The sequence below is a fragment of the Rhizobium sp. SVR5-2C genome, from assembly GCF_056755115.1.
On sequence record NZ_JBNDHT010000011.1, the window covers coordinates 1 to 57,671 of the forward strand.

46 protein-coding genes and 3 pseudogenes (1 of these 49 running past the window's edge) are annotated in these 57,671 nt (G+C 60.0%); 27 read left to right on the forward strand and 22 right to left on the reverse strand.

Going from position 1 to position 57,671, the window contains the following annotated elements; translation table 11 throughout:
• A partial coding sequence (locus ACPYOI_RS05095; RefSeq protein WP_481422640.1) for an oxidoreductase occupies positions 1–204 on the reverse strand: 204 nt, incomplete at its 3' end.
• 119 nt (positions 205–323) lie between these two features.
• Between ACPYOI_RS05095 and ACPYOI_RS05100 the strand changes: the two genes are divergently transcribed.
• Positions 324–1,226 carry a LysR family transcriptional regulator gene (locus ACPYOI_RS05100; RefSeq protein WP_481422641.1) on the forward strand — a complete coding sequence of 301 codons (903 nt, stop codon included), beginning with the start codon at positions 324–326 and terminating at the stop codon, positions 1,224–1,226.
• Between the two features lie 190 nt (positions 1,227–1,416).
• Here ACPYOI_RS05100 and ACPYOI_RS05105 read toward each other — a convergent pair whose 3' ends face one another.
• The 3 genes from ACPYOI_RS05105 to pdxR form a co-directional block, all read right to left on the reverse strand.
• On the reverse strand, positions 1,417–2,412 hold the full coding sequence (locus tag ACPYOI_RS05105) for a GlxA family transcriptional regulator (protein WP_481422642.1): 996 nt from the start codon (positions 2,410–2,412) through the stop codon (positions 1,417–1,419).
• 209 nt (positions 2,413–2,621) lie between these two features.
• A complete protein-coding gene (locus tag ACPYOI_RS05110) occupies positions 2,622–3,281 on the reverse strand; it encodes an HD domain-containing protein (RefSeq protein ID WP_481414601.1) in 660 nt (219 codons plus the stop codon).
• Between the two features lie 207 nt (positions 3,282–3,488).
• A complete protein-coding gene (gene pdxR, locus ACPYOI_RS05115; RefSeq protein ID WP_481414632.1) occupies positions 3,489–4,901 on the reverse strand; it encodes a MocR-like pyridoxine biosynthesis transcription factor PdxR in 1,413 nt (470 codons plus the stop codon).
• A gap of 88 nt (positions 4,902–4,989) precedes the next feature.
• Between pdxR and ACPYOI_RS05120 the strand changes: the two genes are divergently transcribed.
• Genes ACPYOI_RS05120 through ACPYOI_RS05135 form a run of 4 tightly spaced genes read left to right on the forward strand, consistent with a single transcriptional unit; the run spans position 4,990 to position 7,411 of the window.
• Complete coding sequence (locus tag ACPYOI_RS05120) at positions 4,990–5,409, forward strand: cupin domain-containing protein (RefSeq protein ID WP_481414602.1); 420 nt, start codon at positions 4,990–4,992, stop codon at positions 5,407–5,409.
• A gap of 19 nt (positions 5,410–5,428) precedes the next feature.
• The gene (locus ACPYOI_RS05125; RefSeq protein ID WP_481414603.1) at positions 5,429–5,884 is read left to right on the forward strand and encodes a carboxymuconolactone decarboxylase family protein; all 456 of its coding nucleotides are present in this window, start codon (positions 5,429–5,431) and stop codon (positions 5,882–5,884) included.
• A 44-nt stretch (positions 5,885–5,928) separates the two neighbouring features.
• Positions 5,929–6,579, forward strand: a complete 651-nt coding sequence (locus ACPYOI_RS05130) for an HD domain-containing protein (RefSeq protein WP_481414604.1) — start codon at positions 5,929–5,931, stop codon at positions 6,577–6,579.
• A 58-nt stretch (positions 6,580–6,637) separates the two neighbouring features.
• Positions 6,638–7,411, forward strand: coding sequence for an HD domain-containing protein (locus ACPYOI_RS05135; protein WP_481414605.1), 774 nt, complete (start codon positions 6,638–6,640; stop codon positions 7,409–7,411).
• 109 nt (positions 7,412–7,520) lie between these two features.
• On the opposite strand, the gene ACPYOI_RS05140 is transcribed toward ACPYOI_RS05135, so the two are convergent.
• The 7 genes from ACPYOI_RS05140 to ACPYOI_RS05170 form a co-directional block, all read right to left on the reverse strand.
• On the reverse strand, positions 7,521–9,710 hold the full coding sequence (locus ACPYOI_RS05140) for an acetate--CoA ligase family protein (RefSeq protein WP_481414606.1): 2,190 nt from the start codon (positions 9,708–9,710) through the stop codon (positions 7,521–7,523).
• 96 nt (positions 9,711–9,806) lie between these two features.
• Positions 9,807–10,634 carry a p-hydroxycinnamoyl CoA hydratase/lyase gene (locus tag ACPYOI_RS05145; RefSeq protein ID WP_481414607.1) on the reverse strand — a complete coding sequence of 276 codons (828 nt, stop codon included), beginning with the start codon at positions 10,632–10,634 and terminating at the stop codon, positions 9,807–9,809.
• A gap of 226 nt (positions 10,635–10,860) precedes the next feature.
• Positions 10,861–12,351, reverse strand: coding sequence for an aldehyde dehydrogenase family protein (locus tag ACPYOI_RS05150; protein WP_481414608.1), 1,491 nt, complete (start codon positions 12,349–12,351; stop codon positions 10,861–10,863).
• Between the two features lie 147 nt (positions 12,352–12,498).
• Complete coding sequence (locus tag ACPYOI_RS05155; protein WP_481414609.1) at positions 12,499–13,275, reverse strand: aspartate/glutamate racemase family protein; 777 nt, start codon at positions 13,273–13,275, stop codon at positions 12,499–12,501.
• 444 nt (positions 13,276–13,719) lie between these two features.
• A complete protein-coding gene (locus ACPYOI_RS05160; RefSeq protein WP_481414610.1) occupies positions 13,720–14,325 on the reverse strand; it encodes a cupin domain-containing protein in 606 nt (201 codons plus the stop codon).
• A gap of 1 nt (position 14,326) precedes the next feature.
• Complete coding sequence (locus tag ACPYOI_RS05165) at positions 14,327–14,917, reverse strand: cupin domain-containing protein (RefSeq protein WP_481414611.1); 591 nt, start codon at positions 14,915–14,917, stop codon at positions 14,327–14,329.
• Positions 14,918–15,061: 144 nt separating this feature from the next.
• Positions 15,062–15,889 carry a p-hydroxycinnamoyl CoA hydratase/lyase gene (locus tag ACPYOI_RS05170; RefSeq protein WP_481414612.1) on the reverse strand — a complete coding sequence of 276 codons (828 nt, stop codon included), beginning with the start codon at positions 15,887–15,889 and terminating at the stop codon, positions 15,062–15,064.
• 548 nt (positions 15,890–16,437) lie between these two features.
• Between ACPYOI_RS05170 and ACPYOI_RS05175 the strand changes: the two genes are divergently transcribed.
• The 4 genes from ACPYOI_RS05175 to ACPYOI_RS05190 all read left to right on the forward strand — a co-directional run bounded on the left by ACPYOI_RS05175 (position 16,438) and on the right by ACPYOI_RS05190 (position 21,552).
• Positions 16,438–17,517, forward strand: coding sequence for an ABC transporter substrate-binding protein (locus ACPYOI_RS05175; RefSeq protein WP_481414613.1), 1,080 nt, complete (start codon positions 16,438–16,440; stop codon positions 17,515–17,517).
• Positions 17,518–17,658: 141 nt separating this feature from the next.
• Positions 17,659–19,410 (forward strand): ABC transporter permease, encoded by a 1,752-nt coding sequence (locus ACPYOI_RS05180; protein ID WP_481414614.1) that lies wholly within the window; start codon positions 17,659–17,661, stop codon positions 19,408–19,410.
• Between the two features lie 19 nt (positions 19,411–19,429).
• Positions 19,430–20,554, forward strand: coding sequence for an ABC transporter ATP-binding protein (locus ACPYOI_RS05185; RefSeq protein ID WP_481414615.1), 1,125 nt, complete (start codon positions 19,430–19,432; stop codon positions 20,552–20,554).
• Positions 20,555–20,637: 83 nt separating this feature from the next.
• Complete coding sequence (locus tag ACPYOI_RS05190; protein ID WP_168829792.1) at positions 20,638–21,552, forward strand: LysR family transcriptional regulator; 915 nt, start codon at positions 20,638–20,640, stop codon at positions 21,550–21,552.
• Between the two features lie 284 nt (positions 21,553–21,836).
• On the opposite strand, the gene ACPYOI_RS05195 is transcribed toward ACPYOI_RS05190, so the two are convergent.
• The 4 genes from ACPYOI_RS05195 to ACPYOI_RS05210 all read right to left on the reverse strand — a co-directional run bounded on the left by ACPYOI_RS05195 (position 21,837) and on the right by ACPYOI_RS05210 (position 26,920).
• Positions 21,837–22,586, reverse strand: a complete 750-nt coding sequence (locus ACPYOI_RS05195) for an aspartate racemase/maleate isomerase family protein (protein WP_168829791.1) — start codon at positions 22,584–22,586, stop codon at positions 21,837–21,839.
• 85 nt (positions 22,587–22,671) lie between these two features.
• Positions 22,672–23,742 carry an ABC transporter substrate-binding protein gene (locus ACPYOI_RS05200; RefSeq protein ID WP_481414616.1) on the reverse strand — a complete coding sequence of 357 codons (1,071 nt, stop codon included), beginning with the start codon at positions 23,740–23,742 and terminating at the stop codon, positions 22,672–22,674.
• A gap of 204 nt (positions 23,743–23,946) precedes the next feature.
• A complete protein-coding gene (locus ACPYOI_RS05205; RefSeq protein WP_481414617.1) occupies positions 23,947–25,101 on the reverse strand; it encodes an ABC transporter ATP-binding protein in 1,155 nt (384 codons plus the stop codon).
• A 49-nt stretch (positions 25,102–25,150) separates the two neighbouring features.
• A complete protein-coding gene (locus tag ACPYOI_RS05210; protein WP_481414618.1) occupies positions 25,151–26,920 on the reverse strand; it encodes an ABC transporter permease in 1,770 nt (589 codons plus the stop codon).
• 542 nt (positions 26,921–27,462) lie between these two features.
• Between ACPYOI_RS05210 and ACPYOI_RS05215 the strand changes: the two genes are divergently transcribed.
• Positions 27,463–28,437: a Bug family tripartite tricarboxylate transporter substrate binding protein gene (locus ACPYOI_RS05215; protein WP_481414619.1), complete on the forward strand. Its 975-nt coding sequence runs from the start codon at positions 27,463–27,465 to the stop codon at positions 28,435–28,437.
• A 54-nt stretch (positions 28,438–28,491) separates the two neighbouring features.
• On the opposite strand, the gene ACPYOI_RS05220 is transcribed toward ACPYOI_RS05215, so the two are convergent.
• Complete coding sequence (locus tag ACPYOI_RS05220) at positions 28,492–29,433, reverse strand: LysR family transcriptional regulator (RefSeq protein ID WP_481422643.1); 942 nt, start codon at positions 29,431–29,433, stop codon at positions 28,492–28,494.
• A 19-nt stretch (positions 29,434–29,452) separates the two neighbouring features.
• Between ACPYOI_RS05220 and ACPYOI_RS05225 the strand changes: the two genes are divergently transcribed.
• The 3 genes and pseudogenes from ACPYOI_RS05225 to ACPYOI_RS05235 all read left to right on the forward strand — a co-directional run.
• Entirely contained in the window at positions 29,453–30,055 is a 603-nt protein-coding gene (locus ACPYOI_RS05225; RefSeq protein ID WP_481420170.1) for a tripartite tricarboxylate transporter TctB family protein, read from the forward strand.
• 146 nt (positions 30,056–30,201) lie between these two features.
• A complete protein-coding gene (locus ACPYOI_RS05230; RefSeq protein ID WP_481420171.1) occupies positions 30,202–31,704 on the forward strand; it encodes a tripartite tricarboxylate transporter permease in 1,503 nt (500 codons plus the stop codon).
• Between the two features lie 8 nt (positions 31,705–31,712).
• Positions 31,713–31,970, forward strand: a pseudogene (locus ACPYOI_RS05235) (DDE-type integrase/transposase/recombinase); the annotation flags it as partial.
• 8 nt (positions 31,971–31,978) lie between these two features.
• Here ACPYOI_RS05235 and ACPYOI_RS05240 read toward each other — a convergent pair.
• The 3 genes from ACPYOI_RS05240 to ACPYOI_RS05250 all read right to left on the reverse strand — a co-directional run bounded on the left by ACPYOI_RS05240 (position 31,979) and on the right by ACPYOI_RS05250 (position 36,185).
• On the reverse strand, positions 31,979–32,776 hold the full coding sequence (locus ACPYOI_RS05240; RefSeq protein WP_481422644.1) for an ATP-binding cassette domain-containing protein: 798 nt from the start codon (positions 32,774–32,776) through the stop codon (positions 31,979–31,981).
• Complete coding sequence (locus ACPYOI_RS05245) at positions 32,769–35,024, reverse strand: ABC transporter permease (RefSeq protein ID WP_481419178.1); 2,256 nt, start codon at positions 35,022–35,024, stop codon at positions 32,769–32,771. The genes ACPYOI_RS05240 and ACPYOI_RS05245 overlap by 8 nt, the downstream gene beginning before the upstream one ends.
• A gap of 78 nt (positions 35,025–35,102) precedes the next feature.
• A complete protein-coding gene (locus ACPYOI_RS05250; protein ID WP_481419177.1) occupies positions 35,103–36,185 on the reverse strand; it encodes a substrate-binding domain-containing protein in 1,083 nt (360 codons plus the stop codon).
• Positions 36,186–36,419: 234 nt separating this feature from the next.
• Here ACPYOI_RS05250 and ACPYOI_RS05255 point away from each other — a divergent pair, with 234 nt between their 5' ends.
• A complete protein-coding gene (locus ACPYOI_RS05255) occupies positions 36,420–37,091 on the forward strand; it encodes an alpha/beta hydrolase family protein (protein WP_481422645.1) in 672 nt (223 codons plus the stop codon).
• A gap of 20 nt (positions 37,092–37,111) precedes the next feature.
• Here ACPYOI_RS05255 and ACPYOI_RS05260 read toward each other — a convergent pair whose 3' ends face one another.
• Together ACPYOI_RS05260 and ACPYOI_RS05265 are read right to left on the reverse strand one after the other, a co-directional pair.
• Complete coding sequence (locus ACPYOI_RS05260; RefSeq protein ID WP_481419175.1) at positions 37,112–37,771, reverse strand: peroxiredoxin; 660 nt, start codon at positions 37,769–37,771, stop codon at positions 37,112–37,114.
• A 95-nt stretch (positions 37,772–37,866) separates the two neighbouring features.
• Positions 37,867–39,198, reverse strand: coding sequence for a hemolysin family protein (locus ACPYOI_RS05265; RefSeq protein WP_481419174.1), 1,332 nt, complete (start codon positions 39,196–39,198; stop codon positions 37,867–37,869).
• 286 nt (positions 39,199–39,484) lie between these two features.
• On the opposite strand from ACPYOI_RS05265, the gene ACPYOI_RS05270 reads away from it, so the two are divergent.
• The 7 genes and pseudogenes from ACPYOI_RS05270 to ACPYOI_RS05300 all read left to right on the forward strand — a co-directional run.
• On the forward strand, positions 39,485–40,072 hold the full coding sequence (locus tag ACPYOI_RS05270; RefSeq protein WP_481419173.1) for an ANTAR domain-containing response regulator: 588 nt from the start codon (positions 39,485–39,487) through the stop codon (positions 40,070–40,072).
• A 58-nt stretch (positions 40,073–40,130) separates the two neighbouring features.
• Positions 40,131–41,396 carry a CmpA/NrtA family ABC transporter substrate-binding protein gene (locus tag ACPYOI_RS05275; protein WP_481419172.1) on the forward strand — a complete coding sequence of 422 codons (1,266 nt, stop codon included), beginning with the start codon at positions 40,131–40,133 and terminating at the stop codon, positions 41,394–41,396.
• Between the two features lie 368 nt (positions 41,397–41,764).
• The gene (locus ACPYOI_RS05280; protein WP_481419171.1) at positions 41,765–43,027 is read left to right on the forward strand and encodes an MFS transporter; all 1,263 of its coding nucleotides are present in this window, start codon (positions 41,765–41,767) and stop codon (positions 43,025–43,027) included.
• An 18-nt stretch (positions 43,028–43,045) separates the two neighbouring features.
• Positions 43,046–45,496, forward strand: a complete 2,451-nt coding sequence (nirB, locus tag ACPYOI_RS05285; RefSeq protein WP_481419170.1) for a nitrite reductase large subunit NirB — start codon at positions 43,046–43,048, stop codon at positions 45,494–45,496.
• A 4-nt stretch (positions 45,497–45,500) separates the two neighbouring features.
• Positions 45,501–45,836, forward strand: coding sequence for a nitrite reductase small subunit NirD (gene nirD / locus ACPYOI_RS05290; protein WP_481419169.1), 336 nt, complete (start codon positions 45,501–45,503; stop codon positions 45,834–45,836).
• Positions 45,836–47,452: pseudogene (locus tag ACPYOI_RS05295) on the forward strand (molybdopterin-dependent oxidoreductase); the annotation flags it as partial. The gene nirD and the pseudogene ACPYOI_RS05295, both read left to right, overlap by 1 nt.
• 123 nt (positions 47,453–47,575) lie before the next feature.
• Positions 47,576–48,661: pseudogene (locus ACPYOI_RS05300) on the forward strand (molybdopterin dinucleotide binding domain-containing protein); the annotation flags it as partial.
• Positions 48,662–48,795: 134 nt separating this feature from the next.
• Here ACPYOI_RS05300 and ACPYOI_RS05305 read toward each other — a convergent pair.
• Positions 48,796–50,130 carry a dicarboxylate/amino acid:cation symporter gene (locus ACPYOI_RS05305; protein ID WP_481419168.1) on the reverse strand — a complete coding sequence of 445 codons (1,335 nt, stop codon included), beginning with the start codon at positions 50,128–50,130 and terminating at the stop codon, positions 48,796–48,798.
• Between the two features lie 235 nt (positions 50,131–50,365).
• Here ACPYOI_RS05305 and ACPYOI_RS05310 point away from each other — a divergent pair, with 235 nt between their 5' ends.
• From ACPYOI_RS05310 to ACPYOI_RS05335, 6 genes are all read left to right on the forward strand, one after another.
• Positions 50,366–52,228 (forward strand): sensor histidine kinase, encoded by a 1,863-nt coding sequence (locus ACPYOI_RS05310; RefSeq protein WP_481422646.1) that lies wholly within the window; start codon positions 50,366–50,368, stop codon positions 52,226–52,228.
• Positions 52,225–53,592: a sigma-54-dependent transcriptional regulator gene (locus ACPYOI_RS05315; protein WP_481419166.1), complete on the forward strand. Its 1,368-nt coding sequence runs from the start codon at positions 52,225–52,227 to the stop codon at positions 53,590–53,592. Before ACPYOI_RS05310 ends, ACPYOI_RS05315 begins: the two co-directional genes overlap by 4 nt.
• A 110-nt stretch (positions 53,593–53,702) precedes the next feature.
• Positions 53,703–54,287 (forward strand): DUF1269 domain-containing protein, encoded by a 585-nt coding sequence (locus ACPYOI_RS05320; RefSeq protein WP_168829771.1) that lies wholly within the window; start codon positions 53,703–53,705, stop codon positions 54,285–54,287.
• A 297-nt stretch (positions 54,288–54,584) separates the two neighbouring features.
• Positions 54,585–55,709: a sugar ABC transporter substrate-binding protein gene (locus ACPYOI_RS05325; RefSeq protein WP_168829770.1), complete on the forward strand. Its 1,125-nt coding sequence runs from the start codon at positions 54,585–54,587 to the stop codon at positions 55,707–55,709.
• Between the two features lie 79 nt (positions 55,710–55,788).
• Positions 55,789–57,339, forward strand: a complete 1,551-nt coding sequence (locus ACPYOI_RS05330; RefSeq protein ID WP_481418373.1) for a sugar ABC transporter ATP-binding protein — start codon at positions 55,789–55,791, stop codon at positions 57,337–57,339.
• Positions 57,336–57,671: the start of an ABC transporter permease gene (locus ACPYOI_RS05335; protein WP_481418374.1), read on the forward strand. The gene runs 645 nt beyond the window's last position; only the first 336 of its 981 coding nucleotides appear in the window; the start codon lies at positions 57,336–57,338; its stop codon lies beyond the right edge, outside the window. The genes ACPYOI_RS05330 and ACPYOI_RS05335 overlap by 4 nt, the downstream gene beginning before the upstream one ends.

Consider the following 57,671-nt stretch of genomic DNA (forward strand, 5'->3'; position numbering starts at 1 on the left):
CGCCCAGGTCCGGGCCCATTCGCTGATGGCGATACTGCCGGTCACGATGAATGCGGCGCCGGCACGCTGCGCAAAATAGCGCGCAGTGTCGGCCTGGGGAACCCAGTCGCCGTTACGCGCACGCGAGCGCTCCATCGGCGCCATGACGATGCGGTTTTTCAGGCGGATCGGCCCGAGGTCGAACGGATCGAAAATTGAAGGCATTGTGAATCTCCATCGGTCTGGATTTGCGATTTGATGTCCCGCTGGAGATAATCTAAGTTTCTTCCCTGGATTAGAGTGCCTTAACCCTACTTACTGTTGCGTCAAAGGCTACAAACTCAATGAAATCTCGCTTTGACGGTATCGTCGAGTTCGTCGCGGTTACGCGACTAGGCAGTTTCACGGCAGTTGCTGCGGAGCTCGGCATGACCAAGTCCGCGGCCGGGCGAGCAGTGTCGCGTCTTGAGGATCGGCTAGGGTCAAAATTGCTCTATCGGACAACGCGCCATCTAACCTTGACGCCAGCGGGAGAGGCTTGGCTCGAGCATTGCGTGGCTGCGCTTGCCGAGCTCGAGCGCGGCGAAAACGCGCTCATGCTCGCGCGCGACGCGCCATGTGGTGAGGTGCGGATTGATCTGCCGACGGCGTTCGGACGACTCCTCGTCATGCCGCTGCTGCTCGAATTGGCTGAACGCTATCCAGCGCTGTTTCTCAACGTGACCTTCACGGATCGATGCGTCGATCTGATTCGCGAAAACATCGACCTTGTGGTGCGGATCGGCAAACTTCACGACACAACGAACCTAGTCGCGCGTCAGGTCGGCATCCAACGGATGGTGATCATTGGATCGCCTGGCTACCTTGCGGTCCGCGGTGTCCCCTACTCTCTGGCCGATCTCGCCGGGCATGATTGCATCGCCGGGGAACGCCAGGAACAGCGCGCTGTTTGGTTGCTCAAGCAACCGGACGGCTCCGTCGCGCGTCACCCTATCCCGGTCAAACATGATATCCGCGATTTCGAGATGATACATGCAGCGGCAAGGGCAGGACGCGGCCTTGTCCAACTCCCCTATTGGATGGTCCAGGACGACATTCGCGATGGAAAGCTGAAGACGGTCCTCGATGGAATGTCCGGCGGGGAAATGCCGATAAACGTCGTTTGGCCCCGAACCAAAACATTGCCTGCAAAGATTCGTGTCGTTGTAGACAACCTTGTTCAAAGCCTTCCGCGCGTCTCACAGTGAGGTTTCTCGCCGCGTGCAAAGTGCTCGCGAGCGACGGCGCACCCATGACGAGTACGTGTGACACCATGCCGGTATGCGTGCGCGAAGCTCTCATAAGAAAGCGTGGAGCGTCCAATCGTGAACACTTGCGATGTGACGTATCCTACTTCCTCCATGCCGGGGAACGCGGCACCAATAAGAGAACCATCGTCTATTCGACATCAGCAAGCTCATTGCGGAACTTTGATCGGCGGAAGCTTGCGCGATATTGGCTGGGTGTCACGCCAAGACGCTGGTGGAACACGACACGCATTCGGTCTGCGGATCCGAAGCCACACCGGAAGGCCACTGCCTTGAGTGCATGATCACTTCCTTCAAGCAGCATGCGAGCGGTGTCGATTCGCGCCCGCATGACAAACTCATGCGGGGTTATCCCGGTTTCTTGCACGAAGTGGCGAGCGAGGTTGCGAGCGCTCATACCAACGTCGAGCGCAAGTGACTCAAGCGAGTGAGGGCGTCCGATATTGGCCATCACGTAATCTTGGATGCGCGCAATCGGCGAGTTTGGATCTGAGGGGGCGGTGAGATAAGGGCTGAATTGCGATTGGCCTCCCTGGCGCTGCGCCACCACCAAGAGCCTTTTTGCCACTGCTACCGCTACGCTCGGCCCATGCCGCTCACTGACGAGCGCCAATGCGAGATCGATCCCTGCTGTTACACCAGCCGACGTGACAAGCCGGCCATCGCGGACGTAGATGAGGTCAGGCTCAACAAGGGCAGTTGGGAACTGTGCCGCCAGCGTCTGGGCCACAAGCCAGTGGGTGGTGACCCTGCGCCCCTCAAGCAGACCCGCGTGGCCAAGCGCGAATGCCCCGGTGCAAATTGAACCGTAGATCTTCGCCCGCGCTGGTGCATCGCGCAGCCAATTTAAGAACTGCGGATCAGGGGCGGCATACGGCAGCTGGGGGCCTCCCGCCACCAGCAACACATCTAATCCGCTGAGCGTATCTTCGAATGTGACGTCAGCGGTTATCTGCATGCTGTTTGATGCACGTAATGGCGCGCCTTGGGGCCCGACCAGTACCGTCTTGTATCTATCTCCGACAGGAATAAATAAATTCGCTTCGGTGAAGACATCGATTGGGCCTGCAACGTCCAGTGCCTGGACATTGTCATGTATCACAATCGCGACTGTCTGGATTGGCATCATCGCTCCCAACCGCTGGCAGCAAGTTTCAAATTCATCTCCAACAGCATTGTCGAGGAAGATCTCCGCCGTTGATCAAGCAGTGTACCTCGCAATCGCGAATCCCTAGTGTGGATTGATGAACGACATTTGCGAAAGAGATCTGCCCAACATAATGCCTGCCGCTGCGGATGGTCTCTCAACCGCTCACATAGCTGAGAAACCGCAGATTATGCGCCGTGGTTGTGACACCCACAGACCCAATGGGAGCGCAACATGATGCTGCAGATGTTCAACCGCTGAAAATTGGGATCTTTTTGCTCCAGGAAACCTTCGTTCATGGTACCGAATGTGCTCGCGGGCCGATGTTTCATCCCGTGATAAAATGCGTCAATCATCTCGTGCTCGAAGTTGTTGCCGCGTGGATACGCAGCGGTCACCGCCGTGCGTTCTTTGTCCGTAAAATCCTCGTAGCCGCGACCCGCCACGTCCATTCCCGCCCCCGCCTGGACCAAGGCGATCTCCGGATCCATGAATTCGGGAATTCCGGGCGTCGTGTGGAGCGCGATCGCATCCCAGACCGTCTTGATATCGCCTTCGGGTACACCGCGGCTTCGTAGGAAGTCACGTGCGGCGTTGGCGCCGTCTACCTCGAACCGAAGCTGGCTCTCCTGGTAGCCCTCTGTCAGCCCAATATCGTGGAACATAGCACCTGCATACAGAAGCTCCGGATCGAATTTCAGCCCTTTTCGCTCGCCGGTCAGTGCTGCCCAAAGATAGACCCGGGCCGAGTGATTGAAGAGCAGCTCAGACGCTGTGTCCCGTACGAATTCCGTTACCTCGTTCGCGAGCTTGCTGTCTGGGATCATGATCCCGCTCGTGGTTGTCATTTTGTACCTCCATTGGATCGTTGAAGGTTAGAGAGCATCTGCGATGAACTCTATCTTGATGCTACGACAAAAATGGACATCGAAGCTGCGAAATAAGACACGTTCGTCTGAGCAACGATCGTTCGGACTGTTGACCTTAAGCCCAACCTCATACGTCGTTCAGCGGGAGGCAAGCCTGTGGGTCGAGGCGTTCGACCTCGAAGCTGGTCAACTCAAACGACGGATTATTTCGAAAAGCCGATCACAGGTACGAGCAAGGTTCTTTGTCGGCGTGGTCGCGACACCAAGCAGAAGTCCGGATTCGGCGCTCTCAGGCGATGTATACCAAGGTGAGAGAGGCGCCGGAAACATACCGAACGCCAGGGTGTCACGTACAACGGCGACGTCCGATGTTGTTCTCGGCAGCCTCAGCAAAACGGCCAAGCCGGGTGTAGAAAGCTGATCGGCATCGACGGATGCCTGAAGACAATCCAGCAGTGCCTGCCGCTTGGCGGCATAGGCGCGCTTGGTGCGCCGGAGATGGCGCATATAGCAGCCCTCGTGCATGAATTCGGCGATCGCGCGCTGCACCGCAGGGCCAGGCGCCGGGGCGAGGCACGCCGCCATTTCCGCGAACCGAGAGGCAAGTTCGACAGGCGCAACCACAAAGCCGAGCCGGACGGTTGGACTGATCGTCTTGCTGAACGATCCGATATGAATGACGCGTCCTTCACGGTCGAGCGATGCGAGCGCCGGCGCAGCCCTGCCTGCCAGTTGTAGCTCGCTCAGATAGTCGTCTTCAATCACCCAAACTTGCTTCGCCGCCGCCCATTCGAGCAGGCCAAGGCGCCTCTCGAGCGATAAGGTGGCACCAAGCGGTGCCTGCTGACCAGGGGTCACGACGACGAGCCTCGCGTCCGGATGGTGGCGCAGGCCATAATCGAGATCGATACCATCAGCATCGACCGGGATCGGCGCGAGGAGCAGGCGTGCGAGCTCCAGTCCCTTGCTAGTCCAGGGAAAGCCCGGATTTTCGACCCATGCGGTGTGTCCGCTCAACCCAAGAGCCCCCAGCGCCAGGCCGAGTCCCGCGCCAAATCCCCCGGTAACGATGATCTGCGACGGCGAGCAATGGATGCCGCGAGCGACGGCGAGATAGCCTGCGATTTCATGTCTCAATTCCACTTCGCCGCGGGGGTCGGGATAAAGCGGAGGCGCAGTTGCCTCGGCACGGACCGCGTTCGCGCGAATACGGGCGAACAAGGTCGCTGGAAAGGTTTCGACTGCGGGCACACCCATTTGAAAGAACGCAGGTCCCTGCGTCATCTCCAGATACGTCTCGATGAACGAGCCCATGCCCGTCGGCTGCTCGCCCCTTGCGACGGCGCGGGGACGCTGGGCGACGCGCGTTCCCGTCGCCCGCGCGGCCACGATCAATTGGGCGGCGGCCAGCTTCCCATACGCGGTCCGCACAGTGCCGCGCGCGACGCCGAGTTGTGCAGCGAGATCCTGCCACGAAGGCAAGCGCGCACCGGGCTCCAACACGCCGCTCTCGATGGCCGTGGCCACCCCTTTTCGGATCTGTTCTGCCAGGGGCACCGCTGCAGTGCGGTCAAGAGTCAGTTTCAGCGATTCACTCATGCTGTCATGGTACATCATTTTATCAACTTCTTGGTACTTTTCGTGACCCAGTGCGGCATGTATCTGGATAGGCAGAAGGAGAAAGCCCATGAAGGTCCGTAACATCCTCGCTGCCGCCAGCGCTGTTCTGGCGTCCACGATCGCCGTGCCCGCCTCCGCGCATGACGGTCAGACAGAAACAGTGACGCCCAAATTCGCACAGGCGATTCCGAACGTCCCCGGCAAGTCGCTTGTCGTTGTTGAAGTCGACTATGCGCCAGGCGCGGCGTCCCCGCCCCACCGGCATGCCAAGTCGGCTTTCATCTACGCCTATGTGATCTCGGGCGAGATCGAGTCGAAGGTGAATGACGGCGTGACCCGTGTTTTCAAGGCCGGAGAGAGCTGGTCAGAACCTCCGAACGCGAGCCACTCGATCAGCCGAAACGCAAGCAAAACCAAGCCGGCAAAGCTGCTTGCCGTCTTCGTCGTCGACGCCGACGACAAGGCACTCACGACCCCCATCAAGTAAGACTGAAGGAACCAGAACAATGACCAAGAGGCTCGACTACAATCAGATCGCCCCCAACGGGGCCAAGGCGCTCGGCGGCGTCTATGGCTATGTCATGCAAAGCGGTCTGCCTAGCGAACTGGTAGATCTTGTCTATCTGCGCGTATCGCAGATCAACAACTGCGCCTATTGTCTCGACATGCACACCCGCGACCTGATCAAGAAGGGCGTGAAGGTCGAGAAGCTCGCGCTGCTGCAGGCGTGGGAAGAAGGCGGTAACCTCTTCAGCGAGACCGAGCGTGCCGCGCTGGCATGGGCCGAGAGCGTGACGCGCGTCGCCGAAACCGGCGTGCCGGATAGCGCCTACGAAGCCGCGCGAAGCGTTTTCGACGAGAAGCAACTCGTCGACCTTACGATCGCGATCAGCCTGATGAACAGTTACAATCGCATGGCCATCAGCTTCCGGAACACGCCGCAGGGTGTCCTCGACAATTAAGCTGGCGCTACGTCAATATCGCGAAACCGGATGGAGTAACGACCATGATCGCCAATGAGATTTCCGGTGTTAGAATCCCTGACAGCAAACTGGCGCGCGAGGTGGCAGATTTCGTTCGGGACACCGAGAATGATCTGCTGTTTCAGCACTCCACGCGGGTCTATTTCTGGGGTGCCATGGCTGGAGCCCGCAAGGAGCTGACATTCGATCCAGAGCTTTTCTATACGGCGGCGATGTTCCACGATATCGGCCTGACGGCGGGTTTTCGGCACAGCCACCTGCGCTTTGAGGTCGACGGCGCAAACGCCGCACGTGACTTCCTACGGAGCCACGGCATTTCGGAAGTCGATATCGAGCGAGTCTGGCTTGCCATCGCACTGCATACCACGCCGGGAATTTCCGCACATATGCATCCGATCGCCGCGCTTACGGCAGAAGGGGTAATGATGGACCTGGTGGGCTTCGGTTATGGCGACTTCACCGACGCCCAGAGGACTGCTGTCGAGGCAGCCTATCCGCATCCGCCAGCGTTTGCGGAAGATGTTCTCCAAGCCCTATACGATGGGCTCGAGCATCGCCCCCAATCCACACAGGGTACCGGCCTGGCCGATGTGATGGCCGACAAGGATCCGCATTTCCACCCCCGCAACTTTTGCACCCTGATGCGGAACTCGCCATGGGCTGGCGAAAAATGACCGAGCATAACGGCATGAGTTATTCGAGCCATATTCGGATCAAAAAAGGAGAAAGCCCATGAGGTTCCGTAGCGTCTTCACTGCTACTTGTGCCGCTCTCGCATTCGTAGTCTTCGGGTTCGCCTGGGCGCCAGACGGCCAAGCGGAAACGGTCAAGTCTAATGTCGATAAAGCGATCCCCAACACCGTTGATGACGTGTCGGGCATAAAAGTTCCCGACAGCAAATTGGCACGCGACGCAGCTAAGTTCGTTCGTGATGCCGAGGGCGATCTGCTATTTCAGCACTCTATGCGCGTCTATTATTGGGCTGCCTTAGCAGGAAAGCGCAAGGGCCTGGTTTTTGACCCGGAACTTCTTTTTACGGCGGCTATGTTCCATGATTTCGGCCTGACGGCAGGTTATGGAAAGAGTCATTTGCGTTATGAAGTGGATGGCGCAAACGCGGCGCGCGATTTCTTACAGAGCCACGGCATTTCGGAAGCTGATAGCCAGAGAGTCTGGCTCGCGATCGCGCTGCACACGACAAATGGAGTTTCCCCGCATCTATACCCCATCGCTGTACTTCTTGCCGAAGGTGCCAACATGGACCTTGTGGGCGCCGCCTATAACGACTTTACTGCCGCACAGCGGGACGCGGTCGAGACTGCTTACCCACATCCACCACAATTCGCGGATGCTTTTCTGCAAGCCCTCTACGACAGCCTCAAGCATCGTCGCGAGACCACCCAGGGCACTGGTCTAGCCGATGTATTGGCCTACAAGGATCCGAACTTTCGCCGAAGGGACTTCAGCAGTCTAATGCTCAACTCGCAATGGACTAAGGGAAAGTGATAGGAGTGCCCCATTCGGCGCGCCTCCGGCTTTCGCTCTGCTTACGGCACCGTCCGAGGTGGACGGTGTTCCAATAGAGCAGACAGGCTGCGTGAGCCTGAAACCCTGTTCACCTCCGCAGGACGACCAACCCGTCGAGAGCTATCCCTCCCTGGGCCGACAGCAAGAAAGGGTTGACGTCGATGGAAGTGATACGACCTCCCGCATCGAACATCAGCTGGGAGAGACCCACCAGTGCTTTGACCACCGATTCGGAGTCGCAGGCCGGTCGCCCGCGGTAACCTCCCATGATGGTGCTGATACGCGTTTTCGCGATAAGCTGACGCGCCTGCTGTTCGTCGAGCGGGCAGCCTGCCAGGGCGACGTCGCGCGTGAGTTCGATGTCGATGCCACCGGCACCGAACATAATGACCGGGCCCACTTCCGGATCGAGCGAGGCGCCGAGGACGAGTTCCAGACTGCCTGACGCCTGTTCGGCAACGAGGATGCCGTCAATGGGCGGCTTTTGCGGCAGGCCTTCCGCCACCGCGATCAACCGATCGAAGGCCTCCGCGACCGCCTTGGCGGAGTTAAGGCCGACGATGACGCCGCCGACATCCGATTTGTGCGGAAGAGCGCCACTGACGATCTTGGCCACGACCGGGAAGCCAATCTCCGCAGCGCGCGTGGCAGCCTCCTCGGCGGTGGCGCACAGATATTCGCGAGGAACGGCAATTCCGTAGTCTCGGAGCAAAGCTTTAGAGCGCACTTCGTCGATGACCGGGCCGATCCTGTCCTTGGCAAACGATTCCAGATGTCGGTCGGCCGGATTGTTCGCTGCCGGTTGCGCCATCCGCGGTGGCGACGGCGTTGTGGTCGCGTAATCCATGATAGAGCGCACCACCTTGAGCGACTTGTCGATTTCATGCAGGAAGGGGACATGCGGCAGGGATCGCCGCAATTCCCGGCTGTAATCGGTCATGGCGTAGGACAGCATGCTGACGAAGGCGATCGGCTTGGACGCCTTGGATGCTATCGCCTCGACGTCGGCAAGGTTCTTGAGCTTTCGTGTCGAGCCGTCGTCACGCGGCAGTTCTTCCTGCAAAAGCAGCATGTCGACATTGGGATCGGCCAGAATGGTTTCGATCAACTCGACATAGGCCGTGGGCTTGGTCAGGGCGGCAAAACCTCCGTCCAACGGATTGCCCAGAATGCTGCCGACGCCGAGGATATTGCCCATGGCCTCGTAGGTGGCGGGCGCCAGATCGGCGAATTCGAGGCCGTGGCCCCGTCCTATGTCCAGCATCAGTCCGCGCATAGCGCCGGAAAACGTGATGGCACCGAGTTTCTTGCCAGCCGGCAATTTCGCGTGGGCGAGGAGTTCTATGGCCTCGACGGCGCTATCCAGATTGTCGACACGGATTACGCCGACTTGACCCGCCACCGCGTCGAAAGCTTGCATGGATCCGGCCAGTGCCCCGGTATGAGCCTGGGCCGCCTCGCGGCCGATATCGGAGACCCCGAGTTTCATGACGACAACGGCCTTACCGCAGGCCCGAGCCGCTCGGCAGGCCTCCAGGAAAGGCTCAGGTTTAGACACAGCCTCGAGATAGGAGAAGATCACCCGCACATCCGGGTCGGAAGCGAAATGCTGGATGTAATCGGCAGTCGACAGGCCCGCCTCATTGCCGCTGGACACGATCGCGGAAACATCGATCCCGCGATCCTGCAGGGCGCGCTTCATTGCTGTGGCAAGTCCACCCGATTGACTGATGATGGCGACAGGGCCTGGCGTCAGGAGCAGCGGCCGGTCGTCAGGAATGGTGACCAGTTTTGCCTTGGCGTTGAGGTTGCCGAGACAGTTGGGACCTGAAACGGCCAGCCCGGTCTCCTCAATCACCTTTTTCAGGCGGGTCGCAAGATCGACGGATGCGCTGTCGGTGAGCTCATCGAAACCCGAGGTCATAACCGTTGCACTGCGGGCGCCAGCCTTGGCGGCGTCCAGCAGCACGTCCGGAACGGCGACCGCCGGCACGAGGACGACCAGATGGTCCGGTTTTTCCGGAAGGGACGCGCAGTCGGGATAACAGCGGACACCCCACACTTCCTCCCGGCTGGCATTGATTGGATAGACATTGCCGGAAAACCCATACCGATGCACGTTGCGCCACACCCGCTCAGCCCAGTTGCCCGGCTTTTCGCTTGCTCCTACAATCACGATATTCTTCGGGTTCAGCAGCGCGTGCACCCCGGGGTGTCCGGTTGATTCCATCTCCCCAGAGACCCAGGATGCTTCGATCTGCATTTTGTTCTGCGACATTACCTTGTTGCCTCACCTTGATTTTATTGCGGATGTTCTTCGCGGTATGCTGCAGGCAGGGAGCCGAAGACCGAACCTGTCCGTCTGCCCACTGACCTAGCGCTTGTAGGCTCCCAGACCTGGCTTGTAGGTCTTATCATCCAAAAATTGCGACATTGCCTTCTTACGGCCGCCCTCGGGATCGGCGTATTTCAGCGCGTCGCTCTTTGCGTTGAGATAATCGAAGGCCTGTTCCCTCGACATCGAGCGTACGGCGCGGATGGCTTCCTTGGTGTAGCGCAGTGCCGCGGGGCTTTTCGCTTGCAGGCTCTTGGCCAGCTCAAGGACGGTGGGCTTCAGATCCTGGAGCGCGACTGACTTGTTGACGAATTTCATTGCGGCGGCTTCCTTGCCGCTGAACTGTTCGCCGGTGGCGGAATAGTAGATCGCATCCCGATAGTTCATCACCTGAGTGATCGCCCAGGCGACCAGTCCGCCTGGAATGATGCCCCAGTTCACCTCGGATACGCCAAAGGTCGCGTCGTCAGCCGCGATCGCAAAGTCGCAGGCGATGACCGGCGTGAAACCACCGCCGAAACAGTAGCCGTGAACCATGGCGATGGTCGGCTTGGGGAAGTTCGAGAGCTTGTCCCAGCGCCAGGAATGGGCCGCACGACGGGCGCGGGCGCGGGCCTTCGGATCGTCTTCGGTTCCGCGGAAATACAGCTTCAGATCCTGCCCGGCACAGAAGTTGCCGCCCGCTCCCGACAGGACAACAACCTTGGTTGCATCGTCTTCTTCAGCCCACTCAAGCGCTTCGCACATGTCCAGGTGCAATTGCGGGCTCATCGCATTCCGCTTTTCAGGCCGATTCAAGTAGATGAAAGTCGTGCCGCCCTCGCGCTCAACCTTCACGTTCTCCAAGGTAATTACGTCGCTGGTCATATCTGCTCCTCCATAATTGCTAGTTCTGCCGCGACCAAACCGGGCGGTGCCTCAGTGTGAAGCCGCTCGGAAAGCCTTGGGCTGTTTCAAGAGTTGCGCATATCTCTAGACCTTCCTTGCAAGCCAGTCCTTCAACAGGCAGGAGCGAGATTGGAGCAACCGAAATGCCTTAAGGTCCGGACACGATCGCCGTCTCGGCCGCTTCAAGCCTGCCCATCAGACAAGGCTAATATCGTACGTTGACATTCTTCTCCTGCACGAAGCTCAGAAGCTCATCCAGGGAGTGTTCCTTGCCGAGCCCGCTGCTTTTCATCCCCCCGAACGGAGCACCCTTAAAACGCTTGTTGCCGTGGCCATTGATCCAGACATAGGCGCATTCGATATCGTCCGCGAAGCGCATCGCGGTGCTGATGTCGTTTGTCCAGATGTTGGCGCAAAGGCCGAATTCGGAATCGTTAACCTCCTCCAGCATCGTCGCTTCGTCGGTCCATTGGACGACGCTCATCACCGGGCCGAAGATTTCCTCCCGCTCGATTGTCATTCCGTGCTTCACGCCCGTGAACACAGTCGGGTCGATGAAATAACCCGACTCGAGTTCCGCCGCGGCCGAATGCGTGCCGCCCAGCGCGATGCTGGCACCTTCCTTGCGGCCGCTTTCGATGTAACCCATGACGCGATCGTAATGACGACGGGTGACGACGGGCCCCATCTGGGCATTTTCCAGTTCCGGCAGGCTGACTTTGATCTTCGACGCCAGCGTCAGGACGGCTTCCATGAAGGCGTCGTGGATTTTTGCATGCACGAAGACGCGTGAATTCGACCCGCAGGACTGGCCCTGTGAGCGGGTGAAATTCATCCCGGAGACCGCGGCGGCAGCGGCTTTCTCAATGTCGACATCGGGGAAGACGATAAGCGGGTTCTTGCCGCCAAGTTCCAGACTCACCGGCTTTATCCCCGCGCTGGCGAGGATGCTGCGCCCCACCTCGACGCTGCCGGTGAAGGCCACCCGGCGCACATCCCGATGGCTCGCAAGCGGCGCGCCGCAGTTGGGTCCGTCACCGACGACGATGTTCACCACGCCCGGGGGAAGGTGCTCCTCGACGAGCCGGCCAAGCAACATCGCTGAAAGCGGCGTCTGCTCTGCGGGCTTCAGCACTACCGTGTTTCCGGCAACCAGCGGAGGCGCAATTTTTCCCGCCGCAAACGAGATCGGATGGTTGAATGGAATGATGCGCCCGACCACGCCGAACGGAAACTGCCGTGTGTAATTCAATCCTCCGCCGGGCGTCGGAATCGTGCGTCCCTTCATTTCCATGCCCAGGCCGCAGAAATAGTCGTGCAGTCCGGCGCCTTTGTTGGCGTCGTCGATCATGGCCGGCAAGGGATTGCCGCTGTCCAGGGTGTCTAGCATCCCGAACTCCCGCGCCCATGCCCGTATCCCATCGGCGAACCGCTGCAGATACTTTGCGCGCTCGTCGACATGCAGGCGGCTCCACGCAGGAAATGCCGCCTTGGCGGCTGCGACGGCATCCGCCACATCCTCGGCATTCGCAGCCGGCACTTCCGCCAACGGCTGGTCATAGGCCGGATTAAAAGTCACTGCACGCTTGCTCGAGCGGGCTTCCACCCATTTGCCTCCGATCATCATCTTCCAGCCGTGGGTTTCCCTCTCGGCCATTTCCATGACTTTCGATGCGAATGGATTTGCGGTTTTCATGGGTCCTCGACCTATTGCAATTGAATAGCGTTCTATGGGTTTGGTTGGACCTACGCATGCGAATTGCCATGCGTAGGTGCGTCGAGCGCGCGGACCACGCGCGATCAAAGAGTCTCGCTGCTCTGCAAGCTTCCTTAAAGTTGAGACTTACATGCGGCCGACGAAATCGTCCGAACTTATGCTCGCCTTGGGATATGTCTGAATGCTCTGCGTCAGCCCCTGCTTGACGCACATCTCGGCGAAGCGAATTCCGATCGCCTTCGTGTTGACAACCTGAACGCCCGTTGTCTTCGAAAGCTCTTCGGGGCTGACCACATATGGGATCAGCGCGCCGCCGAGCGGAATAATGATCTCGGCACCATCTTCATCGACCAGGGAGCGGATCAACCTTTCGGTGATGCCGTATATCTCCTGCTTGCGCTGCTGGATGTCGCTTCCGTAGATGCCGATCGGCTTGATCGAGCTGACGAATGCATCCAGCCCGTAGCCGCGCAGAATCCGCCATGTATACGGGACGTGGGCGGCAAGGGGGACGGTGATGCCGACCTTATCGGCCAGCGTCAATGCAGCATGCATTGACGCCCGCAACAGGCCGATGACGGGAATGTTCACCGCCAATCTGCCGCCGTCCACCCCAGGATCGAAAGTGTTGCTCTGAATGACTGCATCATAGCCATTTTCGGCGGCCCAAAAGATCTTCCGGATTATCGCCGGCGTTTCCATCATGTGATGGAGACCGTTCAACACACTTTGGTTGCCGATTGTCTCGAACATCTTGGAGCCTTCGAAATCGTCGGGAAATCCGATTTCGATCTTGGTACCCGGTGAGGCATATCCGTTCAGAAGGCGTTCGATGCCTTCAACGTCATATGCGGGGCTCTTTCCTTTTGCGCGCGGCGCCTGATTCAAAAATAAAATTCGCATTAGGTCCTCCCAGGACATTGGAGATCGAATCGCGAGCCAGGACAATAAGGCTCATGTGAAACACCGTTTTTCCAATCTGGAATATCCGTGGCCGAAGGGATCTTACTGAAGAGACGGATGAAACCATTGGTGTCGATGAGAACTGCGCATCTGGCGGACAGGTTTTTCGCCTGTATGGTCATTTCCATCAACTCGCCCTTCAAGCAACGACGCAGACAGACCGCATTTGGTGTCAGCTCGTGCCAGGCATCTGAACAAACATGGTAATCTCGCCGGGGTATCGAGTTATAATTGCCGGCTATGCATTAGCTCAGGTGGCGCTGTCGCAAAGTGAGAAGGCAAGGCTCGCCTAGGCCGACCTATCAGTCGTCCTCGGGCATCGCTTGCACGCAGTGTTTAGCCGGCGTGCAGTTTCCGGGCAGGTCCCGTCATATGCCGTTGGGACTATCTGGCGCCGCCACGCAGATAATCTCTTATGTTTTCAGTCGTCAGCACAACGGAAGAGTCATATTCGGGCGAGTCTTCGATCTGCTCAAGGTCATTGAGGCCCGAATGTTTGAAGACGCGATTGATAGCCGAAATGAGTCGCGCCGGCTTCGATTCATCGGCGTTGAAATGCTGGTGGATCGTGTTCGGCGGGATGTAGATGACGTCGCCCGCCTCCCACTCGAACCGCTTGATCTCATCCTGCGGCTTCCAGAAATACGTGTCGGTGATCTCTACGTCGCAATCCTGATGGAGGTCGTAGCCGCGCCCTTCAACAACATAGAGGCATTCTTCCGCCAGATGCCGGTGCTTGCCTGACCAACTGCCGGGCGGGATGATCTGCATATAGGCGTCGACCGTTTCCATTCGCGTGTTCATTTGCTCGTTGATCAGATGCTTGAGCAGGCCCTGGCGCGACATCTCCCACGGCATCTCTGCCGGACGCACGATCTTCTTGCGCAGCGCGTTGCGCGCCGGCGCCTCGGTGGCATCGTCAAGCAACGCCTGGTAGAGCGCCTTGTTGTCCCCGCCGGCGATCCATCGCGTGTTCTCGCCCCAGGCCATCTCAGTATTCCTCACCGTGGTTGAAGTTTTCTTCCTTCTCGCGCACTACAAAATCTTCGCCTCCGGGCGCAGGACTGGTGTGGCGCGGCTCGACGGTCTTCTGGAACAGCATGTTCATGAACAGGTACATCGGCTTGGTCTTGATGACGAGAGCCCGCGCCGGCTTGGTGTCAGAGGCATTGAAATGCTGGTGCACGCAGTTGTTGTGTACGATCGCGATGTCGCCCGCAGTCCAGTCGTAGCGGATGTTGTCGTGGACCTCGTAGCCGTCCCCGTCGAGGATGTAGAAGGCGGCCTCGTTGACATGGCCGTGCTTCTGACTCTTGCCGCCTGGCCCGTATTCCTCGAGATGCAGGTGGAAGGTCTGGGTGATGCCGTGCTCAGGCTCGACATAGTGACGGCTGTAAGCCTGCGGTCCATCGACGAACTTGATATCCCTGGCCTTGCGCACACGCGGCATGGCGCGCAGACGGTTCAGTTCCTCGGTCAGATTGTACGCGCCTTCGATCGCGCGCACGAACACACGATCCTTCTTCGAGTGATAGTACCCCGCAGGGCCCTCGGCATCATGCGTATGGTGGTGATCGTCCATCACATCTCCCAACTCTCTGCTTCCCGGCGTCTCGTATCGGCCGTGTCGCCATCCACCGGGTCTATTTCCATCGCCGCCTTCTAAAGCGGCTTCGAAGCACAATGACCTCTTGACGGAATCCCGTCGCCGTTATCCTTCAAACCTTCAGCGCTTGTAGGCTCCCAGACCTGGCTTGTAGGTCTTATCATCCAAAAATTGCGACATTGCCTTCTTACGGCCGCCCTCGGGATCGGCGTATTTCAGCGCGTCGCTCTTTGCGTTGAGATAATCGAAGGCCTGTTCCCTCGACATCGAGCGTACGGCGCGGATGGCTTCCTTGGTGTAGCGCAGTGCCGCGGGGCTTTTCGCTTGCAGGCTCTTGGCCAGCTCAAGGACGGTGGGCTTCAGATCCTGGAGCGCGACTGACTTGTTGACGAATTTCATTGCGGCGGCTTCCTTGCCGCTGAACTGTTCGCCGGTGGCGGAATAGTAGATCGCATCCCGATAGTTCATCACCTGAGTGATCGCCCAGGCGACCAGTCCGCCTGGAATGATGCCCCAGTTCACCTCGGATACGCCAAAGGTCGCGTCGTCAGCCGCGATCGCAAAATCGCAGGCGATGACCGGCGTGAAACCACCGCCGAAACAGTAGCCGTGAACCATGGCGATGGTCGGTTTGGGGAAGTTCGAGAGCTTGTCCCAGCGCCAGGAATGGGCCGCACGACGGGCGCGGGCGCGGGCCTTCGGATCGTCTTCGGTTCCGCGGAAATACAGCTTCAGATCCTGCCCGGCACAGAAGTTGCCGCCCGCTCCCGATAGGACAACAACCTTGGTTGCATCGTCTTCTTCAGCCCATTCAAGTGCTTCGCACATGTCCAGGTGCAATTGCGGGCTCATCGCGTTCCGCTTTTCAGGCCGATTCAAGTAGATGAAAGTCGTGCCGCCCTCGCGCTCAACCTTCACGTTCTGAAGCTCGATTACATTCTGAGACATCGCATTCTCCATACCAGCAATTCTTCGTTATGGGCCTTCAGCTGCGAAGCTGGACCTAGGTCATCGAAAAACGTGAGGCCAGAACCAAACCGACCAGCGTTCCTCTCGCAGCAGTTGCTCGGCGGCACTTCTGTCAAAGGATCAATTCCGGTGGAAGCGCACCAACGGAATGATGGAATTGCCGATGAGGAACGATGCCGGCCAAAACCCTTTACTTCCCGCTCGAACCCGTAATGACGATCAGGAATAATGGTCTTTCCCGACATACGGCTTTACTATGTTGGGATGGAGACGTTTCATTACCTCATGGCGTCGATCGAAGCCTAAAAATGCGACTGTGACGGAGGGAGGAGACTTGGTCACACGCATGCTCTCCCTCCATCAACGCCGTCGTTGCGACGGCGTAACCAGACGGAGGAGGCTAATGCCCAGAGCGGTATTCGGCTGGCACCTGAGAAGGAGGAGGCTCGGCCTCGCAATGAATAGGAATCGCGTCGCCGCCTGAAGGCGACCAAAAAATTTGCGACAGTTACAGAGCAGGATTATTCATGATCAAGATAGGCAGAACGAGCGTGCTCACGCTCGGCGTTCTGGTGGCGGCGCTTGCCGTTACCGCAGTCCGCGCAGAAGACATCGATAAGATCGCCCATCTTTCCGGGCCAGACCGCCAGAGCATCCTCGAAGAGGGAGCTCGCAAGGAAGGTTCCGTCATTCTCAGCACTTCGCTCATCGTGGACCAGGCGGCGCGACCACTGGAGGAGGCGTTCGAGGCGAAATATCCGTATATCGACCTCCAATTCTCGCGCAACGATTCCCAGCAGATCATCCAGCAGGTCTTCGCACAGGCGCGCGCCGGCGTCAGTGAAGCCGACGTCGTCGTGGCCAGCACTTCGGCCGCGCTCGCCAAGGCCGGACTGCTGCAGTCGTTCGACTCGCCAGTGCTCGCTGAATACCCTGCTGAATTCATCCAGAAAGACCATCTCTGGGCCTCTATCCGCTTCACCTACACCGGTATCGGCTACAACACCTCCCGGATTTCGGAAGCGGAGGCTCCCAAGACCTGGGAAGATCTGCTCGATCCGAAGTGGAAAGGCCGCATGGTCTGGACCGACAGCCAGGAGACCGGCGGGCCGCTGGTGATCAACTATCTCATCAAACTCTGGGGCAAGGAGAAGGCAGAGGCCTATTTCGACAAGCTCGCCAAGCAGGACGTAGCCGCTCTGACCGGAAGCGTCCGGGCGGCTCTGGATCAGGTGATCGCAGGCGAGCACGACATATTGCTGTCGGCCGCTCTGCATCATGTGATCATCAGTCATGAAAAGGGCGCCCCGGTCTGGTTCGTCTCGCCCAATCCAACGCTTGCTCGCCCTGACCATATCCAGTTGCTGAAGACGGCGCCGCATCCACATGCCGCAATGCTCTTTATCGACTTCCTGCTCTCCAAGGCGGGTCAGCATTTCCTCGCTGACGCAAACTATATCCCGGCCCATCCCGACGTCGCACCGCCAGAGGCGCAGCGGCCGACCGTACCGGCCCTGAACGGCCGCGACATGCTGCTGGTTACGCCGGAGGATTCGCAGCAGATGCAGGCGGACACGATGGAAATATTCAAGAAGACCTCGCGCTGACCAAGGGCCGGGCCGGCGCCGTGCCACCCGCTGAACGAAGCCCCTGATCGCATGACCGTTACCGGACGTGGCCGAGCGCCGCGTCCGCTTCTCAGCCGCACCCTTCACAGAGTGCCGACAGCATTATCGGGACGCCGAAACATGGCAATGCAGAATACCGACATGAGCAATATCGCTCCCGCGATGATCCTACCCGGACATAGCCGGCGTTGGACGCCGCCACCACCGAGTGTGATCGTGCTGCTGGTGGTCCTTGCCGTCCTCGTGCTCCCCCCCGTAGCCTATCTCATTATCTCCAGCCTCTATACCACCACCTTCCTCGGCTATTTCGACGAGTTCACTTTCGCGCACTTCACCGGGATACTCGACAACCCGCGCTTCTTCGCCAACCTTCTCAATACCGCGATCTATTCCGTCGGTGCGGCGATCGTCGCCATTGTCATCGGGGTTGTAATCGCCTGGATCGTGGAACGAACGGATACGCCGCTGCGGCGCTATATGATCGTCGTGTCGGTCGTCTCGCTCGGCACACCGCACGTTCTTTACACGGCCGCCTGGCTGCTCGTGCTCGGACGGGCGGGACCGCTCAATGCGATCCTGATGGCGCTGACCGGCAGCAATCAACCGGTTTTCGACGTCTACTCGATGGTCGGAATGATCCTGATCGAAGGCTTCATCTGGACGCCGCTTGCATATCTGCTCCTGTCGGCGGTGCTGCGATCATCCGATGCGAGCCTTGAGGAGGCCTCCATGATGAGCGGTGCCGGAGTTCTCCAGACCTTCCTGCGCATCACGCTGAAGCTCTGCATCCCCGGTATTCTCGCCTTGATGCTCCTCGTTTTCATTCGTTCGTTCGAATCCTTCGAGGTACCGGCGCTGGTCGGGCTGCCGGGTGGCGTCTCGGTGATCACCACCGATATTTTCGACGCTGTCAATTCGCGCACGCCGCCGGACTACGGGCAATCGGCCGCCTTCTCGGTGATACTGCTCTTGTTGGTGATGATCCTGCTGCGCTGGTACAGCCGCATCTCGCGCCACGCCGAGCGTTACCAGACGATCACCGGGAAGGGCTTCCGGCCACGGGTGATCGACCTCGGGCGCTGGCGCTACCTCGCCGCCGCCATCCTTATCGGTTTTATCGGGCTCGTCATCGTCTTGCCGGTCGGCATGGTGCTGTGGGCGTCGCTGCTGCCCTATTACGACGGCATCAACACTGCATCGCTGACACGGGTAACCCTCCACAACTATGTCCTCGTCGCGCAGTCCTATTCGTTTCGAAGTTCGATCCTCAACACGTTGATCGTCGGCGTCGGCGCGGCCACGCTCTCCTCCGGCGCCGGCGCCTTGTGCGCGTGGCTCGTCGTCCGGCGCGTCCGCGGTGCGTGGCTGCTCGATCAACTCGCCACCCTGCCGCTGATCTTTCCGTCGATCGTGCTCGGCGTGGCCTTCCTCCAGATCTTCCTGAATACACCCTTCGGGCTCTACGGCACGGTGCTGTCGATCGTCATCGCCTCGTTCGTCCACTACCTGCCCTACGGCATGCGCTATGCCTACACCGGTGCGCTGCAGATAAACCGGGAACTGGAAGAAGCATCCGGTGTCGCCGGCGCCCGCACGTGGACCACCTTCGTGCGGATCGTCGTGCCGCTGCTGCTGCCGCCGATCGTAACCTCCTGGCTGCTCATCTTCCTGCTGTCCGTCCGCGCGGTTTCGATGCCGCTGCTGCTCGCCGGGCCGCATTCGCAGTTGGTGGCCGTGACGCTGTTCGACCTCTGGAGCAACGGTCAGATTAACGAGCTGGCCGCCATGGGCCTCACTTGGATGGCGTTCATGACGGTGGTCAGCGTCATCCTCTATATTCTCTCGAGGCGCTTCGGCCTCTCCGTCCATTGATCGATCCTGGAGCGATGATATGTTGGCGCTGGAAAACCTTTACAAGCGATATGTTACCTCCGATGGCACGGCGGGCGGCATATTCGGCATCGACTTCGAGGTTGCCGAGGGTGAGCTCTTCACCCTCCTCGGCCCTTCCGGCTGCGGCAAGACGACAACGCTGCGGTCAATCGCGGGATTAGAGTTGCCGGACCGTGGAGTTATCCGGCTCGCGGATCGCAGCCTCTTCAACGCCGAGGCCGGCGTCTTCACTCCGATGTATGACCGCGACATCGGCATGGTATTCCAGTCCTATGCCATCTGGCCGCACCTTAACGTCTTCGAGAACGCCGCCTATCCGCTGCGCGTCTCGCGACGGAAACGCATGGCCGAAAGCGAAATCCGTAAGCGCGTCAGCGACGTTTTGGACGTGGTCGGCCTCGCCCGTTACATCGACCGCCCTTCGACTCAGCTCAGCGGCGGCCAGCAGCAGCGGTTGGCGCTCGCCAGGGCGCTCGTGCGCGAGCCAAAGCTAATGCTCCTCGATGAGCCGCTGTCCAATCTCGATGCGCAGCTGCGCGAGCAGATGCGCGATGAACTGAAGCGACTCCAGAAGGAATGGGGCGTCACCTCGATCTACGTCACGCACGACCAGGCCGAAGCCCTCGCCCTCTCTGATCGGATCGCGGTGATGAACGAAGGACGCGTCGTCCAACTCGGAACTCCGAAGCAGATTTACCACGAACCCAACAGCGAGTTCGTCGCCAACTTCATAGGCAAGAGCAACATGCTGAGTGCCACCGTGCAGAGTGCGCCGGCGTCGTGTGATATTGGCAGCGTCATGATACCGATCGGGCCACTCCGCTGCCGCTTCCGCCATCCGGCCGCGGCTAACGACAGCGTATCGATCGTGGTCCGCCCGGAAAGCATTACGCTCAGCGCTTCGTCACCCAAAAAGATCGATGGCGCCAACCGGTTCGAAGGAACGGTGCTCGGCGAGACTTTTCTCGGCGAACTTCTGGAGTATAAAGTGGTCATGGGACACGATCTCAGCCTCACGGTCCGCTGCGCACCCGTGGCTGGCGTGGACGTCGGCTCCACTGTGACGATCTGTCTGCCGGAGACCGCGACGGTCGCGCTGCCCTCGGCTGCCTCCCGGGCATGAGGGGTCCGGCGCCGTCACAGTCCGCGGCGTTGTGACGTTGTCGATGCTGCCCGAGGCCGAGGACAGAGAGAAAGCAGCCGGGTTTGATATACGTTCGAGACCTTCAGCTCTTCATCAAGGTGGTGAATCTTGGTAGTTTTTCCGCCGCCGGCAAGGCCCTCAACCTCTCGGAATCTGCGGTTAGCAAGAGCATTGCCCGGCTGGAGCGTTACCTCGACGTCAAGCTGATACACAGAACGACCCATACACTGTCCATCAGCGACGCTGGCCAGGAATTCTACAACGGCTGCGTCCGCGGCTTGCGCGAGATCGAGCAGGGTCGCGCTGCTGCCGACTGCCTCAGTATAGAGATGAAGGGCGACATCAGAATCCATTCGTCGCCCGGCGCCGGCCAGATCCTGGTCTGGCCCCTGATCCTGGAATTCATGAATAGCCATCCGGACATCCGGATCGAGATGGTCTTCGGCAAGCCGGGCCTCGACATGATCGAGCACGACTTCGACATCGGCTTTCGCACCAATGACTTGACGCGCGAGGGGAATCCGGGATCGCCCAACATCCGCCGCCGATCGCTCCGGCCGGTTCCGTACCGGATCGTTGCGTCACCCGCCTATCTGGAGCGCAAGGGCCGTCCGGAGCGGCCCGAGGATCTGCTCGACCACAATTGCCTAGTGCTACTCAACCAGCCTCAGTCAGATGAATGGAGTTTTGCCGATGGCGACGGGCAGAAGCTACTGCGCGTCAATGGCGCCTTGCGGTCAAACAGCCCGCTGGTCATCCGGGAGGCGGCGACGAACGGCTTCGGCGTCGCGCGGATGCTGAACTTTGCCGCGGACGATCTGATTGCCCAAGGCGCGCTGGTGAGCCTGTTCGAAGACCGAATCATCACGGACCAGCAACTACAGCTCCTGTTCCCGAACTTCGAGAAGCTGCCGACGAAAATACGCGTACTCATCGACTTCTTGGTCGAGAGGCTATCAGTCGGACAGTCGGGATAACGAGCCGAGGGGATGCATCCGCATTCGAATCTTCCGTAGCCTCGACATAACACTGCAACTTGCCGATCGTGTTACCGGCGTGCTTAACCTCGATTTCAAGGATTTCCGCGGCCCGTTCCGGTAGCCGCGCAGCGACGGTCGCCGCCGGCGCCCGCCGATCAGTTGCTCGTCCGCCGGATTGAGCGAAGCCAGCCAGCCGTCGTTTTCGCTTCGCTCAGTTGGCCATCAATCAGCATCCGGGAAACCAAGAAATCAGCGGCTGGCAGTCTCACGCAAAAGTGCACTCAGACGCAGGCGCCACTCGCAAGGAGCTTGCCGTGGCCCTCTACCGGCTCCCTCACGTCTAGTATGCTCAAGACGTTCCATTGCATGGCCGTCTGATTGCAGATCGCCGGCTTGCCGAACTCTTCCTCCAGCTTCTCCACGACCGGCTGCGAAATCCAGGCGCCCCCGCCGATGTAGAGGCCGTCGGCTTCGGGGAATTGCTCAAAGGCCCTCCGGCCGAGTTCATAGGCCAATTCCATGCTGTTTTGAGAACGCATGCGCACGAAATCCTTCGGTGCCATGGACTGGCTGGAAACGCCGGCCATGGAAACCCCTTCGCGAGCCATGAAAGCGCCGAGCGACGCATTCATCTCGTCCGTCCACTTGTTGGCGACGACGACGTTACGCAGACCGAGGTGCCGCATCGCTGCAGTGACGTTGCCCACCTGAGAGACCGCAGGCACGCCCGCGCGCGCAGAGATATGATCCATCAGCCGGTCGTGGCCCTCGATGCCGATCAGGAGCGGCAGCGGAACGCCGGCCATGACAATGATGTCGACGCCGCGCTCTGTCAGGCTGTCGACCAGCCTGTCGACGGGTTCGTACACGCGCTCCACATCCTCTTTGGAGAATTCGCCGAGACCGACCGGCGTCATCACCATCATGACGCCGGGTGGTGCGAGGCGATAGAATTCATATGGCTGATTGTCGATAACAGGTAACGGCGCCAGATACCCGATCTTCTTGCGCGGGACGAATTCTTCGAACACTTAGCTGCTCCTTGGAGACACAAAAACAATAGCATGAACCCGCCCATCGCAGGCGTGGCCGCCGTGTCGCGACGGCCGCCAGTCATCACTGGCCGGACCGCAGGAAAACCTCCTTGAAGAGGGCGGACCACTCCTCGAACTCCTGTATGTAGTTCGGCCGGTTGGAGAGATAGATCTTTTCCTTCGGAGATGTTCCCGTCTGCATGTCGGTGCGAGGCGACGAATAGCCGAGCGTCTTGTACATTTCCTGCCCCTCCTTGGACATCAGGAAATCCGCAAAGAGCATCATCGCGTGCGGATGAGGAGCCCGCGAAGCGAGTGCGACACTTGTATCCGTGACGGTGACCGGCCCGAGCGCGCGCCATGCGACCGGCGCCCCCGCCTTCTGGCTCGCCAGAATGTGAGAGTCATAGACATTCGGAGATATGGCGACCTCGCCGGAGACGAGCAGGTTTGCCAGCGCGCGGCCCGTCACCTCATAGACCCGGATATCCTGCTTTTTGAGCTGACGCACGAAATCAGGTCCCTTGGAGATTACAAGGGAGCCAATCCAGTTTCCGGTGGTTGAGAGCGATCCGGAGACCGCCATCTTGCCCTTCCACTTGGGATCGAGCAGGTCGTCGAACGTCTTCGGAACGTCCGCTTCGGCAACGAGCTTGGTGTTGTAGCCGAGGACCGGATAGGATTCGCGCACGACGATCCAGTTCCCGTTCGTCTCCTTGGCGTTGTCGGGAAAGTTCGCTGCCTCGGGCGAGTAGAATGGCAGCAGTGCCCCGTTGTCGCGCGGCACAATCAGGCCGTAAGCCGACAGTTCGAAGCCATCGACGGCGAAATAGCCAGCACGGTATTCCTCGAAGACCCGGCGGGCGATATCAGACGCGCTGGCGCGCAGCTGCTCGACGGCAATGAAAGGGTATTTTTCATGGAACTTGGCAACGAGCGGATCGATCTGCGTGCCAGTCGTATAGATCACCAACTTGCCCTCGGCCTTCGCGCCGGCTTCGAGCATCGCCTGGCGGTCTTCGCCATGGTAGTTGGCCACCTCCTTCACCTTATCCGCATCCTGCGCCCAGGCCGGGGCGAGCAAGACAGACGCTGCAATCAGGATACCGGTGCCTAACGCGACCAAGGCGCGTCGGTAAGCGAATGTGAACATCGATTCCTCCATGGGTTGGCCGCTTTCGCCTGCGCGAAAGCCGCAGTCATCAGTTGCTCCGGCATCGGCCTCCCCGCCGCCGGCCCCGGGACCAGGCCCGGCTAAAAATTCGGCCTGACGGCCATAATCAGCGCACGACCTTTCCCGGCGCGCTCCTCCGAAGCGCCAAGGCTTTTCGCTCAGATTTCCGAGCGGTCGGGCACCTCAGGCGCTGACCGCCTCGACACGCTTCGCGCTTGACGCTGCATCCTCCGGCAGAAGGACGCAGCGATGGGCCGGAAGTTGCAGCCGGATGGTATCGCCCACCTTCGACACGAAGTCCGGATGGGCTCTTACTTTGAACGCATGTCCGCCGATACGCGTCTCGATCTCCGTACATTCGCCGAGATAGGTGAGCCCCTCTACCCGAGCGACAACGGTGTTTTCAGCCTCCACCGACCCCGCATGGGAAACGGATACGTGCTCCGGCCGCATGGCGACCAAAACCGGCGCTCCGCGCTCCGCGAGCGTGCCGGCCATGCATGACAGGATGCCGATGGGCGTCTCGACCCGGCGGCTAGCCGGCGCGTCCGCCGTTGCCGGGATGCGATCGAGCACCTTACCGGGAATGAAGTTGGTCGAACCGATGAACTTCGCGACAAAGCGGTTGGCCGGCCTTTCGTAGATCTCCTTCGGCGAACCGATCTGCTGCACCTTTCCGTCGTTCATCACCGCGATGACATCCGACAGCGCCAGCGCCTCGAACTGGTCGTGGGTGACATACAGGCTGGTGATATTCAGCTCCTGCTGCAGCCGTTTCAACTCGCTGCGCATGTCCTCGCGGAGCTTGGCGTCGAGATTGCTCAGCGGCTCATCGAGCAACAGCAGCTTCGGCCGGCGCACCAATGCACGGGCGAGCGCCAGGCGCTGCTGCTGGCCGCCCGAGAGCTTGACGGCGTCGCGGGAGGCGAGATGCCCGAGGTGGACGCGTTCCAGTGCATCGTTGACGCGCTGCACGATCTCGGCCCGCGGCGGCACCGGCTGTGCCACCTTCAGAGCAAAGGCTACGTTGTCGAAGACATTCATGTGCGGCCAGATGGCATAGGACTGAAAGACCATGCCGAAGTCGCGGCGATGCACGGGCACGTTGATTCGCCGGGCCGGCGCGAACACCGTCGTGCCGCCGATCCGGATCTCGCCACGCTGGGCGTGTTCCAGACCCGCTATGCAGCGCAGCGTGGTCGTCTTGCCGCAGCCCGACGGGCCGAGCAAGGTGAACAGCTGCCCCTCCGCGACGCTGAAGGTCACGCCGTCGACGGCGTTGAACTTCGCACCGTCGCCTCCGGTGAACTGTTTGCTGACATTTGTGACTTCCAGCACGTGACTTTCTCCAGTTTCTGTGCGGCCGCGAGACGGCGGAGACGATGCTTCAGGCCTTCAGGCCTCTCTTTCCTGACAGGCGCATGAAAAATACGCCCATGACCGTGACGCCGATGCAGATGACAATGCTGAGCGCCGCCAGTTCCGGTATCTCGCCATTATTCCAGAGATCGAGGATCACGATGGAAGCGATCGAATTTCCGGGACCGGAGAGAAGGATGGCAGTCGAGAGATCGCGGATGGCATGCATGAACACATAAATCCATGTCGCCAGGACAGCCGGCATCGTCAGCGGCAGCACGATCTTGCGGAGCACGGTCCAGGGAGGCGCACCGCTCGCCCGCGCGCTCTCCTCCAGGTCTTTGTGGATCGTCAGTATGCCCGAATAACAGAAGCGCATGCCGAACGGCATGAACTTGAGGAGGAACGCGAGAACCAGGACCCAGATCGTGCCGTAGATCGGAATCCAGCGCGTCAGGAAGAGGGCCAGGATCATGATGGCTATGCTGGCGACGATACCCGGAAAGACAAGCGGCAGCGACGCCAGCACATCGAGCGACCACCTCGCCGGATGACGGCTGCGGATCACCATCCAGGCGAGGAGCAGAGTGAAGCCGGCGACCACGGTAGCGCTGATCGAACCTATGACGACGCTGTTCCATATGCCGGACAGAATGTTGGCCCGGCTCCAGATGGAGATATAGTTGTCGAATGACATCGTCTGGAAAGCGTCGAGCGACGGCGAGCCGTAGAACGGCAGGAACGAGGCGTAGAGCATCACGAGCACAGGCATGGCCAACGAAAGCGGAATGATCAGCACGACGGCCGCGCAAAGCCATCTCCATCTGCCGAGTTCAATGCGCGCGGGACGAAAACCCTTGCCGGTCACAGTCGCATAACGAGCGCTCTCGCGCGTCGATCGGTAATACCAAACGAGCGGCAGGGCAACGACGCCCATCAGCAGCACGGAATAGGCCGTTGCTTCTCCGTAGCTCGGAACGAAGCCGGAATGCATGGCATGGTAGATCGCCGTCGTGATCGTCTCGACATGGCCCGGCGTGCCGATCAGCAGCGGAACCTCGAAGGATTCGAGCGAGCGGATCAGCGCCAGCAGGAAAACCGCCATGATGCTTGGCCGGGCGAGCGGCAAGGTCACATACCAGAGCATCTGCCAGCGGCGCGCGCCGCAGGCCGACGAAGCCTCCTCAAGCGAGGGGTCCATCGCCATGAGCGGCGGCAGCGCCAAAAGGAATGCAACAGGCGTCCACAGGAGACCTTCGACGAAGATCATACCGCCGATGCCATAGAGATGAAGCGGCGCCGACTCGAGCCCAAAAGCGTGCATCAGCCAGATATTGATCAGCCCGTTGTTGGGGCCGAGAAGCATTATCCAGCCGATGCCTTTGACGATGAGAGGCGCGGCGAGCGATAGGAAGGCGCCGACATAGACTGTTTGGCGGAACGGCACGTTGGTCCTCACCACAAGCCAGGCGGCGCTGAAGCCAAGTACTATTGATAGGCATGACGAGCCAATGGAGAATATCAGCGTCGTCTGCCACAGATGCCAGCCGCTGAGCTGGAGGACTCTGAGGTAATTTCCAAAAGTGTAGCTGCTCTCGCCCAGCCGCTGGACTTGGAAACTTGTCTGCAGAAGGAAGACAAACGGCGGTAGGACTATGCTGGCCGTGACCGCGATGAGCACCCAAAGCCCAATGTTGCTCCAGTTGAAATTGCCGAACCAGTCGCGGCCCTCCTCCTGCGGCGCTTGCGTCAAGGCCATACGGCCAAGAGCGTGCACCTTCATACGCTCATCAGTCACTTGCTCGATTCCCTCCCTGAAATCTTCAGTGCTTTTTTCTTGCTCGTATGAGCTGCAGAGTTTTGGGTCCTCCACCCAAGCTCGGGTAATTCTAAGATTTTTAACTACGGAGGCGCGCCAGGCGAAGCGCTATTTCGGAAAGACCATCTTTCCATCTGGGAACAAATCGTTGTGCGAGCAAACCGTTCCGGCTGACGTTGCCGATCTCTACGGCCTTTCGCAGCCTGCCAGGTGAAAGACATGGCTAGGTTGGACGAACTGAAACAACATCCGACTCCGGGCAAGGTCTATCGCAGGGCGGAGCCGAATGAATGCCATCGCCATCATTGATGCAAAGTCTGTGACAAATCAAACGAGGCTAATCCTCGTCCGTTAAGAACACCCTGAAGGTCATTTCATAACGACCGACCGCACCGATTTATAAAGAAAGATTATAAATTTTCCTTTACTATTGACCTTGTTATACCCCGCTTGCGATAGTACCGAGCGGCGTCGGACAGCGCTGGCCGATTGCCACATCTATTCTTATCAGAGGGTAAGTAATGATATTGAAAACACTTTTGACGGCCGTTGCCGCCGCAGGCTTGCTGTATACCGGCGCGAATCCGGCTTCGGCCCAGTCCTATCCGGACCGGCCGATCACGATTTATGTCGGGCTGGCCGCCGGAGGCGGCACCGACCTTTTGGCGCGCGCAATTGCCGATAACATGCAAAGAACGCTTGGACAGCCGGTTGTTGTGGAAAATCTTCCCGGAGCCAGCGGGACGATCGCCGGTCAGAAGGTAGCTACGGCTAATCCCGATGGCTATACCTTGCTCGTTGTGTCGGCGAGTGAAGCCATCCTGCCAAGCATCCGCGACGACCTCCCTTATGACTTGAGGAAGGCATTCGCGCCCATCGATGTGCTCTCGGAAAGCCCCTATCTCGTCACCGTAACGAATAGCTTTTCCGCCAAGTCACTCAGGGATTTCATTGATGTCGCAAAAGCTTCGCCGGGCACTGTGAATTATGGTACGGCCGGTGTCGGCAGCCATGCTCATATCGTTACTGCGGCGCTTGGGCTTCAAGCAGGAATCGATATGGCGCACATCCCGTTCAAGGGTAATGCGGAGGCTTCGGTCGCCGTGGCCTCAGGCACTGTCGATCTCAGCCTGATCACGCCAACGACGGCCGGACCGCTCATTGAAGCAGGCAAGATACGGCCGCTGGCAATCACCTCGCAGGAGCGCGCAAACTCCTTTCCCGACGTGCCGACTGTTTCGGAAGCGGGACTTCCCGGTTTTGCTTATGGCACCTGGTATGCTTTGCTGACCACGGCCAACACCCCGGATGCCGTCGTTGCGAAATTGCACGACGCAACCGAAAAGGCCCTGGCATCACCGGAACTCTCCAATTTCCTTAAAACAAACGGCATGACAAAACGCGGCGGGACTTCAGCCGCAGCTGCAGAATTTATCAATTCGGAAGTTGACCGCTACGGAAAGGTCATCAAGGACGCGGGCATCAAGATCGAATGATCATATTTGATCTCATCGATTCTAAGGAACGGCGGCCAATTCGGCCGTCGTTTATCAGGCCTCCTTGAGCAAAGACTCTCGCGTGACGAGTTCATCACTCAACGGGACGAGGATCCCTTCAAATCGAGCAGTCACCATTGCAGCAAAGGCAGCACTGGCATGCGAAGGGAGAATCCCGCGCCGTCTTAAAAGCACGATATGGCGGAAGCAATCGCTGATCTTGCGACAATGAAGCCCTGTCTTCGCACGCAGTTCCATGGCGGCCGAAGGCAAGACCGTCAGACCAAACCCCGCCCGGACCAAGCCCACCGCGCTCGCGGAGTTCATGACCTCCTTCACTGGAAACACAAAGGGCGTGCTGCTAGCAAGTGATGCCTCGATGGATCGTCGCACGCTGCTGTGGGTGCTAACGAGCACCAACGGGTATTCCACCACCTTCTGAATTGTCACCTCTGGCAAACGGCCAATGTCGTGCCCCTCAGGATAAACGACGAACATGGGCTCTGTTGCCAGCGGCGTAACATCCAGATCAGAAAGCACACCACGATCGATTCCGATGGCGACGTCCACCTCCCCTGAACGCACCATTGCCAGAACCCGCTCCCAAAAAAGGTCGCGAACGATGACCTCAACCTCCGGATGCTGCTCCATAAATTCCGATACCAGTTCCGGCAGAACGCTTCCTGAGAGAGAAGGAAGACATCCTATCCGGAGAGTCTCGTTTGGCGTCACACCCATTTTCTGAGCCTGGTTCACCAGCGCATCCCAATCGTTCAATAACTTGCGAAACTGTCCCGCAAGAATCCGGCCGGAAGCTGTGAGCGCCACGTATCGGGTGTTTCGACTAAAGAGTTGTAATCCCAACAACTGCTCAAGTTGCCTGATCTGCACGGTCAGAGCCGGCTGGGTGATATTCAGGGATTCCGCCGCCCGGGTAAAGCTTCCGCTGGATGCGACGGCGACGAACGCGCGAGCAAGTTTTAATGTAACACTCATAATCTTCTGTTATAGATAAATGATCTCAAAATTCAATTGTCTCGTTGTTGATATGCCTATAACCGGTCCACGCCGGATATGCTCATGCATAAGCGGCTGGAGGAATCGAACTGGCGTTCGCGAGTTCGATCAGGTTGGGATTGATATGCGACTATTTTCAAGACATCTAATAAGCCGCGATACCGTCGCGGGATTCCTTTACATTGCCATCGGTGCAGCGGCAGCGATTGGCGCGACTTTTTACCGCTTGGGCTCGGGAACGCGCCCAGGGCCTGGGTTTTTTCCGTTTATTCTCGGTTTGATCCTTGTTGGGCTTGGAGCAATCATCCTTGTCGGCGACCTGCGCAAGAATCCTGAAGTTCGGGCCAGCTTGAGCCTTTTTGAGTTGCGCGGTCCGTTTTTCGTGCTGACATCGGTACTGGCCTTTGCCTTGCTGATCACCAAGCTCGGCGTCATCGTTGCGGTTGCGGTGATGACTTTGATCGGCGCCCTGGCCTGCCGCGAATCGACTTGGCGAGCAAGCATCGTCTGTGCCGTCATCTTCGGCGTTACCAGCGTTGTCCTATTCAGGTGGGCGTTGAGCGTTTACCTGCCCACGGCCCCCTTCATTCTTGGCTATTAAGGCATTTTACAGCGCAAATCCGGAAAAGACTCGCTGTCTTTCGATCGCAGCATTTGCCAGGGCTGGCAAATGTCGGAATCGAAAGTCCGCCAGGCTGACATTGGTCCTGTTTAGATCGAAACACGCTAAACAGTCGGGAGAAATTGATGGACTTCTTTAATCATATTGCCCTCGGCATCACCACTGCGGTGACTTTTCAGAATCTCTTCTACTGTTTAGTCGGGTGCATTCTGGGAACCGCGGTGGGGGTTCTTCCCGGGCTCGGGCCGCTGGCGACGATCTCCATGTTGCTGCCCTTCACCTTCGGCTTGGACCCGGTTACGGCGTTGATCATGCTGGCCGGGATCTACTACGGCACGCAATATGGCGGCTCCACGACAGCAATTCTGGTCAATTTACCAGGCGAAACATCGTCGGTCGTCACGACGATCGATGGCTATCAGATGGCTCGCCAAGGCCGCGCTGGCGTGGCGTTGGCTACGGCTGCTCTGAGTTCCTTTTTTGCAGGAACGGTCGGCACGCTTGCTCTCGCTCTGTTTTCCGGGCCACTGACTGCACTTGTGTTTGAACTAGGTCCCCCCGAATATTTTGCCTTGATGGTACTTGGCCTGCTCGGTGCAGTAGCGCTCAATAGCGGCTCGATGGCAAAGACGATTGGCATGACAATCATGGGCATCCTCGTCGGCCTTGTCGGAACAGATACCAGCACCGGCGTCGTACGCTACACCTTCGGGCTCACCGAATTGTGGGACGGGATCGATATTATCATTTTGGCGGTCGGCGTTTTCGCTTTCTCGGAAATTATGCTGACGCTTGAGCAAAAGACATCGGAAGAGGTCAAGACCGAGAAGATCGAGACCCTCACGCCGACGCTGAAAGACGTGAGGGAGATGATAGCGCCCGCCGCACGCGGCAGTCTTATTGGTTCGCTGTTTGGCATGCTGCCCGGTACGGGCGTCGCCATCGCTTCCTATATGGCCTATTCCATCGAGAGGCGCGTCTCCCGCAATCGGAAGATGTTCGGACGCGGTGCAATCGGAGGCGTCGCCGCGCCAGAGGCCGCAAACAATGCTGCAGCACAGACTGCCTTCGCGCCGACTTTGACGCTCGGCATACCGGGTAACGCGACAATGGCTCTCATGTTGGGCGCCATGATGATGCACAATATTCAGCCTGGCCCGCAGGTTATGACAAGCAATCCCGCTCTGTTTTGGGGGCTGATTGTCTCGATGTGGATCGGAAATCTGATCCTGGTCGTACTGAATCTGCCGCTTGTTGGCATGTGGGCGAAATTGCTGAACGTGCCTTACAAGTTTATCTACCTGGCAATCCTGTTCTTTTGCTGCATCGGTGTTTACTCGACCCAATCGTCGGTTCTGGACGTCGTATTCGCCGCGTTTTTCGGGTTGGTTGGCTATGTTTTCCGAAAACTCGACTGCAACCCTACCCCGATGATGCTCGGTATGGTTCTGGGGCCTATCGTGGAGGAGAATTTCCGGCGCTCGATGCTGATCGCGAGGGGAGACCCCAGCTTCTTCCTCTCACGCCCCATCGCGTTGGTATTCCTTGGAATCGCTGTGCTCCTGGTGCTCGTGATGACGATGTCGAGCGTCCGCAATCGCTTCGAAGCAAGCATAGAAAGCGAGTGATCCTCGACGAGGAGATGCTGCCTGAACCCGGCATCATCGTTTCTTATGAGACGATCCGGTGCCGGGCGAAGACGTTCGGCCCGGAATATGCTGGCCGTTTGCGGCGGAAATCACCGAGCCCCCCGCGATGTCTGGCATCTGGATGAAGTGGTCGCGGGGATTGACGGCCGGAAACACTGGCTGTGGCGGCTGTCGATCAAGATGGCTACGTTCTCGACGAGATCGTCCCGAGCCGGCGCAACCCCAAGGCTGCCAAGCGTCTGCTGCGAAAATACTAAAAGCTTTGACCTGTGACCCGCCGCGCGTCATCGGCTGTCAGGGCCTGTTCCCGCGTGCCCGAGACGATGATCTCGAGAACCTCGTGCTCGTCGGTGTTCTTGACGTAGCGGTCGCCGACATATTCGCCGCGCTTCAGCACCATGACGCGGTCACCCACCGCGAAAATGTCGACTAGGCGGTGCGAGATGATGATCTGGGCAACGCCCTGCTTCTTCAGCTCCAGCATGGTTTCAAGCAGGCGTTCGGTCGCCATCACGGAAAGGTTGGCTGTCGGTTCGTCGAGGATAACCACGCGCGGGTCAAAAGAAATCGCACGCGCAATCGCGACCGATTGCTGACGGCCGCCCGACAGGCTTTCGACTTTCTGATAGACGGAATTCACATCGACCTTGAGCCGTTTCAGCACATGATCGGCTTCCGCATACATCTTCTTCCGGTTGACGAAGGGACCTTTGAGCGGCCAGCGGCCGAGAAAGATGTTCTGGCCGACATCCATGTTCCCGCACAGTGCGAAATCCTGGTAGATCATCTCGATGCCGGCGTCGCGGCTTTCGTGCGGGCTCTTGAAATGCACGGGCGTTCCGGCCACCAGGATCTCCCCGGCGTCGCGCTGATAGGCGCCGGTCAATATCTTCATCAGCGTCGATTTGCCGGCCGAGTTGTCGCCGACCAGACCGAGAATCTCGCCGGGATAGAGCACGAGATCGACCTTGCGGAGCGCCTGCACCGCCCCGAAGGATTTCTCGATCCCTCGCATTTCGACGATCGGCTGGGATGGCGTCGCATCAGCCATAGGAACTCTCCCGTATTCGAGCGCGTCCGGGCAGCCTGGCGCTGAGACGTGCGAAAATCTTGGCTTCGCGCACCCAGATGTCGATCAGCACCGCGACGATCAGGATAACGCCGATGAAGACGTTGATCCAATGCTGCGGCATGGTGAATCCCTGGACGTTGAGCTGCAGCAGCGCGCGGATGAGGGTGATGACGGCTGCCCCTGCAAGGGAGCCGATCATCGTGCCGTAACCGCCGAAGATCGAACCGCCGCCAATGATGACGGAGGCAATGGCGTCAAGCTCGCGGAACTGGCCGGCGACCGGATTGAAACTGCGGAAATAAGCCACGTTGATGATCCCGGCCATGCTTGCGCAGAGCGCCGCGAGCATCAGCGCAATGAAGCGCACCCGGTTGGTATTGATGCCGGCATAGGCAGCAGCACGAATGTTGCCCCCCGTGGCACAGACTTTCATCCCGAACGGCGTAAAGGCGAGCACGATGCCCGCAAGCAGGGCGACAAGAAACATCCAGATCGTCTGGACGCTGACGACCTCGGCCACGCTACGCAGGATTCCGGGGGGCAGCGAAAAGCCAAAATGGACGAGTACGTCGTTCAACTTCCGGCCGAGGAGGTTATAACCCTCCGGCCAGCCGGTCAGTTGCTGACCGGCCACGAACCAGGCGGCAAGGCCTCGGGCGATGTAGAACATGCCGAGAGTTGCGATGAAGGCCGGCAGCTTGAAACCAACTGTAACGACAGCATTGACCAGCCCGGCAATCATTCCCGCGAGCAGGCCCATCGCGATCGCTGTGAGCGGGTCGGCGCCGAGCACCTTCAGGAAATAGGCGGCGGTGCTTCCGGCCAGCGCGAGCACGGAACCGACAGAAAGATCGATGTCCCCGGCCGCGATCACATAGGTGAGCCCGACCGCAATCAGGGCCAGTTCGGTATAATTCAGCAGGATTGCGAAGGTGTTGGAGAGGTTCCACCAGTAGTCCGGCCTTAGTGCAAGGCCTGTCAGCCACAGCACCATGGTCAAGATAATGGCGAGTGCGTCTCGGCGCGCAAGGAATTTGCCAAGGCCGGTGGCCGACAGCGCCGCGTCGGTCGCCATCGCTCCCTTGGTCTGAACGCCTTCGAGCGCCACGCCGCCCATCTCATAGGCCGGCGGCGGCGGCCGGCCCCGGAGCCAAGCCCAGAACCGGCCCGCGAACTGGCGCCGAATGACGTGGGGCTCGATGAGGACGGCGATAACCAGAAGCAGGCCGAGAAAGATCAGCACTGCGCCTGCCGGCAGTGTGTACCTGGCATTGACTGTGACATTCTCCCCGTCGATGACAATGACGCGGGTGATTGGCCAACCTTCACGGAGCACCTTGTCGATCAGGACGACGACCGCAGCTCCAAGACAGGAACCGATCACACGGCCGCGCCCGCCAAGGATCGACGCGCCGCCGATGACGACGGAGGCGATTACGGTGAGTTCCCAGCTGACGCCGTAGAGTGGGGTCACCCCCTTGTCCTGCGCCGCCGACAGAAGCGCTGCCAGTGTCGCACAAAGCGACGAGATCAGGTAGGCGCGGGTGCGCACCCAGCCGGTGGGGATGCCTGCATAGATGGCTGCCTGCTCGTTGCCGCCGGTCGCGAAGGTCTCGTACCCCCAGCGGGTCTTGGCAAGCACGTAGGCACCGACAACTGCGACAAGCAAGAAGATTACGATCTGGTTGTTGAAACCGAGCGCATTCGTTTCGCCCAAGTGGAAGAAGAGCGGCGCCTCCTTCGCCTTTTCGGAGTAGTAGATCGCCTGCCCGTGCGTCAGCGCGAGCACGAAACCGCGACCGATGAAAAGCATCGTCAGCGTCGCGATGAATGCCGGCACTTTCAGGACGGTCACCAGGACGCCGTTGATCAGGCCGATCGCCGCGCCCAAAAGCAAGCACAGGACGACCGAGGTCACGATGTCGAAGTCCAGAAAACTCGAAGCAAAAAGCCGAGCGAAAACCACGGCGACCAGGCCGTAGGTGGAACCGACTGAAAGATCGAGATCTTTGTTGGCGATGACGAAGGTCATTCCAACGGCGATGATCCCCACGCGCGACGTGTCCCGGAGCAGCGCGTGCAGCGCCTCCGTTGACCCGAAGAAGGCTGGATTGACGAGAGCTCCGACGAGATAGAGCAGAGCGAGAAAGACGAGAAGACCGCCCTCCCAGCCGCCAAAAAGCTGAGGCGGCGCACGGCCGAGCGAAGTCGTCGTGGTGAGCGGCATAAGTTTCTCCGGTCGATCCCTGTATCGGAGGGCAGGAGGTCTGCGTCCTCCTGCCCTTATTCAGAGTTTCAAGCGCAATCAGTTCTCGAAGCGCTTGCCGACGTTTGCGACCGTCTCCTTCGTTACGAGCTGAGCGCGCGTATCGAGATTGGCGGCGGAGATGCCGCGATCGATCTGCAGATAAAGCTGCATGACCGGCCAGAAGCCCTGCAGGAAAGGCTGCTGTCCGAGCGAACCGGTCAGGTTCCCGGCGGCGATGCCTTCTTGCTGAGCCGGGCCGAGATCGAAGCCGAAGGCGCAGATCTTGCCAGTCATTCCGGCCTGTGCGACCGCTTTGACGAGCGGCGGCGTAAAGACGTTGTTGGCGGTGAAGACGCCAACCACATCACCGCGCGACTCGAAGAGCGTAACAAGCCCATTCACTGGGTCGTTCGGATTCGTATCGATGCCGACATTCTCCGGGCCGGCGTCAACCTTGAAGGCGTCGAGCTTGCCCGCATCCTTCAGCGTCTTGACGATCGCATTGAAAGCGGAAGTCACGCGGTTATTCACCTCGATGTTGCCCATCGCTGTTGAGGACGGCAGCACGATCGAGCCGCTGGTCTTGCCGCTGTCGAGCACGCATTTGGCGAGCGCTTCGCCGCCGATTGCCGCGGCCGATGCGTCCTGGCCGGTATGGCTGATGGCGCTGCGGTTCAGGAGGGTCGCGTCGAACGAGTTGGTCGTTGCGACCGGAATGCCCTTGGCCTCTGCGGCCTTGACGATATCGTTGTAGGCGCCGACCTGCGGCGTCGTCATGATAATGCCGTCGATCGTCGGGTCCTGAACAATCTGGTTCAGGATTTCGATTTCACGCGCAGGATCGTCCACCGGCGACTCCGAGCCAAGCAGCAGTATCTTGGCGCCGATCATGTTGCCGGCAACGGTCGCGCCGACATAGACAGGGTCAAAGAAGCCGTTGCCTGCCGTATGCGTCACGATCGCAAAGGTCAAATGACCGTCGGCCGAATGGAAATCCTTCGTGCCGGGAGCCTCCTTGGCGGCTTCAGTGAAGTTGTAGCCGCCCACTGCTTTCTCGACGCTGCCCGATTGCGCGAATGCGTGAGACACCCCAAGCAATAACGCCGCGGCGGATGCCACGAACACCAAAATTCGCCTCATGATTGGTCCTCCCTAACCAATACGGAAGACATCCGAGCGTACTTACCGAATTGTTCGAATGCTCCCTCATGCCCTATTTTCTAATTTTCTAATATGCCGTGAAAATCCGTTGGACGTAAGTGCCGAATTGGTCGTAGTGGCGAATTATCATACAGTATTGGAGAGAAACCCATTCGCAGCCCGGATAGCCGCCAAATTACTGACAAAGTCCGGCCGGCCGTCTATGAATCACCCATGCAAAATGGATTTCTAACAACTGGTCCTGACGACGCCGAGGTGACGATGCTGCTCGCACACGGTGCCGGCGCAGCGATGGATTCGACGTCGATGACAGCCGCGGCCGAGGCTCTCGCAACCGTCGGCTTTCGCGTCGCCAGATTCGAGTTCGACTATATGGCGGCACGGCGAACATCCGATGGCCGGAAACCGCCTCCCCGCGCCGACAGGCTCATTCCGGAATATCTTGCCGCCGTCGAGCAACTCGCCGCGCGCGGCCCACTTATCATCGGCGGCAAATCAATGGGCGGCCGTGTTGCCAGCATGGTTGCCGACAAACTCTTTCGCGAGGGCAAGATCGTAGGGCTCGTCTGCCTCGGCTATCCGTTCCACCCGCCGGACAAACCTGGCCAGCTCCGCACGAAGCATCTGGAGACACTAGAGACGCCGACCCTGATAGTGCAAGGAACGCGGGATGAGTTCGGCACAAGAGAAGAAGTGCCGGGCTACTCCCTGTCCAGCAAGATAGACCTGCTCTGGCTTGAAGACGGCGACCACGACCTGAGACCCCGAAAAAAGAGCTCGGGGTTCTCGTTTGCAGATCATCAGGCGAGCATGGCGCAAGCCGTCAGAGACTGGGCGTCCGCGAAGGCATCCAGATCGTCTCCAGGCCCGGTGACGCCGCCATAGACTCGCGCCCTTTACTGCCGTCAGTTGGCAGGTTGCTTCGTCTTCCTCAGATAGGGAAGGACGGTGTCGAAGGAGCCAAAGCGGGTAATCGCGTCCTCGTTCGAAACCGCCGCCGTGATGATGACGTCCTCGCCTTGCTGCCAGTTTGCCGGCGTCGCCACCTGATGCTTGGCCGTCAGCTGAATGGAATCGATGGCGCGCAGGATTTCACCAAAGTTGCGGCCCGTCGTCATCGGGTAGGTGAGGATGAGCTTGATCTTCTTGTCAGGGCCAACCACGAAGACGGAGCGCACGGTGGCATTGTCAGCCGGCGTGCGGCCTTCGGAGCTCTCGCCCGCGCCTGCCGGCAACATATCGTAGAGCTTCGCCACATTGAGATCCTTGTCGCCGATCAGCGGATATTCGACGTCGAAGCCGGTTGCCGTCTTGATGTCGCCCTTCCACTTGCTGTGGCTTTCGACCGGATCGACCGATATGCCGATGATCTTGACGCCGCGCTTGCGGAATTCGCCTTCAAGGCCCGCCATCGCGCCGAGTTCCGTCGTGCACACCGGCGTGAAGTTCTTCGGATGGGAGAAAAGCACGGCCCAGCCGTCGCCGATCCAGTCATGAAAACGGATCGGCCCGTGAGTGGTTTCGGCGGTAAAATCCGGGGCAATATCGTTGATGCGAAGGCTCATAGGGTCGTTCCTCTATCCTTGGGTTACGGTATGAATTCCATCGCCGGTAGCAATACACGCTCCTCGCGGCCATCAGCAAGCCGGAAGCGCGTTGACTAGATATCGGCCGCGTCTGCCGACGTGCGCGTCGCCATGATCTTGTCGATGCGCATGCCGTCCATGTCGATGACTTCGAACCGCCATCCGTCGAACTCGAAGGTTTCACCGGTCTCGGGAATGTGCTGGAGCTGGTGAAGGGCAAAGCCCGCGAGCGTGTGGAAATCGGCGTCCGGCTTTTCGCGCAAACCCAGTCTTTCGAAAGCGTCAAAGGCTGGCATCATCGCATCGACCAGCAGCGAGCCGTCTTCGCGGACAATGATGGTCGGCTCCTCGTCGGATCCCGGGAGATCTCCGGCAATCGTTTCGAGCAGATCGGTCTGCGTGACAATACCCTCAAGGCTACCATATTCATCGATGACGATGGCAAGATGGACCGGCGAGGCCTTGAAGCTATCGAGGACGCGCACCACCGAGGTCCCCTCATGGAGCACCAGCGGCTGCTTGATCGCATCCAGAGGCCTGATCTTTCCGCCATCCAGAACCTGATCGAGCAGGTCCTTCTTTAGAACCATGCCAATCGGTTCGTCGATCGAGCCGCGGGCGACGAGAAGCTGCTCGTGCCTGCATTCCCGGATCGTTTTCAGGATTTCAGCCTCGCTGTCATCGGCATCGAACCAGTCGACATCGAGGCGTGGCGTCATGATGTCGGAGATCGGTCTCTCGCCGATATTGAGCACCCGTTCGACGAGCTGCTGCTGCACCGGATTGAGAAGGCCCGCTTCCTGGCTCTCGGCCACCAGCAGCTTCAGTTCCTGTGGAGAATGAAAGGAGGATTCGCCTGCTCCCGCACGAAGTCCGACGGCTCGGAGCACGAGGTTGCCCAAGCCGTTGAGAACGAAGATTGCCGGTTTGAACAGGGTGAGGAAGCAATCGAGTGGCCGGACGACGGCGAGCGCCGTTCCTTCGCTTCGCTGTAGCGCCAGGCTCTTCGGCGCCAGCTCCCCGAGCACGATATGAAGCGCCGTTATGATGATGAATGCTATGACGACGGCGATGGCGTGCGAGCCCCTCACGGCCCATTCGCCCGGCAGCCACGCCAGCAGTGGCTGGATCAGATGCGCCAGCGCCGGTTCACCGACCCAGCCGAGAGCAAGCGAGGAGATCGTGATGCCGAGCTGCGTCGCCGCGAGATTTGCGTCGAGACTGTCTACCGCCCGCTGAAGCGCCGAAGCGTTCATCCGTCCCGCAGCGGCAAGTTCGGCGACCCGGCTGCGCCTGACGGAAACCAGTGCAAATTCGGCAGCCACGAAGAAGCCATTCGCGCCGACCAGAAGAAACACGGCAAGAACTCCGGCATAATCCAGAATACTGCCATCTTGGCCCGTCATGTCTTGATCGTCCCTAACTGTGGAATGAAACGATATCGTAGCACGCGGAAGCAGAAGCGGCACACAGGACAGCAGCTGATTTATGATTTTGGAGATGCGAGAGGCTGCGACGCATCTTCAAAAACAATCGACATCGTCGCTGGAGTTGAACTACTGGGGCGACCTCTTCGCCACGTGAAATGCTCGAAACATTCGCATCCGCACATTTTTTGTGCATTATCTATTATTGCTTAATTTTGTGGCTATTCACCTTGCCTGTTGTGCTGCAGTGCGGTTAAAATGACGCATGAGCCGTTGCGACCTGACAGTGCTTGTCATCGATGAAAATACGATCCGCGCCTCAATCATCGAAGAGGGGCTGCGGGAGGCTGGTCATACGCGTGTAGCGGTGGTCCATGAGGTACACGGCGTCGCGCGCATCATCGAAACGCTGAAGCCTGATGTCATCATCATCGATATCGAGAACCCCAATCGCGACATGATGGAACATCTTTTCCAGCTCACACGGACGGTCAGCCGGCCGATCGCGATGTTCGTCGATCGATCGGATAGCGCGTCGATCGAGGCGGCGGTCGAAGCCGGGGTCTCCGCCTATATCGTCGACGGGTTGAAAAAGGAGCGAGTGAAACCGATCCTCGATATGGCCGTCAGCCGGTTCAATGCATTCAGCCGCCTGCAGCGGGAGCTTGCCGACGCGAAGTCGGCACTTGAGGAACGCAAGATCATCGAACGGGCCAAGGGTATCCTCATGAGGATGCGTGGCCTTTCGGAGGAAGAGGCGTTCGCCCTGTTGCGCCAGACGGCGATGAACGAGAAGAAGAAGATGTCCGAGATCGCGCAAAGCGTCGTGACGGCGGCCGGGTTGTTGATGTGAACCGGCGCGAACGCCATTCGATTGTTCGGAGGACTGCGGAGTGAATGCGGTGACGAGAATGGAAATACAGCAAGGCCGTTTGTCTGCGCCTTTACGGCTCCACAGCGAAGGGCCTCGCGTTCTGCGCGCCGGCTTCATTCCGCTTGTCGACGCCTCGGTGCTGATTGCCGCCGCAGAATTCGGATTTGCCGAGAAGGAGGGCCTGACCCTCGATCTGGTCAAGGACGTTTCCTGGGCGAATGTTCGCGATCGGCTGGCATTTCGCCAGTTCGACCTCGCCCACATGCTCTCGCCGATGCCGGTTGCGGCAGTGCTCGGATTGGGGTCGAACCCCTCCCCGACGATTGCACCCTTTTCTTTGGGACGCGGCGGCAATGCGATCACGCTCTCGACCCGGCTCTTCGAACGCATGCGCCAAGTGGCGGGCATTTCGGAAACGGCAAGCGCGATCGAGAATGCCAAGGCGCTGGCCAAAGTGCTAGCCGATATGCGGGTCCGCGGCGAAACCACGCCGACACTTGGCATGACCTATCCGTTTTCCTCGCACAACTACGAGTTCCGCTACTGGTTGGCTGCCGGCGGGATCGATCCGGACAGGGATGTGAAGCTGGTCGTTGTTCCGCCTCCCCTCACCTCCGACGCCCTGGCGGTCGGGGCGATCGACGGCTTCTGCGTCGGCGCGCCGTGGAACATGGTGGCTTCCGAACGCGGCGTCGGCCGGATCGTCGCCGCAAAGCAGGATATCTGGCCCTCGGCGCCCGAGAAGGTGGTCGGCATGCGGCCCGATTGGGCCGAAAGCCATCCGGAAACGGTCTCCCGGCTGATCGTGGCGCTGGACGCTGCGGCGCGCTGGTGCGATCGCGCCGAAAACCACGATGCCCTGGCCGAAGCATTGGCGGATCAGCGTTATATTTCCGCTCCTGTCGATATTGTAAGGTACGTGCTCGCAGGCGAGTTCAGCCTGGATGCCACGGGCAGCCGCCGCGTCATCGACAACTACTTCATGTTCCATGGTGATTATGCGAATTACCCACGGCCGAGCCAGGCATTGTGGATCTACAGCCAGATGGTCCGCTGGGGCCAGGCCGAGATCAGCCTGAACAGCGCACGATCGGCGGCCTCTGCCTATCGTCCCGATCTCTACAGGGCAGCACTCGGCGAGAACTGCACGCCGCCAGACGCCGATATCCGGGTCGAAGGCGATAGCGATGGCGACCGCTTTATGGACGGGCGGATCTTCGATCCAGCGCAATTCGTGGAATACGTCGACGGGTTCGCCGTCAAGAGCGCCCAACGCTTTACCCCGGGCGCGGACGAAGTCTGACTTTTTGCTGCTCTGCACAAAAGGCTGGCAGCGGCTCGCGCACCACGTACTGCATTCGCACAAAAGATACGCAGCACACTCTCCGCCCGAAAATTGCGCATCGGCGTTCAAACTATCGGTTCTCCAGTAATTTCAATGACCTACAAAATCCGAAATAAACTGGCACGCAGCTTGCAGGACTAATTTTGCCCGGATCAACGGCGATCTAGGCGGATGAGCGCGCAATAGGCGCTCGCAAAGACATCGACGTCGCAAGGTTGTTGCAGTCTGGGAACCCTTCCTTCCCGTGGACGCAATCTCCGAGCGGCGTTTTTTGTTTCAACGTTCAACAATGGATCGGCACGACCTCGTCGGGCCCCGGAGAAGCCATGTCTGTTATCAGGAACACACAGTCCATGTCCGCCGGCGAACCAGCCAAAGCATTGTGGATGTCCACGATTGCCTTCACCCTCTGTTTTGCCGTCTGGACGATCTTCGCGATCATCGGCATCCGCATCAAACAGGAGCTTGGCCTGAACGAGGCCGAGTTCGGATTGCTGGTCGGCACGCCTGTTCTGACCGGTTCGCTCGTCCGCATCGTCCTTGGCATCTGGACCGGCCGTTATGGCGGCCGCCTCGTCTACACGCTCACCATGCTGGCCGCCGCCGTGGCGACCTTCCTGCTCTCCTATGCCCACACCTATACCCAAATGCTGGTCGCCGGCCTCGGTGTCGGCCTTGCCGGTGGCTCCTTCGCGGTCGGCGTCGCCTATGTATCGCCCTTCTTTCCGGCGGAAAAACAGGGAACGGCGCTTGGCATCTTCGGCGCCGGCAATGTCGGCGCCGCGGTGACCAAGTTCGCAGCCCCCTTCGTGCTGATTGCGTGGGGCTGGCAAGCCGTTGCCCAGATCTGGGCCGTCGGCCTAGCGCTGATGGCAATCGTCTTCTGGTTCACCACGACGGATGATCCGGCCTTCCGCCTCCGCCGCGAAGGCAAGCTCGCCTCCAAGAGCCTGGCGCAGGAATTCGCACCGCTGAAGAACGTCCAGGTCTGGCGCTTCTCGCTCTATTACTTCTTCGCCTTCGGTGGCTTCGTTGCCCTGTCGCTGTGGCTGCCCCGCTATCTGGTCGGTGTCTACGGCTTCAATCTCGAAGTCGCCGGCATGGTCGCTGCCGCCTATTCCATCCCCGGCAGCATCTTCCGCGCCTTCGGCGGCGTCGTCTCCGACAAGAAGGGCGCACGCAGCGTGATGTATGTGATGTTCGCGGTCGCGGCTGTCGCGACGCTCATCCTGTCGCTCCCGGCTGCCGGAACGGGCGCAGCGCTCGGCATCACGCCTGTCGTCTTCATCGTTATCATCTTCGCCCTCGGCTTCGTGATGAGCCTCGGCAAGGCGGCTGTCTATAAGCATATCCCCGCCTACTACCCCGAAAGCGTTGGCGCGGTCGGCGGTATCGTCGGCATGATGGGCGGCCTCGGCGGCTTCATCCTGCCGATCGCCTTCGGCCTGCTCAAGGACATGACCGGCCTCTGGTCGAGCTGCTTCATGCTGCTCTTTGCGGTCGTCGTCATCTCGCTCGTCTGGATGCACCTGTCGGTCCGACAACTCGACCGCCGGGGCCTCTCCGCACAAGCCGTCGCTGCCACCTGATCTGAGGACTTTGAAACTATGACTGAGAAGCTTGTCATCATCGGCAACGGCATGGCGCCCGGGCGCATGCTCGAGCACCTCTTTGAAAAGGCCCCGGACCAATACCAGGTCACGATCTTCAACGCCGAGCCGCGCGTCAACTACGACCGCATCATGCTCTCGCCGGTTCTATCCGGCGAGAAGGACTACGAGGAAATCATCATCCATGGTGATGGATGGTACATCAAGCACGGCATCACCCTCTACAAGGGTCACAAGATCATCAAGATCGATCGTGCCGCCAAGACGGTCACGTCAGATCACGGCGTCACCGAAAGCTACGACAAGCTGGTGATCGCCACCGGCTCCGTGCCTTTCATCATCCCCGTGCCCGGAAAGGATCTGCCCGGCGTCATCACCTACCGCGACCTCGACGACGTGCAGGCGATGCTGCTTGCCGCCCAGTCGCGCGAGAAGGCGATCGTCATCGGCGGTGGTCTGCTCGGCCTCGAGGCGGCGGCCGGCCTTGCGTCGCGCGGCATGGACGTGACTGTTCTGCACGTGATGCCGACACTGATGGAGCGTCAGCTCGATCCGGCTGCCGGTTACCTCCTGCAGAAGGCCGTGGAGGAGCGCGGCATCAAGGTCATCTGCAAGGCCAACACCAAGGCGATCATCGGCAATGGCAAGGTCGAGGGTGTTGAGCTAGACGACGGCCGTGTCATTCCTGCAACCCTCGTCGTGATGGCCGTCGGCATCCGTCCGAATGCCGGCATTGCCAAGGACGCCGGCATTGCTGTCAACCGCGGCATCGTCGTCGATGACGGCATGCAGACCTCGGACGGCAGCATCATGGCGCTCGGCGAGTGCGCCGAAGTCGGCGGCGTGGTCTACGGCCTGGTCGCGCCGCTCTACGAGATGGCCCGCGTCGCCGCCTCGCATCTGTCGGGCGACCGCTCCGCTGCCTTCGTGCATTCGGACACGCCGACCAAGCTCAAGGTCACCGGCATCGAACTCTTTTCGCTCGGCGACTTCGCCGATGGCGACGATCGCGAGGAAATCGTGCTGCGCGACGCTTCCGCCGGCGTCTACAAGCGCCTTGTGCTGAAGAACAACAAGATCATCGGCACCGTCCTTTACGGCGAAACCGCCGACGGTGCCTGGTTCAATGATCTGAAAAGGAAACAGACCGACATCAAGGAGATGCGCGAAACGCTGATCTTCGGTCAGGCCTATCAGGGAGGGTCGCCGCTGGACCCTATGGCGGCCGTTGCAGCCTTGCCGGATGACGCGGAAATCTGTGGCTGCAACGGCGTCTGCAAGGGCAAGATCACTTCGACCATCACCAGCAAGGGCCTGACGTCGCTGGACGACGTGCGCGCCCACACCAAGGCGTCCGCGTCCTGCGGCTCCTGCACCGGCCTCGTTGAAAAGCTGATGACGCTGACGCTTGGCGACAGCTACAACCCGGCCGCCGTCCAGCCGATGTGCACCTGCACCGAACTCGGCCACGACGATGTTCGCCGCCTGATCAAGGCCAAGGGCCTGAAGAGCATCCCTGCCGTCATGCAGGAACTCGAATGGAAGACCTCCTGCGGCTGCGCCAAGTGTCGTCCGGCGCTCAACTACTACCTCGTGTGCGACTGGCCGGACGAATATGCCGACGATTACCAGTCGCGCTTCATCAACGAGCGCGTCCACGCCAACATCCAGAAGGACGGCACCTATTCCGTCGTTCCGCGCATGTGGGGCGGTGTCACGAATTCAAACGAACTGCGCGCCATCGCTGATGTCGTCGACAAGTTCGAAATCCCGATGGTCAAGGTGACGGGCGGCCAGCGCATCGACCTGCTTGGCATCGAGAAGGAAGACCTACCGGCAGTCTGGGCCGATCTCGGCAAGGCGGGCTTCGTCTCCGGACAGGCCTATGCCAAGGGGCTGCGCACGGTGAAGACCTGCGTCGGTTCCGACTGGTGCCGTTTCGGCACGCAGGATTCCACCGGTCTCGGCATCCGCATCGAGAAGTTCATGTGGGGCTCCTGGACGCCAGCGAAACTGAAGATGGCTGTCTCAGGCTGCCCGCGCAATTGCGCCGAAGCGACCTGCAAGGACATCGGCGTCATCTGCGTAGACTCAGGCTTCGAGATCCATTTCGCCGGTGCTGCCGGTCTCGACATCAAGGGCACCGAGGTTCTCGGGCTGGTGAAGACAGAGGACGATGCGCTGGAGCATATCGTGGCGCTGACGCAGATGTACCGCGAGCAGGCCCGCTATCTCGAGCGCATCTACAAATGGGCGAAGCGCGTCGGCCTCGACGAAATCCGTCGCCAGATCATGGACGACGCCGACAAGCGCAAGGCCTACTACGAGCGCTTCGTCTTCTCCCAGAAATTCGCGCAGGTCGATCCCTGGTCAGAGCGCGTCTCCGGCAAGGATAAGCATGAGTTCAAGCCGATGGCGACGATCGGCTACCCGCAGGCCGCTGAGTAAGGAGATGGACATGAACTGGATTTCAATCGGCGACATCTCCGAAATTCCGCTCAGGGGCGCGCGCTGCGTGAAAACACCGCAGGCCAAGATCGCCGTCTTCCGCACCGCCGAAAACGAGGTCTTCGCCATCGAGGATCACTGCCCACACAAGGGCGGGCCGCTTTCCCAGGGCATCGTCCATGCCAAGGCCGTCACCTGCCCGCTGCACAACTGGGTAATCTCGCTCGAGACCGGCAAGGCGCTCGGCGCCGATGAGGGCGACGTGCGGACCATACCGGTGCGCAACGAAAACGGCGCCCTCTACATCGCGCTTGAAAGCCTGATGATGGCGGCCGAATGATGGAAAAAGAGGTCAAGACAACCTGTCCTTATTGCGGTGTCGGCTGCGGCGTCATCGCCAAGGTCGCAGACGACGGCAAGGTTTCCGTCAAGGGCGACCCGGACCACCCCTCGAATTTCGGCCGGCTGTGCTCGAAGGGCTCGGCGCTCGGAGAAACCGTCGATCTCGACGGACGCGTGCTCTACCCCGAAATTTCCGGGGAGCGGACAGAATGGGGACAGGCGCTTGACCTCGTCGCGCAACGATTTTCGGATGCCATCACTGAGCATGGACCCGATTCCGTTGCCTTCTACATCTCCGGTCAGTTGCTGACGGAGGACTACTATGTTGCCAACAAGCTGATGAAAGGCTTCATCGGCTCCGCCAACATCGACACCAATTCGCGGCTCTGCATGTCGTCTTCCGTCGCGGGTCACCGCCGCGCCTTCGGATCGGACACCGTGCCGGGCACCTATGAGGATATCGAGCTTGCCGATCTGGTGATCCTCACCGGCTCGAACCTCGCCTGGTGCCACCCGGTCATCTATCAACGGCTGGCGGCTGCCAAGGCGGCGCGCCCCGGCATGAAGGTCGTCGTCATCGATCCGCGGCGCACGATGACATCAGATATCGCCGACCTGCACCTGGCGATCCGCTCGGACAGCGATGTCGCGCTTTTCGTCGGCCTTTTCGAACACCTGATCGCAAACAACGCCATCGATCAGAACTATGTTTCCGAACATACCAACGGCTTTGCCGAAGCCTTTACCGCTGCGTCGGGCATCTCCTTCAACGAGGTGCTTGAGTTGACCGGCCTGCCGGCCATGCAGCTTCGCGAATTCTACCGTCTCTTTGCCACCACCGAGAAGGTGGTCACCTGCTACAGCCAAGGCGTCAACCAGTCCTCCTCGGGCACCGACAAGGTCAATGCCATCATCAACTGTCACCTTGCCACCGGTCGGATCGGCCGGCCGGGCATGGGGCCCTTCTCGCTGACGGGCCAACCGAATGCCATGGGGGGACGCGAGGTCGGCGGGCTTGCCAACATGCTGGCTGCCCACATGGCCATCGAAAGTGCCGAGGATCGCGACCGCGTCCAGCGTTTCTGGGGTGCGCCGACCATTGCCGAAAAGCCGGGCCTGAAGGCGGTCGACATGTTCAGGGCCGTCGCCGACGGGCGGATCAAGGCCCTTTGGATCATGGCGACGAACCCGGTCGTCTCGATGCCGGATGCCGACGCCGTCGAGGCCGCCATCAAGGCCTGTCCGTTCGTCGTCGTCTCCGACATCCTGAAGGATACCGATACCGCGCGTCATGCCCATGTCCTCCTGCCCTCGCTCGGCTGGGGCGAAAAGAGCGGCACGGTCACCAATTCCGAACGCCGTATCTCCCGCCAGCGCTCCTTCCTCGATGTACCCGGAGAAGCCCGCGCCGACTGGTGGCAGCTTGCTGAGGTGGCCAAACGGATGGGCTTTGCCCAAGCCTTCGACTTCGACTCCAATGCGGATATTTTCGACGAACACGCCGCCCTCTCCGCCTTCGAGAATAACGGCAGTCGCGACTTCGATATCGGCGCATACGCTGACATCGGACATGAAACCTACGACACCATGCCGCCCTTCCAATGGCCTGCCGCGCGCGAGGCAGCCCCCCTCTGGCCTGCCGGCCATCTCCCCCACAAGGGGGGAGATGGCGAGCGGCATGAGCATCGCTCCGAAGCAAGCCTCGCGGCTTATTCGACGGTCGATTTAGAAGAAGGGGCCGGCGCCCAGCCAATCTCCCCCCTTGTGGGGGAGATGGCCGGCAGGCCAGAGGGGGGTAATGACAAGCGCTTCTTTTCGAATGGCGGCTTCTACCATGCCGACGGCAAGGCACGCTTCATCGCCGTCGAACCGGTGGTCTCGGATCGCACCAACGCCGACTATCCCTTCACGCTGAACACCGGCCGCATCCGCGACCAATGGCACACGATGACGCGGACGGGAAAGAGCGCGCGGCTTTCATCCCATATCGCCGAGCCTTTCGCCGAAATCCATCCGCGCGACGCGATCGAGATCGGTGTCGGCAACGCCGGTCTCGTCGAGATCGAAAGCCCGCACGGCAGGGCCGTGGTTCGCGCCCTGATCACCGAGAGACAGGCCCGCGGCAGCATTTTCGTGCCTATGCACTGGAATGATCAGTTTGCCGCGAAGGCTCGCATCGACGCCGTCGTCGCGCCTTTGACCGACGCAATCTCGGGCCAGCCGGCGTCCAAGAATGTCGCGGTCGCGGCCCGACGCTTCAAGGCTGCGCGCTACGGCTTTGCCGTTTCCGAGACTAAGCCGGACCAACTCGACGCGGCCTATTGGGCTCTCGCAACGGCCGAAGGCGGCTGGCGCGTGGAACTCGCCTTCGACCAGCCGGTCGAGGACTGGTGCACGTGGTGCCGCACCACGTTCGGCATCCCCGACGACATCGAGCCACTCGGCTACGCCGACCAGCAATCGGGCGATCTGAGGCTCGCCTTTTTCGACGGCACGCGCCTGCTTGCAGCGCTGTTTACTGCACGCGAACCCGTCGCCGTCGCCCGCAACTGGGCGATCTCACAGCTCAGCGCCGAGCACACCAATCTGCGCAAGCGCTTCGCGCTGGTCGCCGGTCGCCCCGGCGCGGACAAGCCGGATCCGGGCGCCACCGTCTGCTCCTGCTTCGGCGTCGGCGTCAACCAGATCGTCGGTGCTGTCCGCAACGGCTGTCACAGCGTCGAAGCAATCGGCAAGGAACTCAACGCCGGAACCAACTGCGGTTCATGCCGCGCGGAAATAAGGGGCATCATCGATGGATGTCTTGCCGCCGCCGCGGAGTAACGATCGCCGCTTCAGGAAGCGGCTGACGAGCTACGATTCACGCCCCACCTAAAATGGCATGAGCGGCCTAACATAGGCCGCTCATCGTTTCTTCCTCACACAGCCGCGCCCTGAGTGCGGCTGTTCGGTTTGTCTTATTCCGCCGCCTGCAGAGCCGGCGCAGGAACTTCCACCTCCTCCGGCAGCTCTCCAGCCAGTGCCGCGGCAAGCTTTGTCTGGTCCAACTCGTTCTCCCAGCGGGCGACGACAATCGTGGCAACCGCGTTTCCAACGAAATTGGTCAGTGCGCGGCATTCCGACATGAAGCGGTCGACACCGAGGATGAGCGCCATGCCGGCAACGGGAACCGATGGAACGACGGAAAGCGTTGCGGCGAGCGTGATGAAACCTGCCCCCGTGATGCCTGCCGCACCCTTCGAGCTCAGCATCGCAACCAGCAGCAGCAGGATCTGCTCACCGAACGAAAGCGGCGTATCCGTCGCCTGGGCGATGAACAGGGCTGCCAGCGTCATGTAGATGTTGGTGCCGTCGAGATTGAAGGAATAGCCGGTGGGGATGACCAGGCCGACAACCGAGCGCTTGCAGCCGGCCCGTTCCATTTTGGCCATCAGGCCGGGGAGTGCAGCTTCCGACGAAGACGTGCCGAGGACCAGCAGCAGTTCTTCCTTGATGTAGCGGATCAGAGCCAGGATCGAGAAGCCGTTGTAACGGGCCACTGCGCCGAGCACGACAAGCACGAAGAGCAGCGAGGTCAGGTAGAACGTGCCGATCAGCATTGCGAGATTGGCAATCGAGCCGATGCCATACTTGCCGATCGTGAACGACATTGCACCAAAGGCGCCGATAGGGGCCGCCTTCATCAGGATACCCACGAGGCGGAAGATCGGCGCCGTCAGGGCCTGGAGGAAATCCACGACCGGACGGCCGCGATCGCCGACCAAGGCCAGCGACATGCCGAACAGGACCGAGAAAAACAGGACCTGCAGGATATCGCCCTCGGCAAAGGCGCCGACGATGGTGTCCGGAATGATATTCATCAGGAATCCGGTGACGCTCGCATCATGCGCCTTTTCGGCATAGGAGGTGACGGCCTTGGCATCCAGCGTCGCGGGATTGATGTGCATTCCTGCGCCCGGCTGGATGACATTGGAAACGACAAGGCCGACCGCCAGCGCCAGCGTCGAAAAGACGAGGAAGTAGATCATCGCCTTGCCCGCAACGCGACCGACCTTCTGCAGATCGGACATGCCCGCAATCCCGGTCGCGACCGTCAGGAAGATGACGGGTGCGATGATCATCTTCACGAGTTTGATGAAAGCATCGCCAAGCGGCTTCAGCGCCGTGCCGATTTCCGGATAGAAGTGTCCGAGCAGAATGCCGGCACAGATAGCGAAAACCACCTGCACATAGAGATGGCGGTAAAAGGGAACTTTGCCACGTGCTGGCGCGGCGGGGGCGGCTACATGCATAGTATCCTCCGTTGGCCCCAAACCGCGAGCGGCCTCCCGGGGCAAGTCAGGCAACTCAACAACCACATGGCTGATCACACAGCTGCTGCAATGTGTGTGCCAGTTTGCCAAGCCAACGCTACATGACTGTTTTCTTTATCTTTTTCAGAAAACGCCCCGAAAACACTGGTCCGCCTGCGCGTCTTTCCGCACAATTTGATTTGACGCTATGCGGAATTTCGCACATGGACTCTTCATGCTTCAGCGACCGACAATGTCAGGCTATGCAGTGCCGCAAGACATCATTCGCCGGGTGCGGCGTGCCTGGTTCCTGTTTTTTGCGGTGGCGATAGTCATGATTGCGGCGGCGCTTGCGGGTGCCGAATTCTATGGCCGTCGATCCGCCATCGAAGCACTCGAAAGCCAGGGCCGCACCGACGCCAATATCAAGGTCGCATTGCTGACAGCCGTGTTGGAGCGCCCCCGCGCCCTGCCGCTTCTCCTCGCGGAGGACCAGCAGGTTCTCGACGCGCTGTCGTCCAAAACCAGCGACGCAACGGAGATCCTGAACCGCAAGCTTGAGCGACTCGTCACCGGCACGCAGGCCGCGGTGCTCTATGTCGTTCGCCCGGACGGAATAGCCGCCTCGGCGAGCAATTGGCGCGAACCTCTGAGTTTCGTCGGCAATGACTACAACTTCCGTGACTATTTCCGTCGCGCTATGGAGCAGGGAACGGCGGAGCAATTTGCCCTCGGCAGCGTCAGCAAGCGTCCGGGTCTCTTCATCTCCCGCCGCGTCGGCAGCGCGGTTGCTCCCCTCGGTGTCGTCGTTGTCAAAATGGAGTTCGATCGGCTGGAAACCGACTGGCAGAGCGCAAGCCGGCCCGTCTACGTGACGGACAACCATGGGGTGGTTCTGATCACGAGTATTCCTTCCTGGCGCTTCATGACGTCCAGAGCGATACCGCAACAAGATCTGGCGTCCATTCGCAGTAGTCTTCAATTCGGCGATGCGCCTCTGGCACCACTCCCCATAAGGAACCCGGCTATTCTCAATCCCGCCGCCTCGATCGTTTCGGCCGTCCTGCCGGGCAGCGGAGAGGCCAGGTATCTGCGTCTTCTCGCCGCCGTTCCGACAACGCCATGGCAACTGGAGTATCTGGTGCCGATCGAAACCCCGGTTGCCTCCGCCGTGCAAACGGCGCGGCTGACCGCACTGGCATTTCTTCTGCCCGTCCTTGCGATCGCCGCGTTCCTGCTGAGACGGCGCCAGGTCTCCGTCATGCGGATTGCGAGCGAGCAGGCGATGCGGGAGGAGTTGGAACGTCGCGTGGTCGAGCGAACGGAGGATCTGAGCCGCGCCCGGGATCGCTTGCAGGCGGAAATCTCGGATCACCGGGATACCGAGGCCAAGCTGCAAGTCGTGCAGCAGGAGCTCGTGCAGGCAAACCGGCTTGCCATCCTCGGACAGGTGGCAGCCGGCGTCGCGCACGAGATCAACCAACCGGTTGCCACGATCCGTGCGTATGCCGACAATGCCCGCGTCTTCCTCGAGCGCAAGCAGACAGATCCGGTCGAGGAAAATCTCGGGGCGATCGCCGCCCTCACCGAGAGAATCGGAACAATCACCGAGGAACTGAAGGCATTTGCTCGCAAAGGAAGGGCCGCCCCTGAGCCGGTCGACCTGCGCGGCGTCATTGAAGGCGCCATTATCCTGCTGAGAAGCCGATTTTCCGGGCAGCTGAATGCGCTCGATGCCCAACTGCCACCGCCGGGGCTGTTCGTCATGGGCAATCGCATCCGGCTAGAGCAAATCCTGATCAATCTCCTGCAGAACGCGCTTGAGGCTCTCGATGACCGCAGCGACGCGAGGGTGGAGATCACCGTTACGGAGACGTCGGATGAGGCTGCAATCGCCATCTCCGACAACGGACCGGGCATTCCGCCAGCCATTCTGGATTCACTTTTCACGCCCTTCCATACCTCCAAGGAACAGGGGCTCGGCCTCGGCCTCGTCATTTCAAAGGACATCGTTGCGGACTACGGCGGCCGCATCGACGTCTCGAGCGGCGACCGGGGCACATGTTTCACCGTCTACCTTCTGAAGGCAAAGGCATGAGCGACGCGTCACCGATCTTTCTCATAGATGACGACAAGGACCTTCTTCGGGCGACGAAACAGACGTTGGAGCTTGCCGGTTTCAATGTTTCGGCCTTCCCGGTCGCAAGCGAAGCCCTCGCCGCACTGGATCCGGACTTCGCAGGCGCCATCGTTTCAGACATCCGCATGCCGCAGATCGACGGGCTGCAACTCTTCGATCGCGTGAGAAAACAGGATGCCGATCTGCCGGTCATCCTGATCACCGGCCATGGCGACATACCCATGGCCGTGAAGGCCATTCAGGACGGGGCCTACGATTTCATCACGAAACCCTTCGCCGCCGACAGGCTGGTCCAAGCCGTCAAACGCGCGGTGGAAAAGCGTCGCCTGGTTCTAGAGAACCGCGCCTTGCGCCGGGCCGCCGATCAGGCTCGCGATGATCTCCCGTTGATCGGCCAGACACCCACCATGGAGCGATTGCGTCGCACCCTAAGACAAATTGCCGATACGGACATCGACGTTTTGGTGACGGGCGAGACCGGCAGCGGCAAGGAAGTCGTCGCAAGCCTGCTGCATAGCTGGAGCCGCAGGGCTTCGGGCAACTTCGTCGCGCTCAACTGTGGAGCGCTGCCCGAGACCGTGATCGAAAGCGAACTTTTCGGCCATGAACCCGGCGCCTTCACTGGCGCGCAGAAGAAGCGCATTGGGCGGATCGAACACGCCAGCGGCGGTACGCTTTTTCTCGACGAAATCGAAAGCATGCCGCCATCGACTCAAGTGCAGATGCTGCGCGTCCTTGAGATGCGGGAAGTAACGCCGCTCGGCACCAACGAGGTTCGGCCTGTCGACCTGCGGGTCGTTGCTGCCGCCAAGGTGGATCTCAGCGATCCGGCGCAGCGCGGCGATTTCCGCGAGGACCTCTATTACCGGCTCAATGTCGTCACGATCTCCATACCGCCGCTCCGGGAACGCCGGGACGACATTCCGCTCCTCTTCGGCCATTTTGCCGAGCGTGCCGCGGCACGCTTCAAACGGGCGGTTCCGCCGGTTTCAGCGGCCGTTCACCGTCATCTGCAGGAACACAGCTGGCCAGGCAACGTCCGCGAACTTTCGCATTTCGCAGAACGCTTCGTCCTCGGTGTCGAGCAGGCTCCCGCAGGCACGCCGGCTTCGGCGCCGGAAGAAGGCGGAGCGCTGACCTTGCCCGAACGGCTGGAGCGTTACGAGGCCAAAATCATCCGCGAGGCGCTCGATGCCAATGACGGCGACGTTCGCCGTACGATCGCGGAGCTCGGCATCCCGCGCAAGACCTTCTACGACAAGCTGCAGCGCCACGGCATTGTCCGCAGTCAATTCGCAGCGTCCAAGGCAGAGCCGTTTTGAACTGAAAACGCCTGCGCAATCAAAGCTCGTCTTCGCGGAACCTCCTGCCCCGGTGGAATTCGCCGACATGCGTCCTAGATCAAGCCTGTCACAACCACGGGAGAGGTCTCATGTCCGAACTTATCGTCCTTGGCTTCGACGACCCCAATAAGGCCGATGCCATTCTCAACAAGCTGTCTCAGCTCGAGAAGGAGTACCTGATCGACCTGGAAGACGCTGTTGTCGCCGTGCGCGACAGCGGCGGAAAGGTGCGCCTCAAGCAGAGCATGAATCTGCCGGCAGCCGGCGCCGCCAGCGGAGGGCTTTCCGGCGCCGTGTGGGGAAGCCTCGTCGGCCTGCTTTTCCTCAATCCGCTCGCCGGTCTTGTCCTTGGCGGAGCGATCGGTGCTGGCTCGGGCGCACTGGCGGGATCGCTCACCGACTATGGCATCGATGACGGTCTCATAAAGAAGCTGGCGGACACGATCCCGAACAATAGCTCGGCGCTCTTCCTGCTCGTCCGGAAGGCCCAGCCGGACAAGGTTCTGGCAGATTTCGCAGGAGAAAACGCGCGTGTTCTGCGCTCGTCTCTCTCGCCGGATCAGGAACGAAGGCTTCAGGAGGCTCTGGCGGGATCGGCGGCGGCTGCGACGGCGGCGAGCGCGCCCTCCGCTGTTACCGGCCAGACGCCCAGCGCCGGCATCCCTGCGACGTGAGTCAAGATGAGGGGCGTAACTCCGCTTCGAGTGAAAGAGTCGCAGAAGTACCATCCGGGTGAATGAAAAAATCCTAATAAAGCATGACCTTGCATGCTGCTTTACAATGCAGGTTGGTAGCGCTACCATCGCTCGCGTGACGCCGGGGGGAGCCCGTCTGACGTCAACTGGATAGCGTATCGACATGCCTTGCCGGACCGGCAGCCGCTGCAGATTGGAGGATCTGCAGCGGAAAGTCGACGTATGCCGGCACCCATTCGATGCCCGTCCAAAAGTGGCAACAAATGGGAGGATTCGATGTACAGGACATTCATCGGCGGCATCCTCGCCGCTGCGGCGTTCACCCTTTCCCACTCCACGGTTCTCGCCGAGCCCGAAATCGTCAAAGGGCCTGCGGCTGACGCCGGCTGCTTCGTGCCGTGGGCGGCGGATACCAAGTTCTTCAAGTTTCCGAAGAAGGAAGGGCCGTATCGTATAGCGCTCGCAAACGGCTACATCGCCAATACCTGGCGCATTCAGATGATCCAGACCGCGAAAGCCTATGCCGCTCAGCCGGATGTCGCAGCCAAACTCAAGGAGTTCAAGGTCGTTTCGACCGGTGAGGACGTGCCCGCGCAGATATCGGCAATCAACAACTTCATCGATTCAGGCTATGACGCCATCGTCGTCAATGCGCAGAACCCGACAGCCTTCGGCCCCGTTATCAAGCGGGCCAAAGAGGCCGGCGTGGTCCTGGTCGCCTTCGATAACATCCTCGACACCCAGGACGCGATCAACGTCAACGTCGACCAGAAGGGTCTCGGCGTATTGTGGGCAGACTGGCTGGCGAAACACCTGCCGGACGGCGGCAAGATTCTCGAGGTGCGCGGTGTTGCCGGGACGTCGGTCGATACCGACCGGCACAACGGCATCCATGAGACCTTCGCCGCGACCGGCAAGAAATGGGATGTCGTGGAAGTGCTCGGCAAATGGGACGATCCGACCGCACAGAAGGCGACCGCCGATGCTATCGCCGTGCATAAGAAATTCGACGGCATCACCGCGCAGGGCGGCGATACCGGCGTCGTGCAGGCGATGATTGATGCGAAGCATCCCTTCGTGCCTTTCGGCGGGGAGACGGAGAATGGCTTCCGCAAATTCTGCGCCAAGTTTGCAGGCGAGGGCCTGAAGTGCTCGTCGGCAGGCACCGGACCCGCCCAGGTCGCGGTCGCCATCAAGACGGCCATTGCTGCGCTTGAAGGAGAGGTCGTGCCGCAATCGGTCAAGCTGCCGCTGGCGATTGTCGAGGACCCGAACTTCAAGGAAGGACAGGATTTCTATCCCGACCAGTCCGACAATTTCTTCGTCGGCAATGCCTTCCCAACTTGCGGGATTAATTTCACCGCTCAGGAAATCATGGGGCAGTCGAAGGAAAACCAATAGGCTGGGGTGCAGCCGGATCGCTTGAAGGGCGTGCCGCGACATCAGCCGCGGCACGCATAAAGACCGCCCCGAGGCAATCATGACGGCATCAGAAATTCCGGCGGCGATCCCGCTCTTGCAGATGAGCGGCGTTTCGAAACGCTACGGCGGCGTTCATGCGCTGGAGAATGCCGAACTTACCGTGGAAGCCGGACGCATCCACGCCATTCTTGGTGAGAACGGCGCCGGCAAATCGACACTCATCAAGATCATAGCGGGCGTGGTCGCACCCGATGAAGGCCGCATGCTGCTGGACGGCCGGCCCGTCAGCTTCAAGTCCCCGGCAGAGGCCTCTGCTGCCGGCGTCACTTGCGTGTTCCAGGAACTCTCGCTCATTCCGGACCTGAGCGTCGCCGATAATATTTGCATCGCCGCACCACCGCGCCGCTTCGGACTGATCGATCGCAAAGCGCAACGCGCCGTCGCCGAGCAAGCTTTGGCCCGGGCGGGCGCCGATGACATTCATCCGCGTGCGCTGGTCAAGGATCTTCCGCTTTCCCGTCGGCAACTGGTCGAGATCGCCAAGGCGCTCGCCTGGAAACCGCGCATACTCATTCTCGATGAGGGAACGTCGGCGCTGACGGCAGCGGATGTGGCCAAGGTCTTTTCCGTCTTGAGGCGGCTGAGGTCGGAGGGTCTCGCACTCCTTTATATTTCCCACCGAATGCAGGAGATCGCCGAGTTGGCGGATCAATGCACGGTCTTGCGGAACGGCCGCAATGTGATGAGTTTCCCGGCCGGTGCGCGCAGTGACAGCGAGATCGTCGAAATGATGATTGGCCGGGAATATTGCAGTGCCTTTCCGCCAAAGCCGAAGCGAGCGGACGACAAATCCACTCCGGCTCTCGAATGCCGCGGGCTTTGCTGGGCAGGCAGCCTGCGCGACATCTCCCTTACCGTCGGAAAGGGCGAGGTCGTGGGCCTTGGCGGGCTGGACGGCCAGGGCCAGCGTGACCTGCTGCTGGCGCTCTTCGGTGTACTGCGCGGCACCACCGGCTCCGTCCTCATCGACGGCAAGGCCGCAGCGCTTGCCAGCCCATCCGCGGCAAGGTCAAAGCACATCGGCATGGCGCTCATTCCGGAGGACCGCAAGACCGAGGGCCTGATGCTGCCGATGACGGTGCGCGAAAATCTATCCTTCGCCGTGCTGGACCGAGTATCCCGGAACGGCGTCATCGAACGGGAAAAGGAAGAGCGGCTGATCGAAGAGATGGTGCAATTGCTGGGCATCAAGACCGCGGGTCTCGACATTCCCGTCGGCGCTCTCTCCGGCGGCAACCAGCAGAAGGTCGTCATCGCCAAGTGGCTGATGCGCACGCCGCGGATCATTCTGCTTAACGATCCCACACGTGGCATCGACGTCGGCACCAAGCAGGAACTCTATCAATTGCTGCGACACCTCGCCGAGGCGGGGGCGGCAATCCTGTTCTACTCGACGGATTACGACGAGCTGATCGGTTGCTGCGATCGCGTACTCGTCTTCTACAACGGCAGCATCGTGCGCGAACTGAAGGACGGCGGCATCACGCAGCATGCGTTGGTCGCCAGCGCTCTCAATGTCAACGGCGAGAGTGTGGGGGGCGCCGCATGAACGACTGGCGTTATCGCTTGAAGGAGCATCGCGGCACGCTCATGGCTGCCGGCATTTTCCTCGTCATGTTCACCATCTATGTCTCCAATCATCCCGCGGGACTGACGGCCAATGTCGTGCAGACCGCCGCCAACAAGGGCGTGCTGCTCGCCTTCGTGGCTATGGCGCAGACGCTGGTCGTGATCACGGCAGGCATCGATCTTTCCGTCGGCATGATCTTCATCCTCACCAATGCGCTGGCATCCTGGATTGTTCTTGGCACACCCCTCGAGACGGCATTCGGCGTGATCGCCGTACTGGCCGCCGGTCTTGTCTGCGGGGCGCTGAACGGC

Coding starts and splice junctions, on each gene's coding strand:
- ACPYOI_RS05250 (WP_481419177.1), bottom strand. CDS start 36,185: ATGAGGCGAATTTTGGTGTTCGTGGCATCCGCCGCGGCGTTATTGCTT.
- ACPYOI_RS05125 (WP_481414603.1), top strand. CDS start 5,429: ATGACCAAGAGGCTCGACTACAATCAGATCGCCCCCAACGGGGCCAAG.
- ACPYOI_RS05140 (WP_481414606.1), bottom strand. CDS start 9,710: ATGTCGCAGAACAAAATGCAGATCGAAGCATCCTGGGTCTCTGGGGAG.
- ACPYOI_RS05155 (WP_481414609.1), bottom strand. CDS start 13,275: ATGCGAATTTTATTTTTGAATCAGGCGCCGCGCGCAAAAGGAAAGAGC.
- ACPYOI_RS05145 (WP_481414607.1), bottom strand. CDS start 10,634: ATGACCAGCGACGTAATTACCTTGGAGAACGTGAAGGTTGAGCGCGAG.
- pdxR (WP_481414632.1), bottom strand. CDS start 4,901: ATGAGTGAATCGCTGAAACTGACTCTTGACCGCACTGCAGCGGTGCCC.
- ACPYOI_RS05325 (WP_168829770.1), top strand. CDS start 54,585: ATGTACAGGACATTCATCGGCGGCATCCTCGCCGCTGCGGCGTTCACC.
- ACPYOI_RS05230 (WP_481420171.1), top strand. CDS start 30,202: ATGGACTTCTTTAATCATATTGCCCTCGGCATCACCACTGCGGTGACT.
- ACPYOI_RS05220 (WP_481422643.1), bottom strand. CDS start 29,433: ATGAGTGTTACATTAAAACTTGCTCGCGCGTTCGTCGCCGTCGCATCC.
- ACPYOI_RS05225 (WP_481420170.1), top strand. CDS start 29,453: ATGATCTCAAAATTCAATTGTCTCGTTGTTGATATGCCTATAACCGGT.
- ACPYOI_RS05280 (WP_481419171.1), top strand. CDS start 41,765: ATGTCTGTTATCAGGAACACACAGTCCATGTCCGCCGGCGAACCAGCC.
- ACPYOI_RS05265 (WP_481419174.1), bottom strand. CDS start 39,198: ATGACGGGCCAAGATGGCAGTATTCTGGATTATGCCGGAGTTCTTGCC.
- ACPYOI_RS05200 (WP_481414616.1), bottom strand. CDS start 23,742: ATGTTCACATTCGCTTACCGACGCGCCTTGGTCGCGTTAGGCACCGGT.
- ACPYOI_RS05185 (WP_481414615.1), top strand. CDS start 19,430: ATGTTGGCGCTGGAAAACCTTTACAAGCGATATGTTACCTCCGATGGC.
- ACPYOI_RS05215 (WP_481414619.1), top strand. CDS start 27,463: ATGATATTGAAAACACTTTTGACGGCCGTTGCCGCCGCAGGCTTGCTG.
- nirD (WP_481419169.1), top strand. CDS start 45,501: ATGGACATGAACTGGATTTCAATCGGCGACATCTCCGAAATTCCGCTC.
- ACPYOI_RS05165 (WP_481414611.1), bottom strand. CDS start 14,917: ATGGACGATCACCACCATACGCATGATGCCGAGGGCCCTGCGGGGTAC.
- ACPYOI_RS05105 (WP_481422642.1), bottom strand. CDS start 2,412: ATGCCAATCCAGACAGTCGCGATTGTGATACATGACAATGTCCAGGCA.
- ACPYOI_RS05330 (WP_481418373.1), top strand. CDS start 55,789: ATGACGGCATCAGAAATTCCGGCGGCGATCCCGCTCTTGCAGATGAGC.
- ACPYOI_RS05180 (WP_481414614.1), top strand. CDS start 17,659: ATGGCAATGCAGAATACCGACATGAGCAATATCGCTCCCGCGATGATC.
- ACPYOI_RS05100 (WP_481422641.1), top strand. CDS start 324: ATGAAATCTCGCTTTGACGGTATCGTCGAGTTCGTCGCGGTTACGCGA.
- ACPYOI_RS05170 (WP_481414612.1), bottom strand. CDS start 15,889: ATGTCTCAGAATGTAATCGAGCTTCAGAACGTGAAGGTTGAGCGCGAG.
- ACPYOI_RS05310 (WP_481422646.1), top strand. CDS start 50,366: ATGCTTCAGCGACCGACAATGTCAGGCTATGCAGTGCCGCAAGACATC.
- ACPYOI_RS05120 (WP_481414602.1), top strand. CDS start 4,990: ATGAAGGTCCGTAACATCCTCGCTGCCGCCAGCGCTGTTCTGGCGTCC.
- ACPYOI_RS05130 (WP_481414604.1), top strand. CDS start 5,929: ATGATCGCCAATGAGATTTCCGGTGTTAGAATCCCTGACAGCAAACTG.
- ACPYOI_RS05315 (WP_481419166.1), top strand. CDS start 52,225: ATGAGCGACGCGTCACCGATCTTTCTCATAGATGACGACAAGGACCTT.
- ACPYOI_RS05240 (WP_481422644.1), bottom strand. CDS start 32,776: ATGGCTGATGCGACGCCATCCCAGCCGATCGTCGAAATGCGAGGGATC.
- ACPYOI_RS05135 (WP_481414605.1), top strand. CDS start 6,638: ATGAGGTTCCGTAGCGTCTTCACTGCTACTTGTGCCGCTCTCGCATTC.
- ACPYOI_RS05270 (WP_481419173.1), top strand. CDS start 39,485: ATGAGCCGTTGCGACCTGACAGTGCTTGTCATCGATGAAAATACGATC.
- ACPYOI_RS05175 (WP_481414613.1), top strand. CDS start 16,438: ATGATCAAGATAGGCAGAACGAGCGTGCTCACGCTCGGCGTTCTGGTG.
- ACPYOI_RS05160 (WP_481414610.1), bottom strand. CDS start 14,325: ATGGCCTGGGGCGAGAACACGCGATGGATCGCCGGCGGGGACAACAAG.
- ACPYOI_RS05275 (WP_481419172.1), top strand. CDS start 40,131: ATGGAAATACAGCAAGGCCGTTTGTCTGCGCCTTTACGGCTCCACAGC.
- ACPYOI_RS05110 (WP_481414601.1), bottom strand. CDS start 3,281: ATGACAACCACGAGCGGGATCATGATCCCAGACAGCAAGCTCGCGAAC.
- ACPYOI_RS05305 (WP_481419168.1), bottom strand. CDS start 50,130: ATGCATGTAGCCGCCCCCGCCGCGCCAGCACGTGGCAAAGTTCCCTTT.
- ACPYOI_RS05245 (WP_481419178.1), bottom strand. CDS start 35,024: ATGCCGCTCACCACGACGACTTCGCTCGGCCGTGCGCCGCCTCAGCTT.
- ACPYOI_RS05260 (WP_481419175.1), bottom strand. CDS start 37,771: ATGAGCCTTCGCATCAACGATATTGCCCCGGATTTTACCGCCGAAACC.
- ACPYOI_RS05150 (WP_481414608.1), bottom strand. CDS start 12,351: ATGAAAACCGCAAATCCATTCGCATCGAAAGTCATGGAAATGGCCGAG.
- ACPYOI_RS05320 (WP_168829771.1), top strand. CDS start 53,703: ATGTCCGAACTTATCGTCCTTGGCTTCGACGACCCCAATAAGGCCGAT.
- ACPYOI_RS05255 (WP_481422645.1), top strand. CDS start 36,420: ATGCAAAATGGATTTCTAACAACTGGTCCTGACGACGCCGAGGTGACG.
- nirB (WP_481419170.1), top strand. CDS start 43,046: ATGACTGAGAAGCTTGTCATCATCGGCAACGGCATGGCGCCCGGGCGC.